Genomic DNA, 57,671 nt, shown 5'->3' on the forward strand with positions numbered 1-57,671 from the left:
CGACTCTGAGCAACTATCCGCCGGTCAAAATCGATCGCGCGCATCAGTTAGTGGGCCGCAAGCGCCAGCTGTTTAACACCATGCTGTCACTGGGCTGCCAGTTTATCTCCCCAAGCCAGCATGTGGCTGACGCCTTTAACAGTCTGTATGGCGCTGGCCGTTGCCAGATTATCAACAACGGTATTGATGTCGCGACAGAGGAGATCCTTGCCCAGCTCGCGCCGGTCAAAGTGACGCAGGGAAAACCGAAGATCGCCATCGTCGCCCACGATTTACGCTACGACGGGAAAACCAACCAACAGCTGGTGCGCGACATTATGGCCCTTGAAGATCGCGTCGAGCTGCACACCTTCGGCAAATTTTCCCCGTTTGAGGGGCCGCAGGTGGTTAACCACGGCTTTCTGACCGATAAGCGTAAATTGATGAGCGAGCTCAATGAGATGGATGCGCTGGTCTTTAGTTCGCGCGTCGATAACTACCCGCTGATCCTCTGCGAAGCCCTCTCTATTGGCGTGCCGGTGATCGCCACCCACAGCGATGCGGCGCGGGAAGTGCTGCAAAAGTCGGGCGGGAAGACCTTCAGTGAAGAGGAGGTGCTGCCGCTGGTGCAGTGCCATAAAGCAGAAATCGCCCAGGCGGTGTTTGGCGAGAGCCTTGACGCGTTTCGCGCGCGCAGCCGTCAGGCCTATAGCGGTCATCAGATGCTGGAGGAGTATGTCTCGTTCTATCAGAGTCTGTAGCTATCTGCTGCTGCCGTTGATCTACCTGCTGGTCAACGTGAAATTATTCCAGCTCGGTGAGAGCTTCCCGATCACGATTGTGACCTTTTTACCGGTGATGCTGCTGCTCTACGTTGAGCGCATCAACCTGAAAAAATTGATGTTAGCGCTGATGCTCGGTGCAGGATTAACGCTCTTCAACTTTATTTTCGGTAAGTCGCTGGATGCCAGCAAATATGTCACGTCGACAATGCTGTTTGTTTACATTGTGATCATTATTGGCATGGTATGGAGTATTCGCTTCAAAACGATCTCGCCGCATAACTATCGAAAGATTTTGAGATTTTTCTATATGGTGGTGGCGTTAATTGTCACGCTCGCCGCAATGGAGATGGCTCAGATCATTCTTACTGGCGGCAGTAGTTTGATGGAAATAATTTCGAAATATCTTATTTACAGCAACAGTTACGTGCTGAATTTTATCAAGTTCGGCGGTAAGCGAACCACGGCGCTCTATTTCGAACCGGCATTCTTCGCTCTGGCGTTAATCTCAATTTGGCTCAGCATCAAACAGTTTGGTATCAAAACGCCGAAGACCGATGCTATGATTCTGGCAGGGATAGTTCTCTCAGGATCGTTCTCCGGGGTAATGACATTCATCATGTTTTACCTGCTGGAATGGGCGTTCCAGTATCTCAATAAAGAGGCGATTCAGAAGAAATTACCGCTGGCAATTATTTCACTTGCGGTGTTTGTCGTGGGCCTCGTATTTGCTTTTCCTTATATTGCAACGCGTATTGGCGATTTGGGAACGGAAGGCTCCTCCTCTTATTACCGAATTATCGGTCCGCTTGTGATGGTTGGATATTCGCTGACCAATATTGATGGCGTAGTAAGATTCGGCTCACTTTATGAATATGTCGCATCATTCGGAATCTTTAACGGTGCAGACGTCGGGAAAACAATAGACAATGGGTTGTATCTGCTGATCATTTATTTTTCATGGTTAGCGGTAATACTGACCGGATGGTACATGTTTAAAGTCGCTAAAATGACGATGAATGCTTTTGGCAACAATCAGAATTTTCGCGTTCAACTTTTCTTGTTTACCCCGATCTCGTTGTTTTTTACGGGGTCAATTTTTAGTCCGGAATATGCATTTTTAATTGTTTGTCCATTTATTCTTCGTAAAGCGTTGAATATTGTCAGTTCATGAGAAGGTGGGTCACATGCTGCTTAGTGTTATTACTGTCGCGTTTCGCAATTATGAAGGTGTGATGAAGACCTGGCAGTCGCTGGCTCACCTGGCGAAAGCGCAAGATATTGATTTCGAGTGGATTGTGGTTGACGGCGGTTCACAGGACGGCACTGAGGATTTTCTGAAAAGCCTCAATGGACAATATAATTTACGTTTCATAAGCGAACGCGATAAAGGTATTTACGATGCCATGAATAAAGGCATCGATATGGCTTCAGGACGTTTTGCGATATTTCTTAATTCTGGCGATATTTTCCATGAAGAGATCGTCGACGTTGTTCGCCAGTTAAGCGAAGCGAAAGAGACCGCGATGTATATCGGCGATGCGCTGCTTGATTTCGGCGACGGCAGCAAGCTGCGCCGCAATGCGAAAAGCGGCTGGTATATTTATCACAGCCTGCCGGCCAGCCATCAGGCCATCTTTTTCCCGGTGCACGGGTTAAAAACGTACCCCTACGATCTGCAATTTAAAGTCTCATCCGATTACGCGTTAGCGGCCAGAATGTTTAAAGCGGGCTTTCCGTTTAAGCGTCTGAAAGGGCTGGTATCTGAATTCTCGATGGGCGGTGTATCCACTTCTAATAATCTCGAATTATGTCAAGACGCCCGTAAAGTTCAGCGCATGATATTACACGTCCCGGGCTTCTGGGCAGAATTATCCTATATGTTGCGTTTACGGACGACGGGTAAAGCAAAGGCTTTATATAACAAAGCGTAACGCCCGGACATAAGGAAAGAATATGCAAGATTTAAACGGATTCTCCGTGCCGAAAGGCTTTCGGGGCGGGAACGCTATTAAGGTTCAACTGTGGTGGGCGGTACAGGCGACATTATTTGCCTGGTCTCCGCAGGTGCTTTATCGCTGGCGCGCCTTCTTATTACGCCTGTTCGGCGCAAAGGTAGGTAAAGGCGTGGTGATTCGACCGTCGGTCAAAATTACCTACCCATGGAAATTAACCCTGGGTGATTACAGCTGGGTGGGGGATGACGCGGTGTTATATACGCTCGGCGACATAACCATCGGCGCAAATTCTGTGGTGTCACAGAAGTGTTATTTGTGCACCGGCAGTCACGACTATATGAGCGCGCATTTCGATATTAACGCGACGCCCATCGTGATTGGCGAGAAGTGCTGGCTGGCGACGGATGTGTTTGTTGCTCCCGGCGTTTCTATCGGCGACGGCACGGTCGTCGGTGCGCGCAGCAGTGTTTTTAAATCGCTACCGGCAAATGCGATTTGTCGGGGCAATCCCGCAGTGGTAACGCGCGAACGCGTTGAAAAGGTAACTCCCTAACAGGGAACATTGAGGAAAATAAATTATGTCTAAAGTCGCTCTCATCACCGGCGTTACCGGGCAAGATGGCTCTTATCTGGCAGAACTGCTTCTGGAAAAGGGTTACGAAGTTCACGGCATCAAACGCCGCGCTTCCTCTTTCAATACTGAGCGTGTTGATCACATTTATCAGGATCCGCACACAAGCAACCCGAAATTCCACCTGCACTACGGCGATCTGACCGATACGTCAAACCTGACCCGTATCCTGCAGGAAGTGCAGCCGGATGAAGTGTACAACCTGGGTGCGATGAGCCACGTTGCGGTCTCCTTCGAATCCCCGGAATACACCGCTGATGTCGACGCCATGGGTACGCTGCGTCTGCTGGAAGCGATCCGCTTCCTGGGTCTGGAGAAGAAAACCCGTTTCTATCAGGCATCCACCTCTGAGCTGTATGGCCTGGTGCAGGAAACCCCGCAGAAAGAGACTACGCCGTTCTACCCGCGCTCTCCGTATGCCGTTGCCAAACTGTACGCTTACTGGATCACCGTGAACTACCGTGAATCCTACGGCATGTATGCCTGTAACGGCATTCTGTTCAACCACGAATCCCCGCGTCGCGGCGAAACCTTCGTGACCCGTAAAATCACCCGCGCGATCGCTAACATCGCTCAGGGCCTGGAATCCTGCCTCTACCTCGGCAACATGGACTCCCTGCGTGACTGGGGCCATGCCAAAGACTACGTGAAAATGCAGTGGATGATGCTGCAGCAGGAACAGCCGGAAGACTTCGTTATCGCGACTGGCGTGCAGTATTCCGTACGTCAGTTCGTGGAAATGGCTGCCGCTCAGCTGGGTATCAAACTGCGCTTCGAAGGCACTGGCGTCGAAGAGAAGGGTATCGTTGTTTCCGTAACTGGCCACGATGCGCCGGGCGTGAAACCGGGTGATGTGATTGTTGCCGTTGACCCGCGTTACTTCCGTCCTGCTGAAGTGGAAACCCTGCTGGGCGACCCGACCAAAGCGCACGAAAAACTGGGCTGGAAACCGGAAACTACCCTGCAGGAGATGGTCTCCGAAATGGTGGCAAAAGATCTGGAAGCAGCGAAAAAACATTCACTGCTTAAGGCCCACGGTTACGAGGTTGCCATCGCGCTGGAGTCCTGAGCATGACCAAACAACGTGTTTTTGTGGCTGGCCATCGCGGGATGGTGGGGTCAGCCATCGTACGGCAGCTCGAACAGCGTGCGGATATCGAACTGGTGCTGCGCTCGCGCGAAGAGCTGAACCTGTTAGATGCCGCAGCGGTGGACGCGTTTTTCGCCAGCGAACGTATTGACCAGATTTACCTGGCAGCAGCGAAAGTGGGCGGTATTGTGGCGAACAATACCTACCCGGCGGACTTCATCTACGAAAATATGATGATTGAGAGCAACATCATTCACTCGGCGCACAAGCACGACGTGAACAAGCTGTTGTTCCTCGGTTCGTCCTGCATCTACCCGAAACTGGCGAAGCAGCCGATTGCTGAAAGCGAGCTGCTGCAAGGGACGCTGGAGCCGACGAACGAGCCGTACGCGATTGCCAAAATCGCCGGGATCAAACTGTGCGAATCGTATAACCGCCAGTATGACCGCGACTACCGCTCGGTGATGCCGACCAACCTGTATGGTCCGCACGACAACTTCCACCCGAGCAACTCGCACGTTATTCCTGCGCTGCTGCGTCGTTTCCATGAAGCGACTCAGGAGAATGCGGCAGACGTGGTGGTGTGGGGCAGCGGCACGCCGATGCGTGAATTCCTCCATGTGGATGATATGGCAGCAGCCAGCATTCATGTGCAGGAGCTGGCGCGCGAAGTGTGGCAGGAGAATACCGAACCGATGCTGTCGCATATCAACGTCGGTACCGGCGTTGACTGCACCATTCGCGAACTGGCGCAGACGGTTGCAAGCGTTGTGGGCTACAAAGGCCGCGTGGTGTTTGACGCCACTAAGCCGGACGGCACGCCGAGTAAGCTGCTGGACGTGACCCGTCTGCATCAACTGGGCTGGTATCACGAGATCTCACTGGAAGCGGGGCTGGCAAGCACCTACCAGTGGTTCCTTGAAAACCAGCACCGGTTCCGGGGGTAAGCATGTTTTTAAGTCATGAAGATTTTGCCACGGTGGTGCGTTCCACCCCGCTGATCTCCATCGATCTGATCGTGGAGAACTCACGCGGCGAGTTTTTACTCGGCAAACGCACTAACCGTCCGGCCCAGGGATACTGGTTCGTGCCGGGCGGACGCGTGCAAAAGGACGAGCCGCTGGCAGCCGCTTTCGAGCGGCTGACTCAGGCGGAACTGGGACTGCGCCTGCCGATGTCGGCAGGTGAGTTTTACGGCGTCTGGCAGCACTTCTATGACGATAACTTCTCCGGCCCCGATTTTACGACCCACTACATCGTGCTCGGCTTCCGTCTGCGCGTGGACGAGGAGACCCTCGCCCTGCCAACGGAGCAGCACGATGACTATCGCTGGGTTTCGCCGGAGGCGTTGATTGCTGACCCGCTGGTTCATGACAACAGCCGCGCCTATTTCCTCGACGCGCAGGGAGTGCCGGGCTTATGAAAATCCTGGTTTATGGCATCAACTATTCGCCGGAGCTGACCGGGATCGGTAAGTACACCGGCGAAATGGTGGAGTGGATGGCCCGTCAGGGCCATGACGTTCGCGTCATCACTGCGCCGCCGTACTACCCGGAGTGGAAAGTCGGGCACCCTTACAGTGCCTGGCGCTGGCGTAAAGAGCAGGGCGCCGCCACGGTGTGGCGCTGCCCGCTCTACGTGCCGAAGCAGCCGTCGACCATCAAGCGTCTGCTGCACTTAGGCAGCTTTGCTGTCAGCAGCTTTTTCCCGCTGATGGCCCAGCGCAGCTGGAAGCCGGATCGCATCATCGGCGTGGTGCCGACGCTGTTTTGCACGCCGGGCATGCGCCTGCTGGCAAAACTGAGCGGCGCACGCACGCTGCTGCACATTCAGGATTATGAAGTGGACGCCATGCTCGGGTTAGGCATGGCGGGCAAAGGTAAAGGCGGCCTGGTGGCAAAAATGGCGGCCGCGTTTGAACGCAGCAATCTGCATAACGTTGACAACGTCTCTACCATCTCCCGCTCGATGATGAACAAAGCGCGTGAGAAGGGCGTGTCAGCCGACAAGATTATCTTCTTCCCGAACTGGTCCGAAGTGGCGCGTTTTCGTGATGTCGACGCGGCAAGCGTTGCGCAGTTACGCCGCGACCTCGGTCTGCCGGATGACAAAAAAATCATTCTTTACTCCGGCAACATCGGCGAGAAGCAGGGATTAGAAAATGTGATTGAAGCCGCTGCGCGACTGAAGGGCCATCCGTGGCTGTTCGCCATCGTCGGACAGGGCGGGGGCAAAGCGCGGCTGGAGAAAATGGTTAGCGAGCGCGGCCTCGACAATGTGAAATTCTTCCCGTTGCAGCCTTATGAAGCGCTGCCGGCGCTGCTCACGCTTGGCGATTGCCACCTGGTTATCCAGAAGCGCGGCGCGGCGGATGCGGTATTGCCCTCCAAGCTGACCAACATTCTGGCGGTGGGCGGCAATGCGGTGATCACCGCCGAAGAGAGTACCGAACTTGGCCAGCTCTGCCTGACTGAGCCTGGCATTGCGGTCTGCGTCGAACCGGAATCGGTCGATGCGCTGACCTCGGGCATTGAACGCGCGTTAGCGCTGCCCACAAACAACACGGTGGCACGTGAATATGCCGAACGCACGCTCGAAAAAGAGAACGTGTTAAGCCAGTTTATTGCAGATATCAGCCCGGAGAAATCCGCGACGCCCGCCGCCGCCCACGATGGCGCGGCGCAAGAGGCGCGCCTCAATTTCGACGGCAATGGGGATAAATCATGAGTCAAACGCAACTCTATCCGGTCGTGATGGCCGGGGGCTCCGGCAGCCGTCTGTGGCCACTTTCCCGCGTGCTTTACCCTAAACAGTTTCTCTGCCTGAAGGGCGATCTCACCATGTTGCAGACCACCGTCTGCCGCCTGAACGGCGTTGAGTGCGAAAGCCCGGTGGTGATTTGTAACGAGCAGCACCGTTTTATCGTCGCAGAACAGCTGCGCCAGCTTAACAAGCTGACGGAGAACATCATTCTTGAACCGGCAGGCCGCAACACCGCACCGGCGATTGCGCTGGCGGCGCTGGCGGTTAAACGCCACAACCCGGATAGCGATCCGCTGATGCTGGTGCTGGCAGCGGACCACGTTATTCAGGATGAAGAGGCGTTCCGTACTTCGGTACGTAATGCCATGCCGTATGCCGAGGCGGGCAAACTGGTTACTTTCGGTATCGTGCCGGATATGCCCGAAACCGGTTACGGCTACATCCGCCGCGGCGAAGTCAGCCCGGGCCAGGTTGATGCGGTGGCGTTTGAAGTGGCGCAGTTTGTCGAAAAACCGAACCTGGAAACTGCCCAGGGGTATGTCGCCAGCGGCGAATACTACTGGAACAGCGGCATGTTCCTGTTCAGCGCCGGTCGCTACCTCGAAGAGCTGGAAAAATATCGCCCGGACATTCTTGAAGCCTGTGAAAAGGCGATGGATGCCACCGACCCGGATATGGACTTTATCCGCGTTGATGAAGACGCGTTCCTCGCCTGCCCGGAAGAGTCTATCGACTACGCGGTAATGGAACGCACTGCCGATGCAGTGGTGGTGCCGATGGACGCAGGCTGGAGCGATGTTGGCTCCTGGTCTTCGCTGTGGGAGATCAGCCAGCAGACGCCGGAAGGCAACGTGCACCACGGCGATGTGATCAGCCACAAAACCGAAAACAGCTACGTCTATGCCGAATCGGGTCTCGTGACCACCGTTGGCGTAAAAGATTTGGTGGTGGTGCAGACCAAAGACGCCGTGCTGATTGCCGACCGTAATGCGGTGCAGGACGTGAAAAAGGTGGTCGAGAAGATCAAAGCCGAAGGGCGTCACGAGCACCATATTCACCGCGAAGTTTACCGCCCGTGGGGTAAATATGACTCCATCGATGCAGGCGATCGCTACCAGGTGAAACGCATCACCGTGAAACCGGGCGAGGGGCTGTCGGTGCAGATGCACCACCACCGCGCCGAGCACTGGGTGGTGGTTGCCGGTACGGCAAAAGTCACCATCGATGATGAAGTCAAACTGCTGGGCGAAAACGAATCTATCTATATTCCGCTCGGCGCACGCCACTGCCTGGAAAACCCGGGCAAGATCCCTCTCGACCTGATTGAGGTACGCTCCGGTTCGTACCTGGAAGAGGATGACATTGTGCGCTTCGCCGATCGTTACGGGCGTATTTAACGTCCATTGCCGGCCCGCCGCGCGCGGGTTCGGCCAGAACAACTATTGATAACATTTATGTGGCCAGTTGCGGTCAAGGCTGACTGTTGCCTGAAGAAGAGGTAATGATGGAAAAATTAACCTGTTTTAAAGCTTACGATATTCGCGGAAAGCTGGGCGAAGAACTCAATGAAGATATAGCCTGGCGTATTGGCCGCGCCTACGGGGAGTACCTGAAGCCGCAGACCATTGTGCTCGGCGGCGATGTGCGCCAGACCAGCGAATCGCTGAAGCTGGCGTTAGCCAAAGGCTTGCAGGACGCTGGCGTTGATGTGCTGGATATTGGTCTTTCAGGTACCGAAGAGATCTATTTCGCCACCTTCCATCTCGGCGTTGACGGCGGTATCGAAGTGACCGCCAGCCACAACCCGATGGACTACAACGGCATGAAACTGGTGCGCAAAGGCGCGCGCCCCATCAGCGGCGACACCGGCCTGCGCGACGTGCAGCGTCTGGCGGAAGCCAACGACTTCCCGCCGGTTAACCCGGAAAAACGCGGCAGCTACAAGCAAATCTCCCTGCGCGATGACTATATCGACCATCTGCTCGGCTACATCAACACCGCTAACCTCAAACCGCTGAAACTGGTGATCAACTCCGGTAACGGCGCCGCAGGCCCGGTGATCGACGCCATTGAAGCGCGGTTTAAGGCGCTTAATGTGCCGGTGAGCTTTATCAAAGTGCACAACGAGCCGGATGGCACCTTCCCGCACGGTATTCCTAACCCGCTGCTGCCGGAGTGCCGCGACGATACCCGCAACGCGGTGATTGAGCATCAGGCGGATATGGGCATCGCCTTCGACGGCGACTTCGACCGCTGCTTCCTGTTCGACGACAAGGGCCAGTTTATTGAGGGCTATTACATCGTTGGCCTGCTGGCAGAAGCGTTCCTCGAAAAACACCCTGGCGCGAAAATCATTCACGATCCGCGTCTCTCCTGGAACACCGTTGACGTGGTTGGCCGCGCAGGCGGTACGCCGGTGATGTCAAAAACCGGCCACGCTTTCATCAAAGAGCGCATGCGCGAAGAGGACGCCATTTACGGCGGCGAGATGAGCGCGCACCACTACTTCCGCGATTTCGCCTACTGCGACAGCGGCATGATCCCGTGGCTGCTGGTGACTGAGCTGCTGTGCCTGAAAGGCAAAACCCTGGCCGAATTAGTGGGCGATCGCATGGTGGCCTTCCCGGCGAGCGGCGAGATCAACAGCAAGCTGGCGGATCCGGTTAGCGCCATCAAACGCGTTGAAGATCGCTACGCACCGGACGCGCTGGAGGTGGATTACACCGACGGCATCAGCATCGCCTTTGCCGACTGGCGCTTTAACCTGCGCTCCTCCAACACCGAGCCGGTGGTGCGTCTGAATGTCGAATCCCGGCAAGACGTGGCGTTGATGGAGGCGCGAACGCAGGAAATTCTGGCGCTGTTGAATCAGTAACTCTTAGTCGTTCTCCTCCCCATGAGGGGAGGAGGGCAAACAGGCAGGTACAACGATGACAAATCTAAAAAAGCGCGACCGGGCCAAAACGAATGCATCGTTAATCTCTATCGTGCAGCGATTCTCAGACATCACCATTATGTTCGCTGGGTTGTGGCTGGTGTGCAAAGTCAATGCGTTGCCATTTTTCTACATGCATCTGCTGATGGCGCTGACCACGCTGGTAGTATTCCAGATGATCGGCGGCATGACCGATTTCTACCGCTCCTGGCGCGGCGTCAGAATGATGACCGAACTGACGCTGCTGTTGCAGAACTGGACGCTAAGTATCATCTTCAGCGCCGGTTTGATGTCATTCAACTCGGACTTTGATGTCACCTTCTCGCTTTATCTTACCTGGTATCTGTTAACCAGCCTCGGCCTGATGTTTAGCCGGGCGGTGATCCGCTTCGGTGCCGGCTGGCTGCGCAATCTTGGGTATAACACCCGTCGCGTCGCCGTGGCGGGGGATATGCCGATGGGGCAAGCGCTGCTCGACGGTTTCCGCAATGAGCCGTGGCTCGGCTTCGATGTGGTCGGGGTCTATTACGATCCGAAACCGGGCGGTATTGATACCGGTTGGGCGGGCAACCTTGAGCAACTGGTTGAAGATGCCCGCAGCGGCAAGATCCATAACGTCTATATCGCAATGTCGATGAATGACGCCGTCTGCATCAAAAAACTGGTGCGCGATCTCGCGGATACCACCTGTTCGGTGATCCTGATCCCGGATGTCTTCACCTTCAATATCCTGCATTCGCGCATTGAAGAGGTGAATGGCGTTCCGATTGTGCCGCTGTATGACACGCCGCTCTCAGGTGTAAACCGCATCCTGAAACGCCTGGAAGATATTGTGCTCTCGTCGCTGATTCTGCTGCTGATTTCGCCGGTTCTGCTGGCCATCTCTGTGGCGGTGAAGATGAGTTCGCCGGGGCCGATCATTTTCCGCCAGACGCGCTACGGCATGGATGGTAAGCCGATCAAAGTGTGGAAGTTCCGCTCGATGAAGGTGATGGAGAACGACAACGTGGTGACCCAGGCGACGCAGAACGACCCACGCGTCACCAAAGTGGGCAGCTTCCTGCGCCGCACCTCCCTTGATGAGCTGCCGCAGTTTATCAACGTGCTCACCGGCGGGATGTCGATTGTTGGCCCGCGTCCTCACGCCGTTGCGCATAACGAGCAGTATCGTGCGCTGATTGAGGGCTACATGCTGCGTCATAAAGTGAAACCGGGCATTACCGGCTGGGCGCAGATTAACGGCTGGCGCGGCGAGACCGACACGCTGGAAAAAATGGAAAAACGCATTGAGTTCGATCTGGAGTACATCCGCGAATGGAGCCTGTGGTTCGATATCAAGATCGTTTTTCTGACCATCTTTAAAGGCTTTGTGAACAAAGCGGCGTATTAAGGAAAGGTCATGAGCCTGAGAGAAAAAACCATCAGCGGAGCAAAGTGGTCAGCCATGGCCACTCTGACCATTATCGGTCTGGGGCTGGTGCAGATGACGGTGCTGGCACGCATTATCGATAATCACCAGTTCGGTCTGCTGACCGTCTCGCTGGTGATTATCGCGCTGGCGGATACGCTGTCGGATTTTGGTATCGCTAACTCGATTATTCAGCGCAAAGAGATCAGCCACCTTGAGCTGACCACGCTCTACTGGCTCAACGTCGGGCTGGGGATTGTGGTCTGCATCGCGGTCTTCTCCTTGAGCAACATGATTGCTGACGTGCTGAACAACCCGGATCTGGCACCGCTGATCAAAACCCTGTCGGTGGCGTTTGTGGTGATCCCGCACGGGCAGCAGTTCCGCGCGCTGATGCAAAAAGAGCTGGAGTTCAACAAGATTGGCGCGATTGAAACCCTGTCGGTAATGGCGGGCTTCAGCTTTACGGTGATCAGCGCCTTCTTCTGGCCGCTTGCGATGACCGCGATCCTCGGTTATCTGGTTAACAGCGCCGTGCGTACGCTGCTGTTCGGCTACTTTGGCCGCAAGATCTACCGCCCCGGTCTGCACTTCTCCCTGGCTTCCGTCAGCTCCAACCTGCGTTTTGGCGCGTGGCTGACCGCAGACAGCATCATCAACTACGTGAACACTAACCTCTCTACGCTGGTGCTGGCGCGTATCCTCGGTGCGAGCGTCGCCGGGGGATACAACCTCGCCTACAACGTGGCGGTAGTGCCGCCGATGAAGCTCAACCCGATCATTACCCGTGTGCTCTTCCCGGCGTTCGCCAAGATCCAGGATGACACCGAGAAGCTGCGCCTGAACTTCTACAAGCTGCTGTCGGTGGTGGGAATTATCAACTTCCCGATCCTGCTCGGGCTGATGGTGGTGTCGAATAATTTTGTGCCGCTGGTGTTTGGCGAGAAGTGGAACAGCATCATTCCGATCCTGCAACTGCTGTGCATCGTTGGTCTGCTGCGCGCGGTCGGTAACCCGATCGGTTCGCTGCTGATGGCGAAAGCGCGTGTCGATATCAGCTTTAAATTCAACGTCTTTAAAACGTTTCTCTTTATTCCGGCGATCATTATTGGCGGCCATATGGCCGGTGCGCTGGGCGTTACGCTTGGCTTCCTGCTGGTGCAGATTATCAACACCATTCTGAGCTACTTCGTGATGATTAAACCGGTGCTCGGTTCGAGCTACCGCCAGTACATCCTCAGCCTGTGGCTGCCGTTCTACCTGTCGCTGCCGACGCTGGTGGTCAGTTATGGCCTCGGCCTGGCGCTGAACGGCCATCTGCCGCTTGCCGCCATGCTGGCGATTCAGGTTGCTGCGGGTGCCATCGCCTTCGCCATTATGCTGATTTTGTCGCGTAACGCGCTGGTGGTGGAGATGAAGCGTCAGTTTTGCCGCAACGAGAAATTGAAAACACTGCTTCGCGCAGGATAAGAAACCTTATTGAACCCCTTTATGAGGTCGTTATGAAATTATTGATCCTTGGCAATCACACATGCGGCAACCGTGGTGACAGCGCAATTTTACGTGGATTGTTGGACGCTATTGCCCGCCTGAATCCTGAGGCGGAAGTGGATGTGATGAGCCGCTATCCGGTCAGCTCCTCCTGGTTACTCAATCGCCCGGTGATGGGCGACCCGCTCTACAGCCAGATGAAAGCGCACAACAACGCCGCTGGCCTGATGGGGCGCGTGAAGAAAGTGCTGCGCCGTCGCTACCAGCATCAGGTGCTGCTCTCCCGCGTGACCGATACCGGCAAACTGCGCAATATCGCCATCGCTCAGGGGTTTACCGATTTTGTGCGCCGTCTGGCGGATTACGATGCGATTATCCAGGTTGGCGGCTCTTTCTTTGTCGATCTCTACGGTGTGCCGCAGTTTGAACATGCGCTCTGCACCTTTATGGCGAAAAAGCCGCTGTTTATGATTGGTCACAGCGTCGGGCCGTTCCAGAACGACGACTTCAACAAGCTGGCGAACTACGTCTTCGGCCATTGCGATGCGCTGATCCTGCGCGAGCATGTCAGCCTCAATCTGATGAAGCAGAGCGGCATCACCACCGATAAAGTGGAGCAGGGCGTCGATACCGCCTGGCTGGTGGATCACCATCAGGAGGATTTCACCGCCAGCTATGCCGTTCAGCACTGGCTGGATCTGGCGGCAAAAGATAAGACTGTTGCCATTACCCTGCGTGAACTGGCGCCGTTTGATAAACGCCTTGGCACCACCCAGCAGGCGTATGAAAAGGCCTTTGCGGATGTCGTCAACCGCGTGATTGACGCAGGCTATCAGGTGATTGCGCTCTCTACCTGTACCGGCATCGATAGCTATAACAAAGATGACCGTATGGTGGCGCTTAACCTGCGCCAGCATATCCAGGATCCTTCCCGCTACCACGTGGTGATGGATGAGCTGAACGACCTGGAGATGGGCAAAATCCTCGCCGCGTGCGATTTAACCATCGGCACGCGCCTGCACTCAGCGATCATCTCCATGAACTTCGGCACGCCTGCGATTGCCATTAACTACGAACACAAGTCGGCCGGTATTATGCAGCAGCTCGGCATGCCGGAGATGGCGGTGGATATTCGCCATCTGCTTGACGGTTCGCTGGCGTCAATGGCGGCAGATACGCTGGGCCAGTTGCCGGCGATCAACGCACGGCTGGCAACGGCGGTGGCGGCCGAGCGCGAGCAGGGCATCAAGATGGTGCAATCGGTGCTCGAGCGCGTGCAGGGGGTGAAATGAAAGTCGGCTTCTTTTTGCTGAAATTTCCTCTCTCGTCCGAAACGTTTGTCCTCAACCAGATTGTTGCCTTTATCAATATGGGATTTGAGGTTGAGATCGTCGCCCTGCACAAGGGCGATATGAACAATACTCACGCCGCTTACACTGAATATAAGCTGGCGGAGAAGACGCACTGGCTGCTGGCGGAGCCGGAAGGGAAACTGGCGAAGCTGGGCTATCGCGGCCAGGCCATCGCCCGCGGCATGTTTAAGCCGTCGACCTGGAAAGCGCTCAACCTCTCCCGTTACGGTGATGAGGCGCGCAACCTGATCCTGCCAGCGATTTGCGGCCTTGCGCCGCAAACTTTTAGCGCCGATGTCTTTATCGCCCACTTTGGCCCGGCGGGCGTTACCGCGGCGAAACTGCGCGAACTTGGCGTGTTGAAAGGCAAGATCGCCACCGTCTTTCACGGGATCGATATCTCGCACCGCGATGTGCTTACGCACTACACCCCGGAGTATCAGCAGCTCTTTAAGCGCGGCGATTTGATGCTGCCGATAAGCGATCTGTGGGCCGGGCGACTGCTCACCATGGGCTGTCCGCAGAATAAGATTGCCGTCTCGCGTATGGGCGTCGATATGACGCGCTTCAGCCTGCGCGAGGTGAAATCGCCTGGCCGTCCGCTGCAAATTATCTCTGTTGCGCGTTTAACGGAGAAAAAGGGGCTGCACGTTGCCATCGAAGCCTGCCGCTTGTTGAAAGCGCGCGGTGTGGCGTTCAAATACCGCATTCTGGGCATCGGCCCCTGGGAGCGCCGTCTGCGCACCCTGATCGAGCAGTTCCAGCTTGAGGATGTGATTGAGATGCCCGGCTTTAAGCCAAGCCATGAAGTAAAAGCGCTGCTCGATGAGGCGGATGTCTTTCTACTCCCTTCCATTACCGGCACCGATGGCGATATGGAAGGTATTCCGGTCGCGCTGATGGAGGCGATGGCCGTTGGGATCCCCGTGGTCTCGACCGTTCACAGCGGTATTCCGGAACTGATCGACGCCGGACGATCCGGCTGGCTGGTGCCGGAAAACGACGCCGAAGCGCTGGCTGAACGTCTGGCCTCCTTTGGTCAGATGGCGAGTGAGGAGCTTACGCCGGTGGTGACCCGCGCCCGGGAGAAAGTTGAAACGGACTTTAATCAAACGATTATCAACCAGCAACTGGCCAGTCTGCTGCAAACGCTTTGATGAGAGGCTTTATGACTGCGAAACGACGCTCAACCGCGCTGACGCGCCGATCCTTCCTGACCGCCGGCTCTGCGCTGGCGGCGCTTCCCCTGCTGCATATGCCTGCCGCGCGCGCCCTTGGGCGCAGTGACACGGTAAAGTTAAGCGATTACAACCATAATGACTGGCCGGCTGCGCTCAATAAGGCCTTTGCCGACGCGCAGACGGTGGAGGTGCCCGCCGGGCTGGTGTGCGAAAACATCAATACCGGCATTTTCATTCCCGCCGGGAAAACGCTGCTGGTGCGCGGGGCGTTAAAAGGCAGCGGACGCGGGCGTCTTGTGCTGCAGGACGGCAGTAAGGTTATCGGCGAGCAGGGCGGCAGCCTCTATAACGTTATGCTGGATGTACGCGGCTCAGACTGCACCATTAAAGGTGTCAGCATGAGCGGTTATGGCCCGGTAATGCAGATCTACATCGGCGGTAAAGAGAAGCGCGTGATGCGCAATCTGGTGATTGATAACATCAACATCAGCAAAGCCAACTACGGCATTTTACGCCAGGGCTTCCATAACCAGCTGGATGGCGCGCGCATTACCCATAGCCGCTTTAGCGATCTGCAGGGCGATGCCATTGAGTGGAACGTGGCAATCAATGACCGCAATATCCTTATCTCCGATCATGTGATCGACAATATTAACTGCACCAACGGCAAAATTAACTGGGGGATTGGCATCGGGTTAGCGGGCAGCACCTATGACAATAACTACCCGGAAGATCAGTCGGTGAAAAACTTTGTCGTGGCAAATATCACCGGCAGTAATTGCCGCCAGCTGGTGCATGTGGAAAACGGTAAACATTTTGTTATTCGCAATATCAAAGCGAAAAACATTACGCCGGACTTCAGTAAAAAAGCGGGGATTGATAACGCCACGGTGGCTATTTATGGCTGTGATAATTTCGTTATCGATAATGTCACCATGGAAAATAGTGCCGGCATGCTGATTGGTTACGGCGTGATTAAAGGCGATTATTTATCCATTCCGCAAAATTTCAAACTTAACGATATTCAGCAGGATAACAGCAGCAGCAAATATAAGCTGCGCGGTATCCAGGTCTCCTCCGGTAACGCGACCTCGTTTGTCGCCATCACCAACATCAAGATGCAGCAGGCTACTCTTGAGCTACACAATAAGCCGCAGCACCTCTTCCTGCGTAATATCCACATTACGCAGGATGCGTCCGTAGGCCCGGCGCTGAAGCTCAACTTCGACCTGCGCAAAGATGTGCGTGGCCGTTTTATGGCGAAAAATGAGACCCTGCTGTCGATGGCGAATATTCACGCAGTAAATGAGAACGGTCAAAGCTCCGTTGATATCGATCGTGTCGATCAGCACACCGTAAATGTCGAAAATTTAAACTTCCGCTTACCCGCTAAACGGTCATAAGCCTCTTTTGAGGCTTTTGCGAGGAATCCTGGAGATTAAACCGGGGCGTTAGGATTACATCTGTTGTCATGAGGGAACATCACTCGTCGCCATTTTCATACCTGTTTGCCATGAACGCACTGGCGAAAACAGGTCAAGGGTTTATAATTCATCAATAATTTATAGGTGGAAGAAATAATGGTTAATTTAAAGGCAGTTATTCCGGTAGCCGGACTTGGGATGCATATGCTTCCCGCTACAAAAGCGATTCCAAAAGAGATGCTGCCGATTGTCGACAAGCCGATGATTCAATACATTGTCGACGAGATTGTCGCCGCGGGGATCAAAGAGATTGTTCTGGTCACCCACTCGTCAAAAAACGCGGTAGAAAACCACTTCGACACCTCCTACGAGCTTGAAGCGCTGCTTGAACAGCGCGTTAAGCGCCAGCTGCTGGCGGAAGTGCAGTCCATCTGCCCGCCGGGCGTTACTATCATGAACGTGCGTCAGGCGCAGCCGCTGGGCCTGGGCCACTCCATCCTTTGCGCGCGCCCGATTGTGGGTGACAATCCGTTTATCGTCGTCCTGCCAGATATCGTGCTGGACACGGCAACCGCCGATCCGCTGCGTTACAACCTCGCCGCAATGGTGGCGCGTTTTGGCGAAACCGGCCGCAGCCAGGTGCTGGCAAAACGTATGAAGGGCGATCTCTCTGAGTACTCGGTTATCCAGACCAAAGAGCCGCTGGACAGCGAAGGCAAGGTAAGCCGCATCGTGCAGTTTATTGAGAAGCCGGACCAGCCGCAGACGCTGGATTCCGATCTGATGGCAGTAGGGCGCTATGTGCTCTCTGCGGATATCTGGGCAGAGCTGGAAAACACCGAGCCGGGTGCCTGGGGACGTATTCAGCTGACTGATGCTATCGCCCGTCTGGCGGAGAAACAGTCCGTTGATGCCATGCTGATGACCGGCGATAGCTACGATTGCGGTAAGAAGATGGGTTACATGCAGGCGTTTGTGAACTATGGCCTGCGCAACCTGAAAGAAGGTCAGAAATTCCGCGATAGTATTCAGAAATTGCTGGCGCAATAATCAAATAAATTAATCCGGTGCTTTATGCCTGATTAACAGGGCAGTAAAGAGTGACGTTGAGAGAGTTTGCTCTCAGGTTATTCTTACTGCCTTTTTTTGTTTCTATCTAAAAATAAACAATTAAAAAAGGTAGTTATGTGGATTTTTTAAGCTTTTAGTCTATAGATTTTCCCTTGTTTCTATGGCTGTTTCAGCGGAGAATAGCCGCTTAGCATTTTGTGCCCAGCGCAGCGGGAATGACGCGTGTGTAGGGCCCTGACAATAATTAATGTTGACTGTCCCACACAGCGTTCGGGTAGCTGAAAGCCTGGGGCGGTAGCGTGCCTTTTATTTGCTCACGCTTCTTCCATTACCCGCCGATCGCGTTCTAAACATTGCAAAGCAAGTACGGATAATTCTCGTGAAAATACTGGTCACCGGTGGTGCAGGCTTTATTGGCTCTGCAGTTGTGCGTCATATTGTTAATAACACTCAGGATCATGTGGTTAATGTTGATAAATTAACCTATGCCGGAAATCTGCAATCATTAGCAGAAGTTGATAAGAGCGCCCGTTATGCGTTTGAGCATGCAGACATCTGTGATGGCGCAGCGATGGCGCGTATTTTCGCTGAACATCAACCTGATGCAGTGATGCACCTGGCCGCAGAGAGCCATGTAGACCGTTCCATTACCGGCCCGGCCGCCTTTATCGAAACCAATATTATGGGTACTTACGTTCTGCTCGAAGCAGCCCGTCAATATAGGGCGCAACTGGATGAGGTACGTAAAGCCGCGTTTCGCTTCCACCACATCTCGACTGACGAGGTTTATGGCGATCTGCCTCATCCGGATGAAGTTGCCGCTGACGAAAAGCTGCCACTTTTCACCGAAACCACCGCCTATGCACCGAGTAGCCCTTACTCTGCTTCCAAAGCCTCTAGCGATCATCTCGTGCGCGCATGGCGCAGGACCTATGGCTTCCCTACCATTGTGACGAACTGCTCTAACAATTACGGTCCATTCCACTTCCCTGAAAAACTGATTCCGCTGGTGATCCTCAACGCCCTTGAAGGTAAGCCGCTGCCAATTTATGGCAAAGGCGACCAGATCCGTGACTGGCTTTATGTGGAGGATCATGCCCGTGCGCTCTATACGGTAGTGACCGAGGGCGTTGCAGGTGAAACCTATAACATCGGTGGCCATAACGAAAAACAGAACCTTGATGTGGTACACACCATCTGCGATCTGCTTGACGAAATCGTGCCGAAAGCCAGTTCCTACCGCGATCAGATTACCTATGTAACTGACCGTCCGGGCCACGATCGCCGTTACGCGATTGACGCAGATAAAATCAGCCGCGAACTAGGCTGGAAGCCGCAGGAAACCTTTGAAAGCGGTATTCGTAAAACGGTTGAGTGGTATTTAGCCAATACCGCATGGGTTGAAAATGTGAAGAGCGGTGCTTACCAGTCCTGGATCGAGCAAAACTACGGGGAACGCAGCCAATGAATATTCTGCTGTTTGGCAAAAACGGACAAGTTGGCTGGGAACTTCAACGCGCCCTTGCACCCCTTGGCAATGTCACTGCGCTGGATTTCCAGTCAAAAGAGTATTGCGGCGACTTCTCTAATCCAGAAGGTGTGGCTGAGACGGTCCGCCGTATCAAGCCCGATGTGATCGTCAATGCTGCTGCTCATACGGCAGTTGATAAAGCAGAGTCTGAAGTCGAGTTTGCTTCGCTGCTTAACGCGAAAAGTGTCGAGGCGATTGCTCGAGAAGCGGCAAAGATCGATGCGTGGGTTGTACACTACTCAACGGATTACGTTTTTCCCGGCAACGGTGATAAGCCGTGGGTTGAAACGGATAGCACCGCGCCCCTGAACGTCTACGGTCAAACAAAACTGGATGGTGAAAACGCGCTGCGTGCAAATTGCCCGAAGCATCTGATTTTTCGCACCAGCTGGGTCTATGCCGGTAAAGGCAACAACTTCGCAAAAACAATGCTTAATCTGGCGAAAACGCGTCAGGAACTTTCCATTATCAACGATCAGTTCGGTGCTCCGACGGGCGCCGAACTGCTTGCTGACTGCACCGCGCATGCTATTCGCACTGCGCTGACGGATCCACAAGTAGCGGGTCTGTATCATCTGGTCGCAGGCGGTGAGACGTGCTGGCACGACTATGCCGCACTGGTTTTCGCTGAAGCCCGTGAAGCAGGCATCGAGCTCGCTCTCACAAAATTAAACCCTGTAGCGACCGAGAGTTTCCCAACGCCCGCGAAACGACCGCACAATTCAAGGCTGAATACCGAGAAGTTTCAGCGCACTTTTGGCCTGGTTCTCCCGCACTGGGAACAGGGCGTAAAAAGAATGTTGGCAGAGTTGTTCACTACAACAGCTCTTTAACTCATTGTTTGAGATAGCGAAATGAAAACACGGAAAGGTATTATTCTGGCAGGTGGTTCTGGTACACGTCTTTATCCGGTCACCATGGCTGTCAGTAAGCAATTGCTGCCAATTTACGACAAACCGATGATTTACTACCCGCTCTCCACCCTGATGCTGGCGGGCATTCGCGATGTGCTGATTATCAGTACGCCGCAAGATACGCCCCGCTTTGAACAGCTGCTGGGTGACGGTAGCCAGTGGGGCTTGAACCTGCAATATAAAGTGCAGCCGAGCCCGGATGGGCTTGCGCAGGCATTTATTATTGGCGAAGAGTTTATTGGCAACGATGCTTGTGCGTTGGTACTTGGCGATAATATTTTTTACGGACACGATCTGCCGAAACTCCTGGAGAGCGCGGTTAATCAGGAAAGTGGCGCAACGGTGTTCGCTTACCACGTTAACGATCCCGAACGCTATGGCGTGGTGGAGTTTAACTCTGAAGGCACCGCTATCAGCCTGGAAGAGAAGCCGACAGAACCGAAAAGTAACTATGCTGTCACCGGTCTCTACTTCTATGATAATGACGTCGTTGAGATGGCAAAAAGCCTGAAACCTTCGGCGCGTGGCGAACTTGAAATTACCGATATCAACCGTCTTTATTTAGAGCAGGGCAGGTTGTCAGTTGCGATGATGGGCCGTGGTTATGCGTGGCTGGATACCGGAACGCATCAAAGCCTGATTGAGGCCAGCAACTTCATTGCGACGATTGAAGAACGTCAGGGCCTAAAAGTTTCTTGCCCTGAAGAGATCGCTTTTCGCCAGGGATTTATTGATGAGAATAAATTGAGAGAACTGGCCGCTCCGCTTAATAAAAATAACTACGGCAAGTATTTAATGAAATTAGCGAATAAAAAAGTATAGTCTATGTTGATAAAAAATGCTCTGATAAGGAATAGCACATTTAACCTTGCCGGATATGTTATACCAACTCTGATTGCTATTCCTGCTTTGGGTTTTATTGCAAGAGCGCTAGGTCCTGAGTTGTTTGGTATATATACACTTGCAATGGCGCTAGTAGGTTATGCCAGTATTTTTGATTTTGGGCTAACCAGGGCTATTATCCGCGAGATAGCGCTATATAAAGATGATCAAAATGAAAAAAACAGAATAATCTCGACGTCGACATTGTTTCTGGCCGGCATAAGTGTATTTCTGTCTTTGTTAATTTATTTTAAAATTGATACGGTTATTGCTTTTATTAACGTATCTGACAGTTATAAAGTAGATGCAAAGCACGCGCTTGAAATATTATTATTCGCTATTCCCTTATTTATCCTCAATCAGCTATGGGTTTCAATACTTGAGGGTGAAGAAAAGTTTGGCGTATTAAATATTCAGAAAACCATATCAAACACCTTTATAGTAGGGTTGCCTGCGGTTTTAGTATATTACAATGTCAGCCTTGTCTCTGCTGTCTCAGGTTTGATTGCTGGTAGGTTCATTTCATTTGTAATATCTTTCCTGGTATTACGAAAAGATATAGTTGCAGCGGGCCTGGCTTTTCATCCAAAAGTATTTAAACGTCTGGTCTATTTTGGTGGCTGGATGACTGTAAGTAATATAATAAGCCCAATGATGGTTTATTTTGACCGTTTTATTATATCTTACATTTTGGGTGCGAAGAACGTAGGCTACTATACCGCGCCTGCTGAAATCATTTCGCGGATGAGTATTGTACCCACTTCCATTTCAAGAGCGGTATTCCCAAGGTTAAGTGGTTTATCAGATATAGCTAAGTTTAAAAAAGAACTTAAATTCTCGTATTTGATAATGGCTTTAATCTGTGTTCCCTTAGTAGCATTTTGCTTGATTTTCTCTGGGAAGATAATGTATTACTGGTTAGGGCCCCAATATTTTATAAAATCTTCTGAAATATTTTTTATTCTGTTAACGGGCTTTTTGTTCAATTCATTAGCGCAGATCCCGTTTTCAGCTATTCAGTCGCTAGGAAAATCTAAAATAACAGCATTATTACATTGCGCTGAAGTTATCCCATACTTTCTCGTTCTGTACGCACTCACAAGTCATTACGGATTGATTGGTACAGCATACGCATGGTCCATCAGAGTCATAATCGATTTTTTTGCTTTGTTTTTTATTTCTGCAATGTTAAATAAAAGACATTGATACACAACGGAGTTTTCGTGAATATTCAAGAAACAAAACTGCAAGGTTTGTTTGTTATCGAACCTACAATTTATCAAGACGAACGTGGTTTCTTTTTTGAAAGCTATAATGAAAGAAAGTTTATTGAGGCAACAGGCAAAAAAGTAGATTTCGTTCAGGATAATCATTCACAATCGACACGAGGAGTCTTACGCGGGCTACATTTTCAGAATGAACCTCATGCGCAAGGTAAACTGGTGAGATGTATCCGCGGAGAAGTATACGACGTTGCCGTTGATATACGGCCTGATTCGACTACCTTTGGGCAATGGTTTGGGGCAACGCTGTCTGCCAGCAATAAAAAGCAACTTTGGATACCAGAAGGTTTTGCTCACGGTTTTCTTACATTGAGCGACGAAGCTGAGTTTTGTTATAAAACAACCAACTTTTATAATCCTGTGAGTGAAGGCTGTATCATCTGGAATGATAAGGATCTAAACATTACTTGGCCATTAGATTGCGAACCCGTTGTATCTCACAAAGATCAAATGGGAAATACATTCGCTGATTTAATGCTAAACAGGAAATGATAAAGGGTATAATGTGGCAACAATTAACAAGTTTGCTTCTCTTTTTATTGCATTTTCGCTTTTTTTATTTCTTATCGATGTGGTTCTGCTGGGTTCTGGCGCATGGAGCATCAATATTGTAGGGCTTTCTTTAAGGAAAGTAGAATATGCAATATTGCTGGGCATGGTACTTATTACAATAAATAATTCTCGTGCCTATGTTTACTTGTGCGCTATCATTGTTTTTTGCGCAGTGTTTGGCGTAATAGTTCCACTACTTAATGATGTAAAGTTAGAGTACGCGACGACTGAGCTGCTTTCATTATTTGGAATAATGTTATGTCCACTTATTGTGCAAAATAACTATATTTCGACAAACTGGCTAAAAATAAGACGATTGTTGTTAATTTTGTGCATAATAAGTGCCTTTTTTCACATTGCCATTTGGCTTATCGGACTTTCCGGTTCTGCCTCTATTAACAGTGTGAAGTTCTTTTTAATGAAGATATTAACTGCAGGGGATGCTGGTGCAATCGATAATATTATTATCGCTGACACCCCCGATGGTTTATTTAGAGTATTACTCCCCAGTAGCTCTTTGCTGGTTATAGGGTTTTATCTGTCATTACAAAAGTTATTACACGATCGCAGGCTCAGGGATTATGTGATGGTATTTGTTATGGCTCTGGCTCTTTTCAGTACCTGGACCCGTGCACTCTACTTATCACCTATTTTAATTGTGTTGGGATTGCTCATCTATAAATTATGTCCATTGTCACTAAAACTCGGTGGGTTTGGAACATTTTCTCTCATCACATTTTTGATAGTCTTGTTTGTCCTTGTTTCTGGTGCCATGGTGCACCCAGATGTTTTAGTGCTTCTGGGCATTGCAAGCGACACAAGTGATGGTGTCAGATTCGAACAGGTAGCATGGATATTAGACACATTTTTATCGCACCCTATTTTTGGCACCGGGCTCGGCGGAAGTGCAACCCATGTTCGTTCAGTGATTGCACCATGGACCTATGAGATGAGCTTACTGGCTTTAATCATGAAAATAGGCATTGTGGGTTGCGTTTCTTTTATAATAATTAGCGCAGCGCAAATTCCCTATTTCTTTGCTAACTTTTTCAACGGTAGACGGTTGCCAGCACAAAAGGTGGTATGGCTGTTATTTTCTCTATCCATCTTGATCATGTTCTCTACAAACCCGTTTATGCTATCTTTCCCCGGTGTGACTCTAACATTCTTTATTCTGGGTGAATTGAATTATTTAAAAAATGAGTATAACAATGAATACATTAGTTAGGGCTGTTATAGTTATTTGCTTCAACCCAATGGAAAGTAAAATTAAAAACTTAATTAATAAAGTTAGCGGTGAAGGGACCGTTGTTTATATCGCGAATAATGGCGGCATGAGTGTTGAACTCATTGATTCGCTCAAAAGCGAGGGGGTTGAAGTTATCACCTTTGATGAAAATCTGGGGTTAGGGAAAGCGATTAACGAAATTGCAGAAATAGTCCCACAAACAGTCAGAGTAATATTCACTTTCGATCAGGATAGCTCGCCGCCAGAAAACTATATATTGAGAACCTGGGATCATTATGTGAGACTTACTGAAAGGCAAGAAAAATTGGGCGTGTTAACCCCGAGTTTTGTTGATGCTCGTTCAGGATATCAGTATCAACAAAAAGCCATTGCCACTGGCGAGGAATTCACAGAGCTAACCATAACACTTCAATCTGGTATGTGTATTCCAATAGATGTCTGGCGGGAGAATAAATTCAATCCAGAATTGTTTATAGAGTTTGTTGATACAGAATGGTGTTATAGAATTAAAAGCAAAGGCTATAAGGTGCTGCAAATGAATGATGTTGTTATGCACCATGAAGTTTCAGATCAGGCACCAAAAGAATTTTTTGGCTTCAAACTGCTGAAATACAAACCCATACGCCGGTATTACTTTTTCCGCAATGCCATTTTCCTGTTAAAACAGAGTTATGTACCCTTATACAATAAAGTTCGCTTACTTACCGGAGCATGCAACCGAATACTGGCTATTGCGCTATTAGACGATTTCAAAATTGCCTCATACAAACAAAGTTTATTTGGTATTTTGGATGGAATTAAGCTTGGAAGAAAATGAAAAAAATACTCATCATTTGTACTAAATATCCATTGGCCCAAAATAGCACATGGTTGACACGAGAGCTCGCCGAAGAGCTGCAGGGTCGGGACTATGAGGTTGATGTAGTATGTATTGACTGGTCAAAAGCATCCACCAGACAAAAATTAAAATTAAATAATATCAATATATACAACACGACCTCTATTGGAATGAATAGTGGTGGTTTTTTTAATTTTATAGTGAAATGGATAGGGTCATCTGTCTATGCTGCCCTGTGTGCTTCTAAATATGTTTTTAAAAGACATGATCTGGTTATAGGGTTTTCCCCCTGTGTTTCTTCCTGGTTTTTAATACTACTAAGTAAAATTTTCTCGAAAAAGTCTCTTTTAATATACTGGGATTTTTTCCCTATACATCAAGTTGAAATTAACTTGATCAAAGGAAAAACCAAAGAAAAAGCCCTTAAGATTTTTGAAAAGGTTTTAGTAAACTTATTCGATTATGTGGGCTGTATGTCACCAAAAAACTGTAAGTTTTTGGAGGAGTACTTTGGTGTCAGATCGAAAAAATCCTTTGAATTACCGATATGGAGTGAAGACCTGCCTCCCACTTTGAATTTCGATAAGACTGAAAATGAATTTCCATATATTAATGATGAATCAATATATTTCATTTTCGGTGGGCAAATCGATTATGGTCGCGGCGTAGAATGCATCCTGGAAGCGGCGCGACTGGCGCATGAAAAGAATAATAAGGTAAAAACCATTGTTATTGGGCGTGGCAGATTTACCGATAAGGTTATTGCTGAAGCGAATAATGAAGGTAGTGGGGTTATCTATTCGGATCATATCTCACGCGAAAGTTATTTAAAATTGGTGTCATTTTGTCGGGCAGGGATTATTGCTACGGTACCGAACGTTTCTGTGCCAACGTATCCATCCAAAAGCCTCGACTATATGAAACTTGGCTTGCCTGTTATTGCATCAATTGAAAGTACTACCGACTTTGGTGAAATAATACAAAATGCAGATGCAGGGCTTTGCTGTTCTGCGGGTAATGCGGATGAACTGGCTACTTCCATGTTGTTTCTGGCTGAAAATGCTGAAGTAGCGAGCATCAAGGGTAAAAACGCCAATGCTTTATTTAAAGCAAGGCATGAAGTTAAGAAAGTCGTAAGTAATTTATTAAATTCTATCAATGAGGCTTGAAATGTTTAATGGTAAAACTCTTCTCATCACGGGTGGTACAGGATCTTTTGGAAATGCCGTTTTGCGCCGCTTCCTTGATACAGATATTGCTGAAATAAGAATTTTTAGCCGTGATGAAAAAAAACAAGATGACATGCGGAAGAAATATAACAGCAATAAGCTGAAGTTCTACATCGGTGATGTTCGCGATTACAACAGTATTAGCAACGCCACACGCGGTGTTGATTTTATCTATCATGCTGCAGCGCTTAAACAAGTACCGTCCTGTGAGTTCCACCCGATGGAGGCCGTTAAAACTAACGTCCTCGGCACAGAAAACGTACTTGAAGCCGCTATTAACAATGAAGTGAAACGTGTTGTTTGCCTCAGTACTGACAAAGCGGTCTATCCTATCAATGCCATGGGTATCTCCAAGGCAATGATGGAGAAAGTCATGGTCGCTAAATCCCGTAATGTGAACAGCGCAAAAACGGTGATTTGCGGTACGCGTTATGGCAACGTTATGGCTTCTCGTGGCTCGGTGATTCCTCTGTTTGTTGACCTGATTCAAGCGGGCAAAGCGCTGACGATTACCGATCCGAACATGACGCGTTTCATGATGACGCTGGAAGATGCGGTTGATCTGGTGCTTTATGCCTTTGAGCACGGTAACAACGGTGATATTTTCGTCCAGAAAGCGCCTGCTGCAACGATTGAGACGCTGGCCATTGCTCTGAAAGAGCTGTTGAATGTTAACGATCATCCGATCAATGTTATTGGTACTCGCCATGGCGAAAAACTTTACGAAGCGCTGCTGAGCCGTGAAGAGATGATCGCCTCCATTGATATGGGTGATTACTACCGTGTACCGCCTGATCTGCGTGACCTGAACTACGGAAAATACGTAGAACAAGGTGATACCCGTATCTCTGCGGTGGACGATTATAACTCTCACAATACACAGCGACTCGATGTCGAAGGCATGAAAACGCTGCTGCTGAAGCTGCCGTTTATCCGTGCACTGCGTGATGGTAAAAACTACGAGCTGGATGCCTGATATGAAGATCCTGATTACTGGAGCTGATGGTTTCATCGGACGCAACCTATGCTTACGCCTTCAGGAAGCAGGGTACGCTGACCTTATTAAAATTGATCGCGCTTCAAGCGCAGATGATCTTGAAAGCGGGCTGCAAGAAGCCGATTTCATTTATCATCTGGCGGGCATTAATCGGCCAAAAAACGTTGAAGAGTTTGCGGAAGGTAACAGCAATCTGACGCAGCGTCTTGTCGATACTCTGTTAGCGAAGCAGAAAAAGACGCCGATTATGATCAGTTCTTCGATTCAGGCAGAACTGGATAATGCGTATGGTCAGAGTAAAGCTGCGGCAGAAAAAGAGATTGAGCGTTACGCTGCACAGAGCGGGGCGGCTTATTACATTTACCGTTATCCAAATGTATTCGGTAAATGGTGTAAACCGAACTACAACTCCTTCGTCGCGACTTTCTGCCACAATATTGCCAACAATATCGACATTGTTGTCAATGACCCATCAGCACCGGTAAATCTGGTTTATATCGATGACGTTTGTACGCATGCCATTAAATTACTTACGGCAGCGAGTGAAAGCGGATATAAGGACGTGACGCCGGTTTATTCAACGTCCGTTGGCGAGGTAGCGGAGTTAATTAACCGCTTTAAGAATAGCCGTTCCACACTGATCACTGAAGAAGTCGGGACGGGTTTCACCCGCGCGTTATATTCAACATGGTTGAGTTATATATCTGCTGAAGAATTTGCCTATACGGTGCCGTCTTATGGCGATGCTCGTGGGATCTTTTGTGAAATGTTGAAAACGCCTTCTGCGGGGCAGTTTTCATTCTTCACCGCGCACCCCGGTATCACCCGCGGCGGGCACTATCATCACAGCAAAAATGAGAAGTTCCTGGTCATTCGTGGTCAGGCCTGCTTCCGATTCGAGCATGTGATTACCGGCGAACGTTATGAACTGAATGTTTCTTCTGATGAATTTAAAATCGTTGAAACGGTTCCGGGTTGGACCCATGACGTTACGAATATTGGCGATGATGATTTAATAGTCATGCTCTGGGCAAACGAAATTTTCAATCGTGATGAGCCTGATACTATTGCGAGATCTCTGTAATGAAAAAATTAAAAATTATGACCGTGGTTGGGACGCGCCCCGAAATTATCCGTTTGTCACGAGTTTTGGCTAAACTGGATGACCATTGCGAACATATTATTGTCCATACAGGACAAAACTATGATTATGAATTAAATGAAGTTTTCTTTAATGACCTTGGCGTACGCAAACCAGATTATTTCTTAAACGCTGCGGGAAAAAACGCGGCTGAAACGATTGGTCAGGTCATCATTAAAGTAGATGAAGTTTTAGAGAAGGAAAAACCGGAAGCTATGCTGGTGTTGGGTGATACCAACTCCTGTATTTCCGCTATCCCTGCCAAGCGTCGTAAAGTGCCAATCTTCCACATGGAAGCGGGCAATCGCTGTTTCGATCAGCGTGTACCGGAAGAGACCAACCGCCGCATTGTTGACCACACTGCTGACATCAATATGACCTACAGCGATATTGCACGTGAATATCTTCTTGCTGAAGGGATCCCGGCGGATCGCATCATTAAAACCGGCAGTCCGATGTTTGAAGTGCTTTCATACTACATGCCGCAAATTGATGGTTCTGATGTGCTTACACGTCTGAATCTGCGCCCGGGTGAATTCTTTGTCGTGAGCGCGCACCGTGAAGAGAACGTCGACTCGCCAAAACAGCTCATTAAACTCGCGACCACGCTGAATACTATCGCTGAGAAATATAATCTTCCCGTGATCGTCTCCACGCACCCGCGTACGCGTAATCGTATTAACGAGCAGGGGATTGAGTTCCACCCGCTGATCAATCTGCTGAAGCCGTTAGGTTTCCATGATTACAACCATCTGCAGAAAAACTCGCGTGCGGTGCTTTCCGACAGCGGCACGATCACTGAAGAATCCTCCATCATGAATTTCCCGGCGCTTAATATCCGTGAAGCACATGAGCGTCCTGAAGGGTTCGAAGAAGCATCTGTAATGATGGTTGGGCTGGAGTGTGAGCGCGTTCTGCAGGCGCTGGATGTACTGGCAACTCAGCCGCGCGGCGAGACCCGCCTGTTGCGACAGGTTAGTGATTACAGCATGCCGAATGTGTCGGACAAAGTTGTCAGAATCGTTCACTCTTATACAGATTACGTCAAGAGAGTCGTCTGGAAAGAATATTGATGAAACTAGCTTTAATCATAGATGATTACCTGCCCAAAAGTACCCGCGTTGGCGCGAAGATGTTTCATGAGTTAGCTCAGGAACTTATCCGGCGCGGTCACGATGTTACGGTAATTACCCCTGATACAAGCCTGCAAAAGGAGGTGTCATTTGACACCTTTCAGGGAGTTAATACATGGCGTTTCAAAAGTGGGCCACTGAAGGATGTGAGTAAAGTTAAGCGAGCCATTAATGAAACGCTCTTGTCTTACCGGGCGTGGAAATCCATTAAGAGTCGGATCAAAAAAGAGACTTTTGATGGAGTGGTTTATTACTCACCCTCCATATTTTGGGGGCATCTCGTTAAGAAGATTAAAGCTCGTTGTCAATGTCCAGCCTATCTTGTGTTGAGAGATATGTTCCCTCAATGGGTAATTGACGCAGGAATGCTAAAAGCGGGATCTCCGGTTGAACGCTATTTCCGTCTGTTCGAAAGATCGTCTTACCGGCAGGCAGACCATATCGGCCTCATGTCCATTAAAAATCTCGAAGTCTTTCAGATGTCAAACAAATGCTATCCTTGCGAGGTTCTGCATAATTGGGCATCTGTTAAGCCTGGGATATTAACTCAGGAATATGTGTCGTTACGTAAGCGTCTTGGCCTGGAAGATAAAGTTATTTTCTTCTATGGCGGAAATATTGGTCATGCGCAGGATATGGCGAATCTGATGCGTCTGGCGCGGCGGATGGCGGAATATCCACAGGCCCATTTCCTCTTTGTTGGTCAAGGTGATGAAGTTGGTTTAATTAACTCGCTAGCTGCTAGCTGGGCATTGCCCAATTTCACCTATCTTGATTCAGTCAGCCAGGATGAATTCAAATCTATTTTGGCTGAGGTGGATATTGGTCTGTTTTCGCTTTCTGCAAAACACTCCTCGCATAATTTCCCCGGCAAACTACTCGGTTACATGGTCAATTCGTTGCCTATCTTAGGCAGCGTGAATGCCGGTAACGATCTGCTCGATATCGTGAATCAAAATAATGCGGGATTAATTCATATCAACGGTGAAGATGACAAACTTCACCAGTCTGCGCTGTTAATGCTTCAGGATAGTGATGCGCGCCGCCGATTTGGCCTCGGCGCTAATCGATTGTTGCAAGAGCAGTTCTCCGTAGAATCTGCAGCACAGACGATCGAAACGAGGCTGGAGGCATGCAATGCGATTAATTGAGAGTGACCAACTTGAGGCGCTCTACCAACAAGCCGAGCAATCAGAGCGCCTGCGTTCTCATCTATTGTTACACCACTCTCATCAGGAGAAAGTGCAACGGCTGCTGATTGCTTTGGCCAAGGGCAGCTACGTTGAACCTCATTACCATGAGCTTCCACACCAGTGGGAAATGTTTATTGTCATGGAGGGACAGCTTCAGGTCTGCTTGCATGGCAAAGATGGTGAGATTGTTAAGCAATTTATTGTTGGGGAAAATACTGGAATAAGTGTGGTGGAGTTTTCTCCTGGAGACATACACAGCGTCAAATGCGTATCACCGCGAGCACTTATGATGGAAGTGAAGGAGGGGCCTTTCGATCCCTCCTTTGCCAAAGCGTTCGTTTAGAAACGCATCTTACGCTATCTACCTATACTGATCCTGAGTTAACATCTTTTGCACATTCAAGCCGCGTATAGTTCGCGGTGACCACACCTGACAGGAGTATGTAATGTCCAAGCAACAAATCGGCGTTGTTGGTATGGCCGTGATGGGGCGCAACCTGGCGCTGAACATCGAAAGCCGTGGCTATACCGTTTCTATCTTCAACCGCTCGCGCGAAAAAACCGAAGAAGTTGTTGCCGAGAACCCAGGCAAAAAGCTGGTTCCTTACTACACCGTACAAGAATTTGTCGAATCTCTGGAAACTCCCCGCCGCATTCTGCTGATGGTGAAAGCCGGCGCGGGTACCGATGCCGCGATTGATTCCCTGAAGCCGTACCTGGATAAAGGCGACATCATCATTGATGGCGGTAACACCTTCTTCCACGACACTATCCGCCGTAACCGTGAACTCTCAGCGGAAGGCTTCAACTTTATCGGCACCGGCGTCTCCGGTGGTGAAGAGGGCGCGCTGAAAGGGCCTTCTATCATGCCTGGCGGCCAGAAAGAGGCTTACGAGCTGGTTGCGCCGATCCTGACCAAAATTGCCGCGGTAGCTGAAGATGGCGAGCCGTGCGTTACCTATATCGGTCCTGACGGTGCCGGTCACTATGTCAAAATGGTGCACAACGGTATCGAATATGGCGATATGCAGCTTATCGCAGAAGCCTACGCTCTGCTGAAAGGTGGCCTGAACCTCTCTAACGACGAGCTGGCGAAAACCTTCAGCGAGTGGAATGCAGGCGAGCTGAGCAGCTATCTGATCGACATCACCAAAGATATCTTCACTAAGAAAGATGAAGAGGGCACTTACCTGGTTGATGTGATCCTGGATGAAGCGGCTAACAAAGGTACCGGTAAATGGACCAGCCAGAGCTCGCTGGATCTCGGCGAACCTCTGTCACTGATCACCGAATCGGTATTCGCACGTTACATCTCCTCCCTGAAAGAGCAGCGTGTTGCGGCCTCTAAAGTGCTCTCCGGCCCGCAGTCTAAACCGGCTGGTGATAAAGCGGAGTTCATTGAGAAAGTGCGTCGCGCCCTTTATCTGGGCAAAATCGTCTCCTACGCGCAGGGCTTCTCTCAGCTGCGTGCCGCCTCTGACGAGCACAACTGGGATCTGAACTACGGCGAAATCGCGAAGATCTTCCGCGCGGGCTGCATCATTCGCGCGCAGTTCCTGCAGAAAATCACCGATGCCTATGCAGAAAACCCGGCTATCGCTAACCTGCTGCTGGCCCCTTACTTCAAGCAGATCGCTGATGATTACCAGCAGGCGCTGCGCGATGTTGTCGCCTATGCGGTACAGAACGGTATTCCGGTACCGACTTTCTCTGCGGCAGTCGCTTACTATGACAGCTACCGCTCTGCGGTGCTGCCGGCGAACCTGATTCAGGCGCAGCGTGACTACTTCGGCGCGCACACTTACAAGCGCACTGATAAAGACGGCGTATTCCATACGGAATGGCTGGATTAATCTGATAATCATTCGTCCGTTTTATACAAGCCCGGTTGTCGCAACCGGGCTTTTTTTCATCGAAACCGCGATAATTACGGGGATCGGGCATTTATTTTTAGGAATAAAGCCACACAAACTCAGGCAGGGCGCGCTTTGCAGCCGCTGTTTGTCTTATTGACACTCTCTCAACGGAAGAGGTAAAAACCCCAACAGTTATTGATTTAAAGCGGTGGCGATGGGATCGTCACCTCCGGTTTCATACACTGACAAAAGTTGCTTATCGAATGAAAATAACAATCTCCGGAACAGGTTACGTTGGGTTATCAAACGGGATCCTAATCGCGCAGAACCATGAAGTCGTCGCGCTCGATATTGTGCAGTCCAAAGTGGATATGCTTAATGAGAAAATTTCTCCGATCGTGGATAAAGAGATTGAGGAGTATTTACAGACTAAGCCGCTCAATTTCCGCGCAACTACGGATAAGCATGACGCCTACCGCAACGCGGATTACGTGATTATCGCCACGCCGACCGATTACGATCCGAAATCCAACTACTTCAATACCAGCAGCGTAGAGTCGGTGATCTGCGATGTTCACGCCATCAACCCTCAGGCGGTGATGATTATCAAATCGACCATCCCGGTGGGCTTTACCCAGTCGATTAAAGAGAAGCTGGGCATCGATAATGTCATTTTCTCGCCAGAATTCCTGCGTGAAGGCAGAGCGCTATACGACAACCTGCATCCGTCACGTATCGTAATTGGCGAGCGCTCAGAACGCGCCGAGCGCTTTGCGGCACTGCTGCAGGAAGGCGCTATCAAACAAGATATTCCGGTACTGTTTACGGACTCCACCGAAGCAGAAGCGATCAAGTTGTTTGCCAACACCTATCTGGCAATGCGCGTCGCCTACTTTAACGAGCTGGACAGCTATGCCGAGAGCCTTGGCCTGAACACGCGTCAAATCATTGAGGGCGTCTGCCTTGATCCGCGCATCGGAAACCACTATAACAACCCCTCATTTGGTTACGGCGGCTACTGCCTGCCTAAAGATACCAAGCAGCTGCTGGCGAACTATCAGTCGGTGCCGAACAACATTATTTCGGCGATTGTTGATGCTAACCGCACGCGCAAAGACTTTATTGCTGACTCCATCCTGGCGCGCAAACCGAAAGTGGTCGGTATCTATCGTCTGGTGATGAAGAGCGGTTCGGACAACTTCCGCGCGTCGTCGATTCAGGGCATTATGAAGCGCATTAAAGCGAAGGGCGTGCAGGTCATCGTCTATGAGCCAGTGATGCAGGAAGATGAGTTCTTCCACTCGCGCGTGGTACGCGACCTCGAGGCATTTAAACAAGAGGCGGATGTGATCGTCTCCAATCGTATGGCGCGCGAACTGGCGGACGTAGAAGATAAAGTCTATACGCGCGATCTCTTCAATAATGATTAATCTGTAACCCTTCAAAGAGACGGCCCATCGGGCCGTCACCCTCTACCGGTAAAGGTAAAAAATGCATCGTATCCAGGAATGACAGAAATAAATCCGGCAGCGCGCTTAAATAATGCCTGCTAACATTTATTTACATGGATTCCTATAGCAAAAAAAAAGCGAACCGCTAAACTCGCGCTCTATAACTTTTTTTTTATGCTTCTCATTTAGGGTGGCTATGACACACGAAAACAATAACCTGTCTTTTCGACAGAACAACGACGCTGAGCAAATTGATTTAATTGATGTTTTAACGCAAATTTGGCGTGGTAAATGGATTATTGCCCTCTTTATTGTATTCAGCGTAGTTATTGCTGGGGTCTATATCGCTGTTGCGAAGGAAAAATGGACATCAGTTGCCGTCGTCAGTTCGCCTGATGCAAGCCAGATCGCCAGTTACACCAGCGCCATAAGCATGTTGAGTAACGATAATAAATTCGATATCACAGGGACTCAGCAACGCGTTATCAGCCGCTTTAGTACCGCATTTTCCGCCCTGGTAGAAACGCTTAGTAATCAGGAAGAGCCTGAAAAACTCACTATTGATTCAGCAGTACAGGGGCAGCCATTGCCACTCAAAGTCACTTATCAGGCCTCCTCAGCCAGAGAAGCGCAACAAAAACTGGCGGAGTATATTGAGCAAGTTGATCAGCAGATCTCCAAAGAACTGGTTGACGACCTGAACATTAATGCCAAAGCGCGCAAAACGGATTTGCTTGAATCGCTGGCAACTCAGGAAAAAGTAGCTCAGGAGCAGAAAGATTTGCGAATCAAGCAGATCTCCCAAGCGCTTGCTGTGGCTAAAGAGTCGAAAGTGCAGTCGCCGCAGGTACAGCAAACTGAAAATGTTTCGCAAGACACCATGTTTCTCCTCGGCAGTGCTGCGCTGGAATCGATGATTAAAAATGAGTCATCGCGTCCACTGGTCTTTTCTGATGATTACTACCGCGACAGAAAGAATCTGCTCGATCTGCAGGGGCTGAAGGTAACACCACAGGAGATTCACGCCTACCGCTATGTGATGAAACCTACCCTGCCGATTCACCGCGACAGTCCACGGCGTTCACTGGCCATTGTTCTGGCAGTGCTGATCGGCATTTTACTTGGCTCTGGGGTTGTGCTGACCCGTAACGCACTGCGAACCCACAAGCAGCGAGCGTAAAAAAGAAAAACCGGGCACTGCCCGGTTTTTTTATGCCCACTGCTTATTGATGCCGCGCGCGCAGGTTCTCAATCACCGTCGTCAAATCGAGATTTTGATCCTGTAGCAGCACCAGCAGGTGATACATCAGATCCGATGCCTCGTTAGTCAGCTCTGCGCGGTCGTTCACCGTTGCCGCCAGCGCCGTCTCTACGCCCTCTTCGCCAACCTTCTGCGCAATACGCTTCGTGCCGCTGGCATAGAGTTTGGCGGTGTAGGAGCTGGCGGGATCGGCGCTCTTACGCTCAGCCAGCAGCGTTTCCAGCTGATAGAGGAACAGCCACTGGTGGCTGGTGTCGCCAAAGCAACTGGAGGTGCCTTTATGGCAGGTGGGACCAATCGGATTGACCAATACCAGCAGTGTGTCGTTGTCGCAATCAGCGGCAATCTTTACCACATTGAGGAAGTGCCCGGAGGTTTCGCCTTTGGTCCACAGGCGTCCTTTGGTGCGCGAGAAGAAGGTCACTTTGCCGCTCTCCTGCGTTTTCGCCAGCGCCTCTTTGTTCATATAGCCCAGCATCAGCACTTCGCCGGAGACCGCGTGTTGCACCACGGCGGGCAGCAGTCCGTCGGTTTTTTCCCAGTCCAGTTGGGAGAGTTGTTGCTCTGTTAACATACCCTGATCTCCACGCCCTGGCCTGCCAGGTACGCTTTTAATTCACCAATATTGATAATCTGTTTGTGGAACACCGAGGCCGCCAGCGCGCCGTCGACATCGGCGTCGCGGAAGGCTTCAAGGAAGTGTTCCATCGTGCCGGCCCCGCCGGAGGCGATCAGCGGCACGTTGCATACCTCGCGCACTTTTTTCAGTTGCTCCAGGTCGTAGCCATTACGCACGCCATCCTGGTTCATCATATTCAGCACAATTTCACCGGCGCCGCGCTTCTGCACCTCTTGCACCCAGTCGAGGGTTTCCCACTGCGTCACACGCGTGCGGCTCTCATCGCCGGTATATTGATTCACGTGATATTTGCCGGTTGCGGCATCAAACCAGGTATCAATCCCGACCACAATGCACTGCACGCCAAATCGGTCCGCCAGCCGGGTAATCAGCTCAGGATCGGCCAGTGCCGGTGAGTTGATGGAGATTTTGTCCGCGCCGAAGGAGAGGATCTGCGCCGCATCCTCAACCGATTTAATGCCGCCCGCCACGCAGAAGGGGATATCAATCACCTCCGCCACGCGCGTCACCCAGCTTTTATCCACCACGCGGCCATCGCTGGAGGCGGTGATATCGTAAAACACCAGCTCATCTGCGCCTTCCTCGGCGTAGCGTTTTGCCAGCGGCACAATGTCGCCGATGATTTCATGGTTGCGAAACTGCACGCCTTTCACCACCTGGCCATCACGCACATCAAGACAAGGGATTATCCGTTTTGCCAGCATTGAATGGCCTCCTTCACCGTAAATTTACCTTCCAGCAGCGCACGGCCGACAATCACGCCGCCCACGCCTGTCCCGCGCAGCGCGGCGATATCATTAATGTCGCCAATGCCGCCGGAGGATTGAAACGCCACCTGCGGCCAGCGGGCGCAGATCTCTTCATACAGCGACACATTAGAGCCTGCCAGCGTGCCGTCGCGGGAAATATCTGTGCACAGCACATGACGCAGACCAACGGCAAGATAGGTCTCAACCAGCGCTTCCAGCGTCACACCGGAGTTCTCCTGCCAGCCGCTGATCGCCACCTGTTTTGTACCTTGCTCATCAATGCGCACATCCAGCGCCAGCACCAGCTTGTCGGCGCCGAAACGGGTAAACCAGCCTTTGACTGTTTCGGGCGATTTCACCGCCGTCGAGCCAATCACCACCCGCGCCACGCCCGCGTCGAGCAGGGCGGCAACATCCTCTTCGCTGCGCACGCCACCGCCAACCTGCACCGGCACAGTGACGCCCGCCACCAGCGTTTTCAGCAAGGGGATCTGGCGGCGCGCCGGATCTTTCGCACCGGTCAAATCGACGAGGTGTAACAGCTGCGCGCCCTGAGCGGCATACTCCTGCAAGCGTGGCAGCGGATCGCTGCCGTAGTCGCGTTGCTGGGCATAATCACCCTGATGCAGGCGCACCACGCTGCCATCAATCAAATCTAAAGCGGGAATGATCATCACATCTCCAGGAAGTTTTTCAGCAGCTGCGCGCCCGCGCGCCCGGAGCGCTCCGGGTGAAACTGCACGCCGTAGAAGTTGTCGCTCTGTACGGCGGCGGTAAACGGCTCGCCATAATCACAGCGGGCAATGGTGCTGGCATTGACCGGCATTGCGTAGCTGTGAACAAAGTAAAAGTAGGCGCCATCCTCAATGCCCTGGAACAAACGATGGCCCGCCTTCGGGTAGACCTGATTCCAGCCCATATGCGGCAGCGGCAGCCCGACATCGTTCATTTTCGGCACCGCTTCATCAATAATGCCCAGCAGGTCGACGCCGCCATTCTCTTCGCTGAAACGCCCGAGCAGCTGCATACCAAGGCAGATGCCCAGCACCGGCTGGGTGCAGGCTTTGACCAGCTCAATCAGCTCGCGCTCGCGGAGCTGATCCATCGCCGCCTGCGCGGTGCCGACGCCCGGCAGAAACAGCTTGTCGGCGCGTAGCACCACGTCGGGATCGCGGCTGACCAGCGGCTCATAGCCGTGGCGCATAATAGCGGACTGCACCGAATGCAGGTTGGCGCAGCCGGTATCGAGGATCACCACATTCATCACAGCACTCCTTTTGAAGAGGGAAGGGTATCGCCCTCAACGCGGATCGCCTGACGCAGCGTACGGCCAAAGGCTTTAAACAGGCTCTCGACGCGGTGGTGATCGTTTTTGCCCTTGGTCTTCAGGTGCAGGGTCAGCGCCATGGTGTAGGAGAGCGAGCGGAAGAAGTGCTCCACCATTTCGGTGCTCAGATCGCCGACGCGCTGATAGGTGAACTCCGCTTTATATTCCAGATGCGGGCGGCCGGAGATATCCATCGCGCAGCGGGCCAGGCACTCATCCATCGGCAGCACAAAGCCAAAACGGTTAATGCCGCGCTTGTCGCCGAGCGCCAGCTTCAGCGCTTCGCCCAGCGCCAGGCCGGTATCTTCAACGGTGTGGTGATCGTCGATATAGAGATCGCCTTTCACCGCAATCTCCATGCGAAAACCGCCGTGGGTGGCGATCTGATCGAGCATATGGTCAAAGAAGCCAACGCCGGTGTTGATCTTGCTCCCGCCTTCGCGGTCGAGCCACACCTTGACCTCAATCTGCGTCTCTTTGGTGTTACGCACAACATGGGCATAGCGGTCGCGGCGGGTCAGCTGTTCGCCAATCATCGCCCAGTTCAGGGTTTCACGGTTGTAGCGCAGGCCGCCAATCGCCATGTTGTCCGCCAGCTCAATGTCGGTGGCGCGATCGCCAATGACGTAGCTGTTGGCGCGATCCAGCGCACCCTCTTCCAGCCAGCGCTCGACCAGTTTCACTTTCGGTTTGCGGCAGTCGCAGTTATCACTCGGCAGATGCGGGCAGATCAGCACCTCTTCGAACTCCACGCCCTGGGACTGGAAAATCTGCATCATCAGGTTGTGCGGGCCGTCAAAATCCGCCTGCGGCAAGCTGCTGGTGCCCAGGCCATCCTGATTGGTGATCATCACCAGTTTATAGCCCGCCGCCTGCAGCTTGAGCAGCACCGGGATCGCCTGCGGCTCAAAGGCCAGCTTGTCAAATCGGTCCACCTGAAAATCGGTGGGCGGCTCGGAAATCAGTGTTCCGTCACGATCAATAAACAGGTACTTCTGGCTCATACTTGCTCCGCACGTAAAGCGTCAATGACGCGCTGGCTCTCTTCACGGGTACCAATAGTGATACGCAGACAGCCGCTTAAAGAGGGTTGCTTGTTCTGGTCTCTCAGGATAATGCCCTGATCCCACAGCGATTTAAACACCGCGCTCGAGGCGGTCATGCGCACAAGAATATAGTTGGTTTCGGAGTCGAACACCTGCTCAACGCAGGGAATATCGCGCAACGCGTTCACTAAGTAAGCCCGCTCGGCGACGATCTGCGCCACGCGCTCACGCATTGCCGCCACCCCCTGCGGGCTGAGTGCCTGCGCGGCAATATCAGCCACCGGCGTAGAGAGCGGGTAGGGGGCAATCACTTTCATCAGCAGGGCGATCACCTCTTCATTGGCGAGGGTAAAGCCGCAGCGCAGGCCCGCCAGCGCAAAGGCTTTGGATAAGGTGCGCAAAATAACCAGGTGCGGATACTCGCTCAGCCAGCCGGCGAGGGTCGCCTGCGGGCAGAACTCAATATAGGCTTCATCGGCGATAACCAGCGCTTTACCACGGGTCATTTCCAGCAGGCTGCGCAGATCCTGCGGGTTGATAATCTGCCCGGTCGGGTTGTTGGGGCTGCACACGTAAACCAGCTTCACGCCATCCAGTTTATCGGCGATGCCCTGCAGATCCAGCTGCCAGTTTTCACGGGCCAGCACGGTGCGGTACTCGACACCGAAGGTTTCGGCACTGACGCTGTACATGCCGTAGGTCGGCGGGCAGAAGAGCACCGCATTCTGGCCCGGCTCGCAGAAGGCGCGGATCAGCAACTCAATCCCCTCATCAGCGCCGCGGCTTACCAGCACCTGCTCCGGCTTCACGCCCGCATACTGGGCGTAGTTATCAATCACCGCTTTCGGCTGGCACTCCGGGTAGCGGTTGAGCGCGTTTTGCGACAAATCGAACGGGACTGCGGTCGGGAACTCGTTGGCGTTCAGCCAGACATCACCTTTGCCGCCAAGGCGGCGCGCCGACTGGTAGGGGGTCAGTTCGCGGACATTTTTACGCGCCAGCTCTTCAATGCTCATGCTTGCTCCTTCAGCGCCTTGACGCGCAGGGTAACGGCGTTTTTGTGCGCGGTCAGGCGTTCAGCCGCCGCCAGCGTTTCGATGGTGCTGGCAAGCTGCGCAAACCCTTCGCGCGAAAGCTCCTGCACCGTCATGCGTTTCTGGAAATCGGCCAGCCCGAGGCTGGAGCAGGTCGCGGTGTAGCCATAGGTCGGCAGAACGTGGTTAGTGCCGGAGGCGTAATCACCCGCCGACTCTGGTGACCAGTCACCGAGGAACACCGAACCGGCGCTGGTAATGCTCTCCACCAGTGACCGCGCGTCGCGGGTCTGAATAATCAGGTGCTCCGGGCCGTACTGGTTTGAGATCTGCACGCACTGTGGCAAATCGCGCGCCACAATCAGCCGGCTGGCGGCAAGCGCCTGGCGGGCCGTCTCCGCGCGCGGCAGGTCGGCGAGCTGGCGCTCAACGGCCTGTGCCACGCGTGATGCCATTTCGCTATCCGGGGTCAGCAGGATCACCTGCGAATCAGGGCCGTGCTCCGCCTGCGACAGCAGATCCGAGGCGACGAAGTCCGGTGTTGCACCGCTGTCAGCTATTACCAGCACTTCGGAGGGACCGGCCGGCATATCGATTGCCGCGCCATCGAGTCGCTGGCTCACCTGGCGTTTAGCTTCGGTGACGAAGGCGTTGCCTGGGCCAAAAATTTTATCCACCTTCGGCACTGATTCAGTGCCAAGGGCGAGTGCGGCAATCGCCTGCGCGCCGCCGACCTGATAAACCGCCTGCACGCCACACAGCTGCGCGGCGTAGAGGATCTCATCGGCGATAGGCGGCGGTGAGCAGAGCACCACTTTGCGGCAACCTGCGATGCGCGCCGGGGTTGCCAGCATTAATACCGTCGAGAAGAGCGGCGCGGAGCCGCCGGGAATATAGAGCCCCACCGAGTCAATCGGGCGGGTTACCTGCTGGCAGCGCACGCCAGGCAGCGTTTCCACATCCACGGTTGGCAGAATTTGCGCGGTATGGAAGGTGTCGATGTTTTTTACCGCCACCGCCATCGCCTGTTTGATCTCGTCGCCCAGGCGGGCGCTGGCGTCTTCAATCTGTTGTGCGGTCACTTTCAGCGCGTCGACCTGGGTTTTGTCGAACTTCGCGCTAAAGTCACGCAGGGCGTTATCGCCGCGCGCGCGCACTTCTTCAATAATCTCTGCGACCGTACGGGTAATGCTTTCGGAGGCTGAGATCGCCGGGCGCAGCAAGAGGGCGCGCTGCTCCTCTTCACTACAGCTGTTCCAGTCGATGATGGTGTTAAAGCTCATACTCTTTTTCCTTAATCTGGCAAACGTGACCGCAGGCCGCACACAGCGAGGCCTTACTCCATCATCTTCTCAATCGGCAGCACCAGGATGGAGCTGGCGCCCAGCGCTTTGAGCTTCTCCATGGTCTCCCAGAAGAGCGTTTCGCTGCTGACCATGTGCATTGCCACGCGCTGCTGATCGCCTGCCAGCGGCAGAATGGTCGGGCGCTCAGCGCCCGGCAGCAGGGCAATCACCTCGTCCAGACGCTCGCTCGGCGCGTGCATCATGATGTATTTCGACTCGCGCGCCTGAATCACGCCCTGAATACGGGTCAGCAGTCTGTCGATCAGCTGCTGTTTAGCCTCCGGCATTTCGCCATCGCGCTGAATCAGGCAGGCTTTCGAGCGGTAAATCACTTCGACTTCGCGCAGGCCGTTCGCTTCCAGCGTTGCGCCGGTGGAGACAAGATCGCAAATCGCATCCGCCAGACCGGCACGCGGGGCGACTTCAACCGAGCCATTCAGCAGACAGGATTTGAACGACACGCCTTTCTGATCAAGGTAGCGTTTCAGCAGGTGAGGGTAGGAGGTAGCGATGCGTTTGCCATTGAGCGACAGCGGGCCGTCCCAGGCTTCATCCACCGCCGTTGCCAGTGACAGGCGGCAGCCGCCGAAATCGAGGCGGCGCAGGGTGAAGTAACGCGGATCTTCACCCTGTGCGCGGCGGGTCAGCAGCTCTTCTTCTAAAACGTTTTCGCCAATAATGCCGAGGTCGACCACGCCATCCATCACCAGGCCCGGAATATCGTCATCGCGTACACGCAGAATATCGATCGGCATATTTTCCGCGAGGGCGATTAAGCGCTGGGTGTGCAGGTTGATCTTGATCCCGCAGCGGGCCAGCAGTTCGCGTGAATCGTCACTAAGACGGCCGGATTTCTGAATAGCTATGCGTAAACGCGAGTTATCTAACATTCTGTTGTCCTCTGTAATCCTGCTAAAAATTGTCCAAAAAAAAGCCCCCGGAAGGCGATCTTCCGGGGGCTCTCTTTGCGTTCATGCACCACTGGAAGATCTGACTCTCTTCCAGCACACATCGCCTGAAAGACTAGTCAGGGTGATGGTGATGATGGTGGTGTTTAAATGGAACGCGGTTCATAAAATTCTCGATGAATGCTTATTCATATGTTGGCAATTACCGTAAACCAGGTTGGTCGTTGAAGGCAAGGGCTTTTTTTTATGATTAAATCATTTCATATAGGTTCTGTGAATTGTCACTGACAGAGCGCTGGCGTAGCCTAATGGTATTCGCAGGTTGTAAGCAGGGGAGAGGCATGAAAAAAGTCGCAATTGTCGGATTAGGCTGGTTGGGGATGCCGCTGGCGCTCTCATTAACCGCGCGGGGCTGGCACGTGACCGGCAGTAAGACCACGGAAGATGGCGTCGAGGCGGCGCGGATGTGCGGTATCGAAAGCTATCTGCTTAAGCTCGAACCTGAACTGGTGTGTGACCCGGACGATCTCGATGCGCTAATGAATGTCGACGCGCTGGTGATCACGCTACCCGCCCGGCGCAGCGGCCCCGGCGAGGAGTTCTATCTGCAGGCGATGCAGGAGATTGTCGACAGCGCGCTGGCGCACCACATTCCGCGCATCCTCTTTACCAGTTCAACCTCGGTCTACGGCGATGCGCCAGGCACCGTTAAAGAGACCACGCCGCGCCAGCCGGTGACCGCCAGCGGGCGGGTGCTGAAGGAGCTTGAGGACTGGCTGCACAATTTACCGGGCACTCAGGTCGACATTCTGCGTCTGGCAGGATTAGTTGGACCATCCCGCCATCCGGGGCGCTTCTTCGCCGGTAAAACCGCGCCGGATGGCCAACTTGGCGTTAACTTGGTTCATCTCGAAGATGTGGTTGCCGCTATTACGCTGCTGCTGCAGTCGCCGAAAGGTGGGCACATTTATAATATCTGCGCACCCGCGCATCCGACGCGCGAAACCTTCTATCCGGCAATGGCGCGTAAGCTGGGTCTGCCAGCGCCAACCTTTACCGATTCGCCCGCAGAAAAGCGCGGCAAAGTGGTAGATGGCAGCCGCATCTGTTCTGAACTAGGCTTTGAATATCTCTACCCCGATCCGATGCAGATGCCTCTGGAGTAGGGTTTTTTAGCAAAAAATGCGATTAGCAGGATTAATGATCAAGCTGGCGTTTAAAAATCAAACGGTTAGACATCATTAATTTCTATGGCGGCCTGCATTGTATTGTCATTGTGCTTCAACCTGGTGCAGAATATGCCGCTGCAAAAAATAGAGAAGATTAACCGACGTTCAACGCGTCGGTTATTTTTTTGCAAGCAAAACGTCATTCAATAAAAGAGGCCGGGCTTCGTACCGGATAGATACACATTTAAAAACCGACAGTCGTTGTCGCTGAGGAAAGAACACAAATGGGGCAATATTTTGCATTTGCGACGGCCGCCGCCGTTCTGGGGGAAAGCCATGTCGCATAACGTTACTCCAAAAACCTCTCGCGTGGAATTACGTAAGACCCTTACGCTGATTCCGGTTGTAATGATGGGCCTTGCCTATATGCAGCCGATGACGCTGTTCGATACGTTCGGTATCGTCTCCGGCCTGACCGATGGTCATGTGGCAACCGCCTACGCGTTTGCCCTGGTCGCTATTCTCTTTACTGCCCTGAGCTACGGTAAACTGGTTCGCCGTTTCCCGTCGGCGGGCTCCGCCTATACCTATGCGCAGAAATCCATCTCCCCGGCCGTGGGCTTTATGGTGGGCTGGTCATCGCTGCTGGACTACCTGTTCATGCCGATGATCAACATTCTGCTGGCGAAAATTTACTTTGAAGCGCTGGTGCCTTCTATTCCGTCGTGGCTGTTCGTGGTGGCGCTGGTGGCCTTTATGACCATCTCCAACCTGCGCAGCATTAAGACCGTGGCGAACTTCAACACCCTGATCGTGATCCTACAGATGGGCATCGTTGCCGTCATCGTCGGGCTTATCATCTACGGTGTGTCGCATGGCGAAGGCGCAGGCACGCTGACCAGCACCCGTCCGTTCTGGTCTGAAGGTGCGCACGTGGTGCCGATGATCACCGGTGCGACGATCCTCTGCTTCTCGTTCCTCGGCTTCGACGGTATCTCTTCGCTTTCTGAAGAGACCAAAGACGCTGAGCGCGTCATTCCGCGCGCGATTTTCCTCACCGCACTGCTGGGCGGCGTGGTCTTTATCGTGGCTTCTTACTTCCTGCAGCTCTACTTCCCGGATATCTCGCGCTTTAAAGATCCGGACGCGTCGCAGCCTGAAATCATGCTCTACGTTGCGGGTAAAACCTTCCAGTGGGGTGTGCTGATTTTCTCAAGCGTCACCGTACTGGCATCCGGTATGGCGGCACACGCGGGCGTTTCCCGTCTGATGTACGTTATGGGCCGCGACGGCGTCTTCCCGACCCGTTTCTTCGGCTACGTACACCCGAAATGGCGTACTCCGGCATGGAACGTGCTGCTGGTAGGCGCGATTGCGCTGCTGGCGATTAACTTCGATCTGGTCACCGCCACGGCGCTGATCAACTTCGGTGCGCTGGTGGCCTTCACCTTCGTTAACCTGTCGGTGATCTCCCAGTTCTGGATCCGCGAGAAGCGCAACAAAACGCTGAAAGACCACTTCAACTACCTGGTGCTGCCGGTCTGCGGCGCGCTGACGGTCGGTGCGCTGTGGGTTAACCTTGAAGAGAGCTCGATGGTACTGGGCCTCATCTGGGGCGCGATTGGTCTGGTTTACCTGGCTTGCGTGACCCGCAGCTTCCGTAACCCGGTGCCGCAGTACGAAGATATCACTCAGTAAGATCTGCTCAGACAGATAATGAAACCGGAGGCCACGCCTCCGGTTTTTTTTCGCCTTCGCTCTTCCACCCGCCGCTAATAACAAAACACCCTATGCTAGACCATTTTGTTATTGGTTCCCGCCCGGCTGCTTGTGAATAATTTGCGATCTTGTTTTTCCGGACGCTATTACCGTTATGTTCTCAATGATTGTAAGTGGATTGATCTGCGGCGCGCTGCTCGGCTTTGTGATGCAGCGGGGCCGTTTCTGCCTCACCGGCGGCTTTCGCGATATGTACATCGCGAAAAATAACCGCATGTTTTATGCCCTGTTGATCGCGATTGCGATCCAGAGCGTGGGCGTTTTCGCCCTGATTCAGGCGGGTGTGGTGCAATATGACGCTGGCGCTTTCCCGTGGCTTGGCACCGTGGTGGGCGGCTATATTTTTGGGCTTGGCATCGTCTACGCAGGCGGTTGTGCGACCGGGACCTGGTATCGCGCCGGGGAAGGGTTGATCGGCAGCTGGATTGCGCTCTTTACCTATATGGTGATGAGCGCGGTAATGCGCTCGCCGAACGCAGCGGGCCTCAACCAGCTGTTGAAAACCTACAGCACTGAGCACAACTCAATTGCCGAGACCTTTGGCTTCTCCGTCTGGCCGCTGGTTGTGCTGCTGGTGGCGGTGACGCTGTGGGTGGTTGCCAAAGAGCTGCGCAAACCGAAGCTGAAAGTTGCCTCACTGCCGCCGCGCAGAACTGGCCTTGCACACATTCTGTTTGAGAAGCGCTGGCATCCGTTTGTCACCGCCGTGCTGATCGGCCTGATTGCGCTGCTGGCGTGGCCGCTGAGCGAAGCCACCGGGCGTATGTTTGGTCTTGGCATCACCTCGCCGACCGCCAATATTCTGCAATTTTTGGTAGTCGGACAAAGCAAGGTGCTGAACTGGGGCGTCTTCCTGGTGCTGGGGATCTTCCTGGGATCGCTGATTGCCGCGAAAGCCAGCCGCGAGTTCCGCGTGCGCGCCGCCGATGCGCAAACCACGCTGCGCAGCGGCTTTGGTGGGCTGCTGATGGGCGTCGGTGCCAGCATGGCGGGCGGCTGCTCCATCGGTAACGGTCTGGTAATGACAGCAATGATGACCTGGCAGGGGTGGATCGGCCTGGTATTTATGATCCTTGGCGTATGGACCGCGTCATGGTTTTTATATGTTCGTCCACAGCGCAAAGCGAAGCTTGCTGCGGCTGTGGCCTAAATAAACAGGAGCTGTTATGGCAGTTAAAAAACTCGATGTGGTAACGCAGGTATGCCCGTTCCCACTGATTGAAGCAAAAGCGGCGCTGGCAGAGATGCACAGCGGCGATGAACTGGTGATTGAGTTCGACTGCACCCAGGCGACGGAAGCGATTCCTCAGTGGGCGGCAGAAGAGGGGCACACCATTACGGATTACCAGCAGGTGGGTGATGCCGCCTGGAGCATCACCGTCCAGAAGGCGTAAGCCGCAGGCCCTCCCGCGCACGGGAGGGCAACGTTCAGACAATCTCTTCGGCGTACTGCCACAGCGCTTTCAACAGCGCCTGTTTCTCACTGTCCCCATCATACTGCTGGAACAGCGCCTGCAGCTCTTCGGCATAGCGTTGTAAAAACTCCGGCGTAAAGATCTCGCGGCGATGCGCCAGCCAGCGCTGCTGCTCCTCTTCATCAAGCGTGCCGGGGAAGTTGCGCGCCCGGTAGTTAAACAGCAGTTTCTCAATGCGCGCATCGGCAAAGGTGATATCCAGCGCCGGTAAGTTGCGCGGCTCGGTCTCAAGCAGGATTTTCATGGCGGCGCGATCGGCATCGCTGAAAAAGCCGTTGTAGATCTGCGCGTCGACATTCTCCGACGGCACAAACGGCTCCGCTTCGGCGAAGATCGCCAGCACTTTCTCGCGTACCTGTGGGTAGTCACGCAGGATCTGTAAATTATCGAGACAGCGCTGGCGGTCGATACCAAGCCGCTCGGCATCCTCTGGCCGCAGCGTATTAGCCTGCGCCAGCACCGGGCACTTGTTGAGATGCACCAGCTTAACCGGCACCGCCGCGTCATCGCCCAGCTCGCTCTTCGGCGTATAGAGGCGCTCGCGCAATGCATCGGCGTCCAGCTCCAGCAGCGGCGACATATCGCCCGCCAGATCGACCATAATCACCGCGTTACGGTTTTCCGGATGCCACGCCAGCGGCGCAACCCAGCTGGTGTTGCCGCGCGCCGCGCCAAACATGCCGGAGACATGCACCAGCGGTTTCATCTGCGGCACGTCAATCAAGGTTGCCAGCTTCTGCTTGCTGCGATGGCTATAGAGATAGGCAAACAGCTTCGGCTGCTTCGCTTTCACCAGCTGCGCCATGGCGATGGTGGCATAGACATCCGCCATCGCGTCGTGGGCATTGCTGTGCTCAATGCCGTTCGCTTTGGTCAGGTGCTCAAGGCGGAAACTTGGCAGACCTTCCTCATTCTCCGGCCAATTGATCCCCTCCGGGCGCAGGGCGTAGCAGGCGCGCATCACATCCAGCAGATCCCAGCGGGAGTTGTGGTTTTGCCAGCTCCAGGCGTAGGGATCGTAGAAGTTGCGGTAAAAAATATTGCGCGTCACTTCATCATCAAAACGGACGTTGTTGTAACCCACTACGCAGGTATTTGGCACGGTGAAGAGGTCGTGAATGCGTTTAGCAAACGCCGCTTCATTTTCACCTTTGGCGCGCGCCACCTGCGGGGTAATGCCGGTGATCAGCACCGCTTCAGGCTGGGGAAGATAGTCATCGGCGGGTTTGCAGTAGAAGACTTCCGGCTCGCCGATGGTCGTGAAATCGGCATCGGTGCGCAGCGCGGCGAACTGCGCCGGGCGATCCAGCGCGGGGCTGGTTCCGAAGGTCTCGTAATCATGAAAAAGAAATGTCGGGGTTGCCGGGGAATCAGACACCAGAAGCTCATCCTGTCAGAAAGTATGCCGACTATGGTAAACCATCGTCGCCCGTGTGCCGAAGAAAAACCGCGTCAGCTTACGGCGCAACTCGCAAAAACAGGGGCTTAAAAATGATTTATGTCACATTTCTTTGCAATTTTGCCAGGTAACGACACACGAAGTTCCGTACAAAGGACGCCCCTTTCCGATGTATTGAGGATATTTCATTGAAACGCCGTTTGTTTGCTGCTTCATTGTTGGCGGTGAGCGTCCATTGCGCTCAGGCCGACGACCTCCCATTTGCCCCTCAGCCCCCGGCAGTACAGGCCGGATCATGGGTCTTGATGGACTACACCACCGGGCAAATCTTAACTGCGGGGCATGAGCATCAGCAGCGTAATCCGGCGAGTCTCACCAAATTGATGACCGGCTATGTCGTCGATCGCGCCATTGATAGCCATCGCATCAGTGCGGACGACGTGGTTACAGTCGGCAAAGATGCCTGGGCGCAGGGCAACCCGGTGTTTGCCGGCTCGTCACTGATGTTCCTTAAGCCGGGCGATCGCCTGACGGTGCGCGATCTGAGCCGCGGGCTGATTGTCGATTCCGGGAACGACGCCTGCGTGGCGCTGGCGGATCACGTCGCCGGTGGGCAGCCGCAGTTCGTGGCGATGATGAACGACTATGTGCAGAAGCTGAACCTGCGTGATACCCATTTTGAAACGGTACATGGCCTGGATGCCCCGGGGCAGCACAGCTCGGCCTACGATCTGGCGGTGTTATCGCGCGCCATTATTCACGGCGAGCCGGACTTCTATCATATGTACAGCGAAAAAAGCCTGACGTGGAACGGCATCACCCAGCAGAACCGCAACGGGCTGCTGTGGGATAAAAGCCTGAATGTCGATGGACTGAAGACCGGGCACACCTCCGGCGCGGGCTTTAACCTGATTGCCTCAAGCGTTGATGGTCAACGCCGTTTGATCGCGGTGATCATGGGCGCGGACAGCCCGAAAGGGCGCGAAGAGCAGGCGCGCAAGCTGCTGCACTGGGGTCAGCAGAACTTCGATACGGTTGAGATCCTGCGTAACGGCAAAAAAGTAGGCAGCGAGCGCATCTGGTATGGCGATAAAGAGCAGATTGCTGTCGGCACCGATGAGGATCGCTGGCTGGTGCTGCCGAAAGCGGAGCTGCAAAACATCAAAGCGAAATATGTGCTGGACAGCAAAGAGCTGGAAGCGCCGCTTGCCGCCCATCAGCGCGTCGGTGAAATCCAGCTTTATGACCGCGATAAAGTGATTGCCAAAATGCCGCTGGTGACGCTGGAGAGCGTTGGCAAAGGCGGGCTCTTCTCCCGACTGAGCGACTACCTGCACCACAAAGGGTGACCATCATGCGGGCAGAGTGGCAGGCTTGCGAGTCTGCTCGCATAATTGACGCGTGCGGCAAGCCTGATGGTCGCCGGGTAGATATACTGTACAGACAAACAGTAACGCGCAGGAGGTCACGATGGGCTACAACGTTAAGCAAGCAGAGCAGCGCCGTATCGCCGGGTTTCATCTGGTGGGGCCGTGGGAAGAGAAGGTGAAGCAGGGCTTCCAGCAGTTGCTGCTGTGGGTCGAGCATAACCAGATCCAGCCGCTGGAGTGGGTCAGCGTCTATTACGATAACCCCGATGAAGTGCCGCCGGAAAAGCTGCGCTGTGATGTCGCCATCACCGTTGAGCGCGACTTCCAGGTGCCTGTTAACAGCGCAGGCGTTATCACCACCGACATTCCCGGCGGTCATTACGCGGTGATGAGCGCGCGGGTCTACAACGAAGATTTTGAAGGCAGCTGGAATCTCTTTTTTGACGAGCTGTTGGGTGACACCTCGGTGCAGATTGGTGCCGGCCCCTGTTTTGAGATCTACCAGAACGACGGTAAGGGCGACGGTTTCTGGGATATCGAAATGTATATCCCCGTCGAGCCGAACGCCCACTAAAGCCGGGCAGGACAAAAAAGGCCGCGAGAGTGATGCTGGCGGCCTCTTTTTTTGTCCTGACAGGGCATTGGCAGGAAAAAATACCGCTACAATTGCGCCTTTCTTTTTGACCCGGAGCCTGGCTGTGCGTCGCGACAAATCCCTCAGCCCGTTTGAAATTCGACTTTATCGCCACTACCGCGTGGTGCACGGCGTGCGCATTGCGCTGGCGTTTATCCTCACCTTTTTGCTTATCCGCCTGCTCAATGTGCCGGAGGGTACCTGGCCGTTGATTACCCTGGTGGTGCTGATGGGACCGATCTCCTTCTGGGGCAACGTGGTGCCGCGCGCCTTTGAGCGCATCGGCGGTACCATTTTCGGCGCGGTGCTGGGGCTGGTGGCGTTAAAGCTGGAGCTTTACTCTCTGCCGCTGATGCTGCTGTGGTGCGCCGCCGCCATGTTTCTCTGCGGCTGGCTGGCGCTCGGCAAAAAGCCTTACCAGGCGCTGCTGATTGGTATCACCCTTGCGGTCGTCGTGGGTGGGCCAAGCGGTGATATGCATACGGCGCTGTGGCGCGGTGGCGATGTGATTATCGGTTCGCTCCTCGCCATGCTCTTTACCGGCATCTGGCCGCAGCGCGCCTTTTTGCACTGGCGCATTCAGATGGCGAACTACGTCACGGCCTTTAACCGCGTCTACCAGGGCGGTTTCTCACGCAACCTTGTGGAGCGGCCACGGCTGGAAAAGCATCTGCAAAAAATCCTCAACGACGTGGTGAAGATGCGCGGGCTGATTACCCCCGCCTGTAAAGAGACTCATATCCAGAAAGCGATCTTCGAAGCTATCCAGACCGTCAGCCGCAATATGGTCTGCATGCTGGAGCTGCAAATCAACGCCCACTGGAGTTCGCGCGCCAGCCATTTCGTGATGATTAACGCCAGCACGCTGCAAGAGACACAGCAGATGACGCAGCAGACGCTGCTCACCATCGCTCACGCGCTCTATGAGGGCAACCCGCAGCCGATCCTGGCGAACACGGAAAAGCTTAACGATATCGTTGCTGAACTGCGGCAGTTGATTGGTGAACACCAGGGTGATGCGGTGACGGAAACCTCCATTCACGGCTATGTCTGGCTCAGCATGGAGCTGGCGTGCCAGCTGGAGTTGTTATCGCATTTGATCTGCCGGGCGCTGCGCAAATAAACGGCTAATAACACCCTCGGGCTGCCAGGTTGTTTCGATTCAGCTATATTTGCGGTTATGATAGCCAGCAGGAAAACTTATTGTCATATGCCACTGCTTTGGGTAGGTTTGCCTCTCAGGTGATGGCCTTAACGAATCCGAATCTCAATTAATCAGGGGTGTCAAAATGGAAACAACCAAGCCTTCATTCCAGGACGTTCTGGAATTTGTGCGTCTGTTCCGTCGCAAAAACAAACTGCAGCGCGAAATTCAGGACGTTGAGAAAAAGATCCGTGATAACCAGAAACGCGTTCTGCTGCTGGACAACCTCAGCGACTACATCAAGCCGGGCATGAGCGTTGAAGCCATTCAGGGCATTATTGCCAGCATGCGTACCGACTACGAAGATCGCGTTGATGACTACATCATCAAAAACGCCGAGCTGTCGAAAGAGCGCCGCGAAATCTCTAAAAAACTGAAAACCATGGGCGAACTGAAGTCGGTCGAAAACAAAGCCGAGTAAGCGCCTGCGCGGTGAGAGCCTCGTCTCTCACCGTCTTCTCTTTTCTCCACTCCCTTCCACTTTTCTTCCTCCTTTTTTCTTTATCACCCATAAAAACCAGGCCTTTCTCTGTTTACAGAGTGGTAAAATGCGCCGCGCAGAACGCACATCAGGACGTTTAAACCTCATCAGGAGCCCGCATGTTAACGCTTGTCACCGGCGGCGCGCGCAGCGGCAAAAGCCGTCACGCCGAATCGTTAGTCAGCCACGCGCCGCGAGTGTTATATATCGCCACCGCGCAAATTTTTGATGAAGAGATGGCCGCGCGCATTGCCCATCATCGCCAGAGCCGCCCGGCACACTGGCGCACGGAGGAGCGCTGGCAGCAGTTAAGCAATATCATCACCGCGCACAACGATCCGGATGAGGCGATCGTGCTGGAGTGCATCACCACGCTGGTGACTAATCTGCTCTTCGCCTTTGGCGGCAGCGACGATGCTGAGGGCTGGGATTACGCCGCGCTGGAGGCACAGGTGCAGCAGGAGATCGAGATGCTAATTGCTGCCTGCAACGCCTGTCCCTCACCGGTGGTGATGGTAACCAATGAAGTTGGAATGGGGATCGTGCCGGAAAACCGTCTGGCGCGGCATTTTCGTGATATTGGCGGGCGCGTTAATCAGCGGCTTGCGCAGGCCGCCGATGAGGTCTGGCTGATGGTATCGGGAATTGGAGTGAAAATAAAATGATCAAGTTGTTCTTCGCCACATTGTCGTTTATCAGCCGCATTCCGGTGCCGGGCCGCTGGGTACAGGGGCTGGATGGGGCGGATTATGTGCGTGGGATCACCACTTTCCCGCTGGTCGGCCTGCTGCTCGGCGGCCTGAGCGGTCTTCTTTTCATGGTCTTGCACACCTGGTGCGGTGCGCCGCTGGCAGCGCTGTTGAGCGTGCTGGCGCTGGCGCTGCTGACCGGCGGTTTTCATCTCGATGGTCTGGCAGATACCTGCGATGGCGTTTTCTCCGCCCGCCGACGCGAGCGCATGCTGGAGATTATGCGCGATAGCCGGCTCGGCACCCACGGCGGGCTGGCGCTGGTGTTTGTGCTGGTGGCAAAAATCCTCGTGCTCAGCGAGCTACAGCTGCGCGATACGCCGATGATCGCGGCGCTGGCGGCGGCCTGTGCTGCCGGGCGCGGCTGCTCGGTGTTACTGATGTTTGGTCACCGCTACGCCCGCGACGAAGGGCTGGGCAATCTGTTTATTGGCAAAGTGTCCGGCAGAGATACCTTTGTCACCTTAATCATCACCACGCTGTTAGCCGCAGCGTTGCTCGGCGCGCAGGGCGTGCTGGCGCTGCTGGTCACCATGGTGGCGATTTACCTGCTCGGCTGGTTGCTCAAGCGCACCCTCGGCGGGCAGACCGGCGACACCCTCGGCGCGGCGATTGAGCTTGGTGAGGTTATCTTCCTGTTCGCGCTACTCTGATCCCTTAACGAGAGACCTGATGCAGACATTAGCGATGATATTAGCCGCCATTCCGGCTCCCCACGAAGGGGCGATGCGACGCGCGCAGCAGCATTTAAATGGGTTTCTCAAACCGGTGGGTAGCCTCGGGCGGCTCGAATCGCTGGCGGTGTGCCGGATAGCGCCGCAGACGAAATCCTATTTGATTCCTTCGCATCTCTCCGCCGAAAAAGGGGCGTGTATTGCTCTTGCAGCGCTCGGTCTTGAGCCCTATCTCTCGATGGAGATGCGTTTAGGCGAGGGGAGCGGTGCGGCGCTGGCAATGCCGTTAGTGGACGCCGCATGTGCGATTCACAACCAGATGGGCACGCTGGCGGGCAGCAATATTGTGTTGCCGCCCGTGCAGTGAGGGTTGCCGGATGGCGGCTAACGCCTTATCCGGCCTACGCAAACCGAATCCATGCTGTTTGTAGGCCGGATAAGCGCAGCGCCATTCGGCACCAGTAAAAGTGCAACAGACTAATCGCTATACCGTTAGCTGCCATCCGGCAAAACGCCGCTTATTCGGCCTGCTGTATTACCTGCAACAGTGTATCCAGCAAGCCGGGAAAACAGCTATCCAGATCTTCGCGGCGCAGTGAAATCATATTCTCCCGCCCCTGCGGGCGCTGCCACACCACGCCGCTGTCGCGCAGCACGCGCCAGTGATGGGTCATAGTCGATTTCGCCACTTCCTGCGGACGCAGCGTGTTGCAGCTCATTTCACTGCCGTCGGCCAGGCGTTTGATGATGGCCAGGCGCAGGGGGTTGCCGAGCGCAAAAAGCACATTTTCCAGGCGAAACTGCTCACGTTCAGGGTGGTTAGCGATCATACTTTTCCTGTATTAACGATGGGGCTGCGGCTGACTCAGCGGCGCTACTATACGCAAACTGCCTGTTTAACACCACGACCGCTACCCCGGATTCGCCAATCGAAAGAATAGTAAAAATAGTTCGAATATATACGTACAGTTTTACTATGCTAAACGCCGTTAAACCCCTGCGGCTCATTCGGGCCGCCAACTAACAGTCAACAGACTAAGGACGCATCATGCCCCGACCCATTCCTCTCGAACGTTATCGCAACATCGGTATCTCCGCGCATATCGATGCCGGTAAAACCACCACCACCGAGCGCATCCTGTTTTACACCGGGATGAGCCATAAGCTGGGGGAAGTACACGATGGCGCGGCAACCACCGACTGGATGGCGCAGGAGCAGGAGCGCGGCATTACCATTACCTCCGCGGCGGTAAGCTGCTTCTGGCCCGGTATGGATCGCAATTTTGAACCGCACCGTATCAACATTATCGATACCCCAGGGCACGTCGATTTCACCATCGAAGTGGAGCGCTCTATGCGCGTGCTGGATGGCGCGGTCATGGTTTACGACTCGGTGGGCGGCGTGCAGCCGCAGTCAGAAACCGTCTGGCGGCAGGCCAATAAGTATCACGTTCCGCGCCTCGCGTTCGTGAACAAAATGGACCGCCCCGGCGCAGACTTTTTCCGCGTGGTGCAGATGATGATCGACCGTCTGAAAGCCAACCCGGTGCCGATTGTCATCCCGATTGGTGCTGAAGAGCACTTCACGGGCGTGGTCGATCTGATCAAAATGCGCGAGATTAGCTGGGATGATGCCACGCAGGGCATGTCCTTCAGTTATGCGTCGGTGCCTGAAGAGTTACTGGAAACTGCGCAAGAGTGGCGCGAAAAAATGGTCTCTGCGGCAGCGGAAGCGAACGATACATTGATGGATAAATACCTGGAAACCGGCGAGCTGGACGAAGCTGAAATTATTGCCGGTCTGCGCCAGCGCACCATCTCCGGTGAAATCCAGCCGATGCTGTGCGGCAGTGCCTTTAAGAACAAAGGTGTGCAGCGCATGCTCGACGCGGTGGTGGAACTGATGCCCTCGCCGCTGGATATTCCGGCAATTCAGGGCGTGGACGAAAGAGGCCAGCCGGCGGAACGCCATGCGAATGATGACGAGCCCTTCTCGGCGCTCGCCTTCAAACTGATGACCGACCCCTATGTCGGCCAGCTGACGTTTATCCGCGTCTACTCGGGCGTGCTGAAAAAAGGCGATGCGGTCTACAACCCGGTGAAAGGCAAAAAAGAGCGCATTGGACGTATTGTGCAGATGCATGCCAACGATCGTCACGAAGTGGATGAGCTGCGCGCGGGTGATATCGCCGCCTGTGTCGGGTTAAAAGATGTCACCACCGGCGACACGCTCAGCGATCCGGACAAGGTGATTACGCTTGAGCGCATGGAGTTCCCGGAGCCGGTGATCTCGCTCGCCATCGAGCCGAAGACCAAAGCGGATCAGGAGAAGATGGGCATTGCGCTGCAGCGGTTGGCGGCGGAAGATCCGTCATTCCGTCTGCATACGGATGAAGAGTCCGGGCAAACCATCATCTCCGGAATGGGGGAGCTGCATCTGGAGATTATCGTTGACCGCATGAAGCGCGAATTCGGCGTGGAGGCGAATATTGGCCGTCCACAGGTCACGTACCGCGAAACGCTGCGCAAAACTGTTAAAGAGATTGAGGGCAAGTTTGTGCGTCAGTCCGGCGGTAAAGGGCAGTATGGCCATGTGGTGCTGACGCTGGAGCCGCTGGCGGCGGGAAGCGGATTTGTATTTGAAGACGCGACCAAAGGCGGCGTGGTGCCGCGCGAGTATATCCCCTCCGTGGAAAAGGGGCTGCGTGAAGCGATGAACAGCGGCGTGCTGGCGGGCTACCCGGTGGTGGATGTGAAAGCGACGCTGACCTTCGGCTCCTATCACGATGTCGACTCTTCGGAGATGGCTTTCCGCATGGCGGGGATCTTTGGCTTTAAAGAGGGCGCACGCAGAGCAGATCCGGCGATCCTTGAACCGGTGATGCATGTCGAAGTGGAGACGCCGGAGGAGTACGCCGGGAATATTATGGGCGATCTCTCTTCGCGTCGCGGCATGGTGCAGGGGATGGAAGAGCGCTTCGGTAGCCAGATTATCCGCGCCGACGTGCCGCTGGCGGAGATGTTCGGCTATGCCACCACGCTGCGTTCAATGTCGCAGGGGCGTGCGACCTACAGCATGGAGTTCCATCACTATGCGGAAGCGCCGCGCAATGTGGCCGAGGAGATTATCGCCAGCCGCAGTAAAGGATAAGTTTTAACTCGTCACTTCAAACCCCGCTTCGGCGGGGTTTTTTACGCTCAATTGTTGTCCAGCGCTTTTATTCATTGAGCGGCTTCGCAACCTTTTTTCCACTCTGCTGTTTTTCATCGAAAGTGTGGAAGCGCGCTTCCAGGCTGCATCTGCAGAAGATCGACAAAAGGAGTAAATGCAATGAGTAAAACACTCGAGCAATTAATTGCCGAACAGACACCTGAGGTTGTCGCGAAGGCGCAAACCCTGGCGCAGGAGATGTTGCTTAATATTCACCTTGCTGAGCTGCGCGAGCGCGTGCAAAAAACGCAGAACGAAATGGCGCAGGAGTTGGGGCTTAAGCAGCCCACTGTGGCTGTGATGGAGAAGCAGGGGAGAGATATTAAGTTATCGACGCTGAAACGCTACGTCGAGGCGACGGGGAGCAAGCTGCGCATCGATATCGAGTTGCCCGACGGCTCCCATTATGGTTTCGCGCTCTGACGGCAGATCCCTGGAAGCCGACTATCATTAGCAGACATCCGCTTCGCCTGAGGAAAGGTTATGTTGCGTCCTGTCACACTGCTTTGCGCTTCTCTGCTGTTACTCTTGGCCCGGCCTGCGCTGGCGGTTACTTACCCGCTGCCGCCGGAAGGTAGCCGACTGGTAGGTAGCCCGCAAACCATCACCGTGCCGCAGGGCAACACCTTTCCACTGGAAGCCTTTGCCGCAAAATATGGGCAGGGTTTGAGCAATATGTTGGAAGCCAATCCCGACGCTGACCCCTATCTGCCAAAAGCCGGTTCACAACTGGTCATCCCGCAGCAGATCATCCTGCCTGATACCGTGCGAGAAGGCATTGTTGTTAACGTCGCGGAAATGCGGCTCTATTACTACCCAAAAGAGAGCAACACCGTTGAGATCCTGCCGATTGGTATCGGCCAGGCCGGACGCGAAACGCCGCGTAACTGGGTGACTGCCG

General features: G+C 53.2%; 56 protein-coding genes, 1 pseudogene and 1 other annotated feature (2 of these 58 cut by a window edge). Of the genes and pseudogenes, 46 read left to right on the top strand and 11 right to left on the bottom strand.

Annotated elements, in window-relative coordinates; translation table 11 throughout:
• From wcaC to wzzB, 32 genes are all read left to right on the top strand, one after another.
• Positions 1-740, top strand: the 3' portion of a protein-coding gene (gene wcaC / locus IAE48_RS06325; protein ID WP_200133834.1) for a colanic acid biosynthesis glycosyltransferase WcaC. It extends 478 nt beyond the left edge of the window; the window shows 740 of its 1,218 coding nt (coding positions 479-1,218); its start codon lies off the left edge, out of view; it ends in the stop codon at positions 738-740.
• Entirely contained in the window at positions 715-1,935 is a 1,221-nt protein-coding gene (gene wcaD, locus IAE48_RS06330; RefSeq protein WP_076770131.1) for a colanic acid polymerase WcaD, read from the top strand. Before wcaC ends, wcaD begins: the two co-directional genes overlap by 26 nt.
• Positions 1,936-1,948: 13 nt before the next feature.
• The gene (gene wcaE, locus IAE48_RS06335; protein ID WP_200133835.1) at positions 1,949-2,695 is read left to right on the top strand and encodes a colanic acid biosynthesis glycosyltransferase WcaE; all 747 of its coding nucleotides are present in this window, start codon (positions 1,949-1,951) and stop codon (positions 2,693-2,695) included.
• 22 nt (positions 2,696-2,717) lie between these two features.
• Entirely contained in the window at positions 2,718-3,272 is a 555-nt protein-coding gene (gene wcaF / locus IAE48_RS06340) for a colanic acid biosynthesis acetyltransferase WcaF (RefSeq protein WP_042712841.1), read from the top strand.
• Positions 3,273-3,297: 25 nt separating this feature from the next.
• Positions 3,298-4,419 carry a GDP-mannose 4,6-dehydratase gene (gene gmd / locus IAE48_RS06345; protein WP_023479093.1) on the top strand — a complete coding sequence of 374 codons (1,122 nt, stop codon included), beginning with the start codon at positions 3,298-3,300 and terminating at the stop codon, positions 4,417-4,419.
• A gap of 2 nt (positions 4,420-4,421) precedes the next feature.
• Positions 4,422-5,387: a GDP-L-fucose synthase gene (locus IAE48_RS06350; RefSeq protein ID WP_200133836.1), complete on the top strand. Its 966-nt coding sequence runs from the start codon at positions 4,422-4,424 to the stop codon at positions 5,385-5,387.
• A gap of 2 nt (positions 5,388-5,389) precedes the next feature.
• Positions 5,390-5,863: a GDP-mannose mannosyl hydrolase gene (locus IAE48_RS06355; protein ID WP_023479130.1), complete on the top strand. Its 474-nt coding sequence runs from the start codon at positions 5,390-5,392 to the stop codon at positions 5,861-5,863.
• A complete protein-coding gene (wcaI, locus tag IAE48_RS06360) occupies positions 5,860-7,167 on the top strand; it encodes a colanic acid biosynthesis fucosyltransferase WcaI (RefSeq protein WP_200133837.1) in 1,308 nt (435 codons plus the stop codon). Before IAE48_RS06355 ends, wcaI begins: the two co-directional genes overlap by 4 nt.
• Complete coding sequence (cpsB, locus tag IAE48_RS06365; RefSeq protein WP_200133838.1) at positions 7,164-8,600, top strand: mannose-1-phosphate guanyltransferase; 1,437 nt, start codon at positions 7,164-7,166, stop codon at positions 8,598-8,600. Before wcaI ends, cpsB begins: the two co-directional genes overlap by 4 nt.
• A 107-nt stretch (positions 8,601-8,707) precedes the next feature.
• Positions 8,708-10,078: a colanic acid biosynthesis phosphomannomutase CpsG gene (gene cpsG / locus IAE48_RS06370; RefSeq protein WP_200133932.1), complete on the top strand. Its 1,371-nt coding sequence runs from the start codon at positions 8,708-8,710 to the stop codon at positions 10,076-10,078.
• 55 nt (positions 10,079-10,133) lie between these two features.
• The gene (gene wcaJ / locus IAE48_RS06375) at positions 10,134-11,528 is read left to right on the top strand and encodes an undecaprenyl-phosphate glucose phosphotransferase (protein ID WP_200133839.1); all 1,395 of its coding nucleotides are present in this window, start codon (positions 10,134-10,136) and stop codon (positions 11,526-11,528) included.
• Between the two features lie 9 nt (positions 11,529-11,537).
• Positions 11,538-13,016, top strand: a complete 1,479-nt coding sequence (gene wzxC / locus IAE48_RS06380) for a colanic acid undecaprenyl disphosphate flippase WzxC (protein WP_124967870.1) — start codon at positions 11,538-11,540, stop codon at positions 13,014-13,016.
• A gap of 32 nt (positions 13,017-13,048) precedes the next feature.
• On the top strand, positions 13,049-14,329 hold the full coding sequence (gene wcaK / locus IAE48_RS06385; RefSeq protein ID WP_200133840.1) for a colanic acid biosynthesis pyruvyl transferase WcaK: 1,281 nt from the start codon (positions 13,049-13,051) through the stop codon (positions 14,327-14,329).
• Entirely contained in the window at positions 14,326-15,546 is a 1,221-nt protein-coding gene (wcaL, locus tag IAE48_RS06390) for a colanic acid biosynthesis glycosyltransferase WcaL (protein ID WP_200133841.1), read from the top strand. Before wcaK ends, wcaL begins: the two co-directional genes overlap by 4 nt.
• A gap of 11 nt (positions 15,547-15,557) precedes the next feature.
• On the top strand, positions 15,558-16,973 hold the full coding sequence (gene wcaM / locus IAE48_RS06395) for a colanic acid biosynthesis protein WcaM (RefSeq protein WP_200133842.1): 1,416 nt from the start codon (positions 15,558-15,560) through the stop codon (positions 16,971-16,973).
• Between the two features lie 177 nt (positions 16,974-17,150).
• Positions 17,151-18,044 carry a GalU regulator GalF gene (gene galF / locus IAE48_RS06400; protein WP_094420942.1) on the top strand — a complete coding sequence of 298 codons (894 nt, stop codon included), beginning with the start codon at positions 17,151-17,153 and terminating at the stop codon, positions 18,042-18,044.
• A gap of 400 nt (positions 18,045-18,444) precedes the next feature.
• Positions 18,445-19,533: a dTDP-glucose 4,6-dehydratase gene (rfbB, locus tag IAE48_RS06405; protein ID WP_200133843.1), complete on the top strand. Its 1,089-nt coding sequence runs from the start codon at positions 18,445-18,447 to the stop codon at positions 19,531-19,533.
• Positions 19,530-20,429 carry a dTDP-4-dehydrorhamnose reductase gene (gene rfbD, locus IAE48_RS06410; protein WP_139568098.1) on the top strand — a complete coding sequence of 300 codons (900 nt, stop codon included), beginning with the start codon at positions 19,530-19,532 and terminating at the stop codon, positions 20,427-20,429. The genes rfbB and rfbD overlap by 4 nt, the downstream gene beginning before the upstream one ends.
• A gap of 21 nt (positions 20,430-20,450) precedes the next feature.
• On the top strand, positions 20,451-21,332 hold the full coding sequence (rfbA, locus tag IAE48_RS06415) for a glucose-1-phosphate thymidylyltransferase RfbA (protein WP_139568097.1): 882 nt from the start codon (positions 20,451-20,453) through the stop codon (positions 21,330-21,332).
• Positions 21,333-21,335: 3 nt separating this feature from the next.
• On the top strand, positions 21,336-22,598 hold the full coding sequence (locus tag IAE48_RS06420) for a flippase (RefSeq protein WP_200133844.1): 1,263 nt from the start codon (positions 21,336-21,338) through the stop codon (positions 22,596-22,598).
• 17 nt (positions 22,599-22,615) lie between these two features.
• Positions 22,616-23,167, top strand: coding sequence for a dTDP-4-dehydrorhamnose 3,5-epimerase (rfbC, locus tag IAE48_RS06425; RefSeq protein WP_139568095.1), 552 nt, complete (start codon positions 22,616-22,618; stop codon positions 23,165-23,167).
• Positions 23,168-23,180: 13 nt separating this feature from the next.
• Positions 23,181-24,455, top strand: coding sequence for a hypothetical protein (locus IAE48_RS06430; protein ID WP_200133845.1), 1,275 nt, complete (start codon positions 23,181-23,183; stop codon positions 24,453-24,455).
• Positions 24,439-25,293, top strand: a complete 855-nt coding sequence (locus tag IAE48_RS06435) for a glycosyltransferase family 2 protein (protein WP_200133846.1) — start codon at positions 24,439-24,441, stop codon at positions 25,291-25,293. The genes IAE48_RS06430 and IAE48_RS06435 overlap by 17 nt, the downstream gene beginning before the upstream one ends.
• Complete coding sequence (locus tag IAE48_RS06440) at positions 25,290-26,483, top strand: glycosyltransferase family 4 protein (protein ID WP_200133847.1); 1,194 nt, start codon at positions 25,290-25,292, stop codon at positions 26,481-26,483. The genes IAE48_RS06435 and IAE48_RS06440 overlap by 4 nt, the downstream gene beginning before the upstream one ends.
• A gap of 1 nt (position 26,484) precedes the next feature.
• Positions 26,485-27,519 carry a UDP-N-acetylglucosamine 4,6-dehydratase/5-epimerase gene (gene fnlA, locus IAE48_RS06445; RefSeq protein ID WP_200133848.1) on the top strand — a complete coding sequence of 345 codons (1,035 nt, stop codon included), beginning with the start codon at positions 26,485-26,487 and terminating at the stop codon, positions 27,517-27,519.
• 1 nt (position 27,520) lies between these two features.
• Positions 27,521-28,624, top strand: a complete 1,104-nt coding sequence (locus tag IAE48_RS06450; RefSeq protein ID WP_200133849.1) for a capsular polysaccharide biosynthesis protein CapF — start codon at positions 27,521-27,523, stop codon at positions 28,622-28,624.
• Entirely contained in the window at positions 28,624-29,754 is a 1,131-nt protein-coding gene (gene wecB, locus IAE48_RS06455) for a non-hydrolyzing UDP-N-acetylglucosamine 2-epimerase (protein WP_139568089.1), read from the top strand. Before IAE48_RS06450 ends, wecB begins: the two co-directional genes overlap by 1 nt.
• The gene (locus IAE48_RS06460) at positions 29,754-30,965 is read left to right on the top strand and encodes a glycosyltransferase family 4 protein (RefSeq protein WP_200133933.1); all 1,212 of its coding nucleotides are present in this window, start codon (positions 29,754-29,756) and stop codon (positions 30,963-30,965) included. Before wecB ends, IAE48_RS06460 begins: the two co-directional genes overlap by 1 nt.
• A complete protein-coding gene (locus tag IAE48_RS06465; RefSeq protein WP_200133850.1) occupies positions 30,952-31,350 on the top strand; it encodes a WbuC family cupin fold metalloprotein in 399 nt (132 codons plus the stop codon). Before IAE48_RS06460 ends, IAE48_RS06465 begins: the two co-directional genes overlap by 14 nt.
• Before the next feature lie 103 nt (positions 31,351-31,453).
• Entirely contained in the window at positions 31,454-32,860 is a 1,407-nt protein-coding gene (gndA, locus tag IAE48_RS06470; RefSeq protein WP_076770117.1) for an NADP-dependent phosphogluconate dehydrogenase, read from the top strand.
• Positions 32,861-33,126: 266 nt separating this feature from the next.
• A complete protein-coding gene (gene ugd / locus IAE48_RS06475; RefSeq protein WP_200133851.1) occupies positions 33,127-34,293 on the top strand; it encodes a UDP-glucose 6-dehydrogenase in 1,167 nt (388 codons plus the stop codon).
• 217 nt (positions 34,294-34,510) lie between these two features.
• The gene (gene wzzB, locus IAE48_RS06480) at positions 34,511-35,494 is read left to right on the top strand and encodes an LPS O-antigen chain length determinant protein WzzB (protein WP_200133852.1); all 984 of its coding nucleotides are present in this window, start codon (positions 34,511-34,513) and stop codon (positions 35,492-35,494) included.
• 43 nt (positions 35,495-35,537) lie between these two features.
• On the opposite strand, the gene hisIE is transcribed toward wzzB, so the two are convergent.
• The 9 genes from hisIE to hisL all read right to left on the bottom strand — a co-directional run bounded on the left by hisIE (position 35,538) and on the right by hisL (position 42,791).
• Positions 35,538-36,149 (bottom strand): bifunctional phosphoribosyl-AMP cyclohydrolase/phosphoribosyl-ATP diphosphatase HisIE, encoded by a 612-nt coding sequence (gene hisIE / locus IAE48_RS06485; protein WP_200133853.1) that lies wholly within the window; start codon positions 36,147-36,149, stop codon positions 35,538-35,540.
• Positions 36,143-36,919 carry an imidazole glycerol phosphate synthase subunit HisF gene (hisF, locus tag IAE48_RS06490; protein WP_042711632.1) on the bottom strand — a complete coding sequence of 259 codons (777 nt, stop codon included), beginning with the start codon at positions 36,917-36,919 and terminating at the stop codon, positions 36,143-36,145. Before hisF ends, hisIE begins: the two co-directional genes overlap by 7 nt.
• Positions 36,901-37,638, bottom strand: a complete 738-nt coding sequence (gene hisA, locus IAE48_RS06495) for a 1-(5-phosphoribosyl)-5-[(5-phosphoribosylamino)methylideneamino]imidazole-4-carboxamide isomerase (protein ID WP_023479177.1) — start codon at positions 37,636-37,638, stop codon at positions 36,901-36,903. Before hisA ends, hisF begins: the two co-directional genes overlap by 19 nt.
• Positions 37,638-38,228: an imidazole glycerol phosphate synthase subunit HisH gene (hisH, locus tag IAE48_RS06500; protein ID WP_023479202.1), complete on the bottom strand. Its 591-nt coding sequence runs from the start codon at positions 38,226-38,228 to the stop codon at positions 37,638-37,640. Before hisH ends, hisA begins: the two co-directional genes overlap by 1 nt.
• A complete protein-coding gene (gene hisB, locus IAE48_RS06505) occupies positions 38,228-39,295 on the bottom strand; it encodes a bifunctional histidinol-phosphatase/imidazoleglycerol-phosphate dehydratase HisB (RefSeq protein ID WP_094420912.1) in 1,068 nt (355 codons plus the stop codon). Before hisB ends, hisH begins: the two co-directional genes overlap by 1 nt.
• Positions 39,292-40,353 (bottom strand): histidinol-phosphate transaminase, encoded by a 1,062-nt coding sequence (gene hisC, locus IAE48_RS06510; protein ID WP_200133854.1) that lies wholly within the window; start codon positions 40,351-40,353, stop codon positions 39,292-39,294. The genes hisB and hisC overlap by 4 nt, the downstream gene beginning before the upstream one ends.
• On the bottom strand, positions 40,350-41,654 hold the full coding sequence (hisD, locus tag IAE48_RS06515) for a histidinol dehydrogenase (RefSeq protein ID WP_200133855.1): 1,305 nt from the start codon (positions 41,652-41,654) through the stop codon (positions 40,350-40,352). The genes hisC and hisD overlap by 4 nt, the downstream gene beginning before the upstream one ends.
• A gap of 53 nt (positions 41,655-41,707) precedes the next feature.
• Positions 41,708-42,607, bottom strand: a complete 900-nt coding sequence (hisG, locus tag IAE48_RS06520; RefSeq protein WP_200133856.1) for an ATP phosphoribosyltransferase — start codon at positions 42,605-42,607, stop codon at positions 41,708-41,710.
• A 35-nt stretch (positions 42,608-42,642) separates the two neighbouring features.
• Positions 42,643-42,765 (bottom strand) — a sequence feature (His leader region).
• Positions 42,741-42,791, bottom strand: coding sequence for a his operon leader peptide (gene hisL / locus IAE48_RS06525; RefSeq protein WP_128484015.1), 51 nt, complete (start codon positions 42,789-42,791; stop codon positions 42,741-42,743). Its footprint overlaps the feature before it by 25 nt.
• Positions 42,792-42,966: 175 nt before the next feature.
• Here hisL and IAE48_RS06530 point away from each other — a divergent pair, with 175 nt between their 5' ends.
• The 4 genes from IAE48_RS06530 to tsuB all read left to right on the top strand — a co-directional run bounded on the left by IAE48_RS06530 (position 42,967) and on the right by tsuB (position 46,967).
• Positions 42,967-43,791, top strand: a complete 825-nt coding sequence (locus IAE48_RS06530) for an SDR family oxidoreductase (protein WP_200133857.1) — start codon at positions 42,967-42,969, stop codon at positions 43,789-43,791.
• Positions 43,792-44,130: 339 nt separating this feature from the next.
• Positions 44,131-45,492, top strand: coding sequence for an APC family permease (locus IAE48_RS06535; RefSeq protein ID WP_023479165.1), 1,362 nt, complete (start codon positions 44,131-44,133; stop codon positions 45,490-45,492).
• A gap of 175 nt (positions 45,493-45,667) precedes the next feature.
• Positions 45,668-46,723: a thiosulfate utilization transporter TsuA/YeeE gene (tsuA, locus tag IAE48_RS06540; protein WP_200133858.1), complete on the top strand. Its 1,056-nt coding sequence runs from the start codon at positions 45,668-45,670 to the stop codon at positions 46,721-46,723.
• Between the two features lie 16 nt (positions 46,724-46,739).
• Positions 46,740-46,967 (top strand): thiosulfate utilization sulfurtransferase TsuB/YeeD, encoded by a 228-nt coding sequence (gene tsuB / locus IAE48_RS06545; protein WP_023479141.1) that lies wholly within the window; start codon positions 46,740-46,742, stop codon positions 46,965-46,967.
• Positions 46,968-47,001: 34 nt separating this feature from the next.
• On the opposite strand, the gene sbcB is transcribed toward tsuB, so the two are convergent.
• Positions 47,002-48,426, bottom strand: a complete 1,425-nt coding sequence (gene sbcB / locus IAE48_RS06550) for an exodeoxyribonuclease I (protein WP_200133859.1) — start codon at positions 48,424-48,426, stop codon at positions 47,002-47,004.
• A 209-nt stretch (positions 48,427-48,635) separates the two neighbouring features.
• Between sbcB and dacD the strand changes: the two genes are divergently transcribed.
• The 7 genes and pseudogenes from dacD to IAE48_RS06585 all read left to right on the top strand — a co-directional run.
• Positions 48,636-49,796, top strand: coding sequence for a serine-type D-Ala-D-Ala carboxypeptidase DacD (gene dacD, locus IAE48_RS06555; protein WP_200133860.1), 1,161 nt, complete (start codon positions 48,636-48,638; stop codon positions 49,794-49,796).
• A 121-nt stretch (positions 49,797-49,917) separates the two neighbouring features.
• Positions 49,918-50,391 carry a DNA gyrase inhibitor SbmC gene (gene sbmC / locus IAE48_RS06560; protein WP_042717277.1) on the top strand — a complete coding sequence of 158 codons (474 nt, stop codon included), beginning with the start codon at positions 49,918-49,920 and terminating at the stop codon, positions 50,389-50,391.
• Between the two features lie 124 nt (positions 50,392-50,515).
• Positions 50,516-51,574, top strand: a complete 1,059-nt coding sequence (locus IAE48_RS06565) for an FUSC family protein (RefSeq protein ID WP_200133861.1) — start codon at positions 50,516-50,518, stop codon at positions 51,572-51,574.
• 166 nt (positions 51,575-51,740) lie between these two features.
• The gene (locus IAE48_RS06570; RefSeq protein ID WP_054803203.1) at positions 51,741-52,076 is read left to right on the top strand and encodes a DUF496 family protein; all 336 of its coding nucleotides are present in this window, start codon (positions 51,741-51,743) and stop codon (positions 52,074-52,076) included.
• Between the two features lie 179 nt (positions 52,077-52,255).
• Positions 52,256-52,801: a bifunctional adenosylcobinamide kinase/adenosylcobinamide-phosphate guanylyltransferase gene (gene cobU, locus IAE48_RS06575; protein ID WP_200133862.1), complete on the top strand. Its 546-nt coding sequence runs from the start codon at positions 52,256-52,258 to the stop codon at positions 52,799-52,801.
• On the top strand, positions 52,798-53,538 hold the full coding sequence (gene cobS, locus IAE48_RS06580; RefSeq protein ID WP_200133863.1) for an adenosylcobinamide-GDP ribazoletransferase: 741 nt from the start codon (positions 52,798-52,800) through the stop codon (positions 53,536-53,538). Before cobU ends, cobS begins: the two co-directional genes overlap by 4 nt.
• Positions 53,539-53,680: 142 nt before the next feature.
• Positions 53,681-53,926: pseudogene (locus IAE48_RS06585) on the top strand (nicotinate-nucleotide--dimethylbenzimidazole phosphoribosyltransferase); the annotation flags it as partial.
• 151 nt (positions 53,927-54,077) lie between these two features.
• Here IAE48_RS06585 and IAE48_RS06590 read toward each other — a convergent pair.
• Entirely contained in the window at positions 54,078-54,389 is a 312-nt protein-coding gene (locus tag IAE48_RS06590; protein WP_200133865.1) for a helix-turn-helix transcriptional regulator, read from the bottom strand.
• A 218-nt stretch (positions 54,390-54,607) separates the two neighbouring features.
• Here IAE48_RS06590 and fusA point away from each other — a divergent pair, with 218 nt between their 5' ends.
• From fusA to ldtA, 3 genes are all read left to right on the top strand, one after another.
• Entirely contained in the window at positions 54,608-56,710 is a 2,103-nt protein-coding gene (gene fusA / locus IAE48_RS06595; RefSeq protein WP_200133866.1) for an elongation factor G, read from the top strand.
• A 180-nt stretch (positions 56,711-56,890) separates the two neighbouring features.
• Positions 56,891-57,193, top strand: a complete 303-nt coding sequence (locus IAE48_RS06600; protein WP_042717293.1) for a helix-turn-helix domain-containing protein — start codon at positions 56,891-56,893, stop codon at positions 57,191-57,193.
• A gap of 63 nt (positions 57,194-57,256) precedes the next feature.
• Positions 57,257-57,671, top strand: the 5' portion of a protein-coding gene (gene ldtA / locus IAE48_RS06605) for a L,D-transpeptidase (protein WP_200133934.1). 542 nt of this gene lie beyond the right edge of the window; 415 of the gene's 957 nt are visible here — the first part of the coding sequence; the start codon lies at positions 57,257-57,259; its stop codon lies beyond the right edge, outside the window.

The sequence above is a fragment of the Kosakonia sp. S57 genome, from assembly GCF_016516575.1.
GTDB lineage: Bacteria > Pseudomonadota > Gammaproteobacteria > Enterobacterales > Enterobacteriaceae > Kosakonia > Kosakonia cowanii.

Excerpts from the sequence above, each read along its gene's own strand:
- IAE48_RS06570 (WP_054803203.1), top strand. The coding sequence starts at position 51,741 with ATGGAAACAACCAAGCCTTCATTCCAGGACGTTCTGGAATTTGTGCGT.
- tsuB (WP_023479141.1), top strand. The coding sequence starts at position 46,740 with ATGGCAGTTAAAAAACTCGATGTGGTAACGCAGGTATGCCCGTTCCCA.
- IAE48_RS06590 (WP_200133865.1), bottom strand. The coding sequence starts at position 54,389 with ATGATCGCTAACCACCCTGAACGTGAGCAGTTTCGCCTGGAAAATGTG.
- wzxC (WP_124967870.1), top strand. The coding sequence starts at position 11,538 with ATGAGCCTGAGAGAAAAAACCATCAGCGGAGCAAAGTGGTCAGCCATG.
- gndA (WP_076770117.1), top strand. The coding sequence starts at position 31,454 with ATGTCCAAGCAACAAATCGGCGTTGTTGGTATGGCCGTGATGGGGCGC.
- hisF (WP_042711632.1), bottom strand. The coding sequence starts at position 36,919 with ATGCTGGCAAAACGGATAATCCCTTGTCTTGATGTGCGTGATGGCCAG.
- IAE48_RS06450 (WP_200133849.1), top strand. The coding sequence starts at position 27,521 with ATGAAGATCCTGATTACTGGAGCTGATGGTTTCATCGGACGCAACCTA.
- IAE48_RS06435 (WP_200133846.1), top strand. The coding sequence starts at position 24,439 with ATGAATACATTAGTTAGGGCTGTTATAGTTATTTGCTTCAACCCAATG.
- gmd (WP_023479093.1), top strand. The coding sequence starts at position 3,298 with ATGTCTAAAGTCGCTCTCATCACCGGCGTTACCGGGCAAGATGGCTCT.
- hisA (WP_023479177.1), bottom strand. The coding sequence starts at position 37,638 with ATGATCATTCCCGCTTTAGATTTGATTGATGGCAGCGTGGTGCGCCTG.
- tsuA (WP_200133858.1), top strand. The coding sequence starts at position 45,668 with ATGTTCTCAATGATTGTAAGTGGATTGATCTGCGGCGCGCTGCTCGGC.
- hisD (WP_200133855.1), bottom strand. The coding sequence starts at position 41,654 with ATGAGCTTTAACACCATCATCGACTGGAACAGCTGTAGTGAAGAGGAG.
- cpsB (WP_200133838.1), top strand. The coding sequence starts at position 7,164 with ATGAGTCAAACGCAACTCTATCCGGTCGTGATGGCCGGGGGCTCCGGC.
- wcaD (WP_076770131.1), top strand. The coding sequence starts at position 715 with ATGTCTCGTTCTATCAGAGTCTGTAGCTATCTGCTGCTGCCGTTGATC.
- wcaJ (WP_200133839.1), top strand. The coding sequence starts at position 10,134 with ATGACAAATCTAAAAAAGCGCGACCGGGCCAAAACGAATGCATCGTTA.
- ugd (WP_200133851.1), top strand. The coding sequence starts at position 33,127 with ATGAAAATAACAATCTCCGGAACAGGTTACGTTGGGTTATCAAACGGG.
- cobU (WP_200133862.1), top strand. The coding sequence starts at position 52,256 with ATGTTAACGCTTGTCACCGGCGGCGCGCGCAGCGGCAAAAGCCGTCAC.
- IAE48_RS06420 (WP_200133844.1), top strand. The coding sequence starts at position 21,336 with ATGTTGATAAAAAATGCTCTGATAAGGAATAGCACATTTAACCTTGCC.
- hisB (WP_094420912.1), bottom strand. The coding sequence starts at position 39,295 with ATGAGCCAGAAGTACCTGTTTATTGATCGTGACGGAACACTGATTTCC.
- wcaL (WP_200133841.1), top strand. The coding sequence starts at position 14,326 with ATGAAAGTCGGCTTCTTTTTGCTGAAATTTCCTCTCTCGTCCGAAACG.
- IAE48_RS06600 (WP_042717293.1), top strand. The coding sequence starts at position 56,891 with ATGAGTAAAACACTCGAGCAATTAATTGCCGAACAGACACCTGAGGTT.
- hisH (WP_023479202.1), bottom strand. The coding sequence starts at position 38,228 with ATGAATGTGGTGATCCTCGATACCGGCTGCGCCAACCTGCATTCGGTG.
- wcaM (WP_200133842.1), top strand. The coding sequence starts at position 15,558 with ATGACTGCGAAACGACGCTCAACCGCGCTGACGCGCCGATCCTTCCTG.
- galF (WP_094420942.1), top strand. The coding sequence starts at position 17,151 with ATGGTTAATTTAAAGGCAGTTATTCCGGTAGCCGGACTTGGGATGCAT.
- wcaK (WP_200133840.1), top strand. The coding sequence starts at position 13,049 with ATGAAATTATTGATCCTTGGCAATCACACATGCGGCAACCGTGGTGAC.
- hisG (WP_200133856.1), bottom strand. The coding sequence starts at position 42,607 with ATGTTAGATAACTCGCGTTTACGCATAGCTATTCAGAAATCCGGCCGT.
- IAE48_RS06460 (WP_200133933.1), top strand. The coding sequence starts at position 29,754 with ATGAAACTAGCTTTAATCATAGATGATTACCTGCCCAAAAGTACCCGC.
- cobS (WP_200133863.1), top strand. The coding sequence starts at position 52,798 with ATGATCAAGTTGTTCTTCGCCACATTGTCGTTTATCAGCCGCATTCCG.
- hisIE (WP_200133853.1), bottom strand. The coding sequence starts at position 36,149 with ATGTTAACAGAGCAACAACTCTCCCAACTGGACTGGGAAAAAACCGAC.
- fnlA (WP_200133848.1), top strand. The coding sequence starts at position 26,485 with ATGTTTAATGGTAAAACTCTTCTCATCACGGGTGGTACAGGATCTTTT.
- IAE48_RS06440 (WP_200133847.1), top strand. The coding sequence starts at position 25,290 with ATGAAAAAAATACTCATCATTTGTACTAAATATCCATTGGCCCAAAAT.
- rfbA (WP_139568097.1), top strand. The coding sequence starts at position 20,451 with ATGAAAACACGGAAAGGTATTATTCTGGCAGGTGGTTCTGGTACACGT.
- wzzB (WP_200133852.1), top strand. The coding sequence starts at position 34,511 with ATGACACACGAAAACAATAACCTGTCTTTTCGACAGAACAACGACGCT.
- hisC (WP_200133854.1), bottom strand. The coding sequence starts at position 40,353 with ATGAGCATTGAAGAGCTGGCGCGTAAAAATGTCCGCGAACTGACCCCC.
- IAE48_RS06535 (WP_023479165.1), top strand. The coding sequence starts at position 44,131 with ATGTCGCATAACGTTACTCCAAAAACCTCTCGCGTGGAATTACGTAAG.
- fusA (WP_200133866.1), top strand. The coding sequence starts at position 54,608 with ATGCCCCGACCCATTCCTCTCGAACGTTATCGCAACATCGGTATCTCC.
- wcaE (WP_200133835.1), top strand. The coding sequence starts at position 1,949 with ATGCTGCTTAGTGTTATTACTGTCGCGTTTCGCAATTATGAAGGTGTG.
- IAE48_RS06355 (WP_023479130.1), top strand. The coding sequence starts at position 5,390 with ATGTTTTTAAGTCATGAAGATTTTGCCACGGTGGTGCGTTCCACCCCG.
- wcaF (WP_042712841.1), top strand. The coding sequence starts at position 2,718 with ATGCAAGATTTAAACGGATTCTCCGTGCCGAAAGGCTTTCGGGGCGGG.
- IAE48_RS06530 (WP_200133857.1), top strand. The coding sequence starts at position 42,967 with ATGAAAAAAGTCGCAATTGTCGGATTAGGCTGGTTGGGGATGCCGCTG.
- IAE48_RS06350 (WP_200133836.1), top strand. The coding sequence starts at position 4,422 with ATGACCAAACAACGTGTTTTTGTGGCTGGCCATCGCGGGATGGTGGGG.
- rfbD (WP_139568098.1), top strand. The coding sequence starts at position 19,530 with ATGAATATTCTGCTGTTTGGCAAAAACGGACAAGTTGGCTGGGAACTT.
- sbmC (WP_042717277.1), top strand. The coding sequence starts at position 49,918 with ATGGGCTACAACGTTAAGCAAGCAGAGCAGCGCCGTATCGCCGGGTTT.
- cpsG (WP_200133932.1), top strand. The coding sequence starts at position 8,708 with ATGGAAAAATTAACCTGTTTTAAAGCTTACGATATTCGCGGAAAGCTG.
- IAE48_RS06465 (WP_200133850.1), top strand. The coding sequence starts at position 30,952 with ATGCGATTAATTGAGAGTGACCAACTTGAGGCGCTCTACCAACAAGCC.
- wcaI (WP_200133837.1), top strand. The coding sequence starts at position 5,860 with ATGAAAATCCTGGTTTATGGCATCAACTATTCGCCGGAGCTGACCGGG.
- wecB (WP_139568089.1), top strand. The coding sequence starts at position 28,624 with ATGAAAAAATTAAAAATTATGACCGTGGTTGGGACGCGCCCCGAAATT.